Below are 56,730 nucleotides of genomic sequence, written 5' to 3' on the forward strand. Positions count from 1 at the left end.
CTGGCTGCGCACTGCATCGCCGGTGGCGAATTTGACCGAGACAAAAACCGCTCCGATCACAACCAGAACCAATGCAATCAACACCCCGGCGATGCGCGCCTGGAAGCTCAGACGAAGTTTCATCAGTGTGCAGCCTTGTGGAACGCATCACCGAAAGCGCCAGGGGCCGGGCGTGCAGGCTGATCTTCGGGTTTGACCTCGACGGCCAGGTCAAAACGCTTGCTCAGCCCGTCGGCTGGCACCTCAAGCACACCACCGGCGAGGGGCTGCATGTCTTCGGCCTGCGGGTGCCAGAGGGTCGCGGTATAACGGCCGGGCGGCAATTGATCGAGCTTGAGCACACCTTGCTCATCACTGACCCCATACCAGGGGTCGTCAGTGACGTACACGTAACCCACCATCCAGTCATGAATGTTGCAACCCAGCACAACCAGACCGGGTTTATCGAACTGCACAGGCTCTGACGGGGTCTTTTCGTAAAGGCGCAACTCGAAGCGCTTGGTGGGCGAGAATGAATACACCTGATGGCGAATGTCATCGCTGTTGGGGAAACTGACCTGGGTGCCGGTGTGGACCGCCAGCACCCGTGGCACGAACTCCTGGTTACGCTGGTCCATGCTGGCCTTGAGCGTCGGTGCGGCCGGGCCGGCAGCGCCCTTGAGGGTCAACACAGCATTGGCCAGTGGCTTGCCTTGGCGATCGAACATCTGTGCCGTCAGTGTCGCGGCCGAGACACTGGCCGCCGAAAACACGTACAGGCCCGCGAGAACCATCGAATGCAGTAACTTGGTCATACGTGTGAACCCTTCCACAACGGCAATGCCGGAAAGTGATGCCGACCCTGGCAACGATGTGTCTGGCAAGCAGAGTAGCTGTCATGCCAGAGCAGGGATATGCCGCAGAGACATCATTTTGATATCAGCCATTCAAATTCGACGAAAGGCGCTCGCCTGCGGCCCTGCACGAGCTTTGCAACACTCAGCCATGCTATCGACCGCCGCCATTGAAACCTGAGACCACTCGCCCCATCTAAGAGGCATGTCCAATTTCGCAGGTGCCCCATGAGCGACCAGCAAAACGCCCCACTTGATTCGTCCGACGACGCCACCGAGCATGAAGTGACGCTCGGTTCAGGCGGCACCTCGCTCGCCCTGCCTGGCCAGAACCTGCCGGACAAGGTCTATATCATTCCGATCCACAACCGTCCGTTCTTCCCGGCGCAGGTTTTGCCGGTGATCGTCAACGAAGAGCCGTGGGCAGAAACCCTGGAACTGGTCAGCAAGTCGGAGCACCACTCGCTGGCGCTGTTTTTCATGGACACGCCGCAGGAAGACCCGCGCCACTTCAATACCAAGGCCCTGCCGGAGTATGGCACGCTGGTGAAAGTTCACCACGCCAGCCGCGAGAATGGTCGTTTGCAGTTCGTTGCCCAGGGTTTGTCGCGGGTGCGAATCAAGACCTGGCTCAAGCACCATCGCCCGCCGTATATGGTCGAGGTCGAGTACCCGCAAGTGCCCAACGAGCCCACCGATGAGGTCAAGGCCTACGGCATGGCGCTGATCAACGCCATTAAAGAGCTGCTGCCGCTCAACCCGCTGTACACCGAGGAGCTGAAAAACTACCTCAACCGCTTCAGTCCCAACGACCCGTCGCCGTTGACCGACTTCGCTGCCGCCCTGACCTCGGCCAGCGGCGTGGACCTGCAAGAGGTGCTCGATTGCGTACCGATGCTCAAGCGGATGGAAAAAGTCCTGCCGATGCTGCGCAAGGAAGTCGAAGTCGCGCGCCTGCAAAAAGAGATCTCGGCCGAGGTCAACCGCAAGATCGGTGAACATCAGCGTCAGTTCTTCCTCAAGGAACAGCTCAAGGTCATCCAGCAGGAACTGGGCCTGAGCAAAGACGACCGCAGCGCTGACATCGAACAGTTCGAACAGCGCCTGGAAGGCAAGGTTCTGCCGACTCAGGCGCGCAAAAAGATCGACGAAGAGCTCAACAAGCTCAAGGTGCTGGAAACCGGCTCGCCGGAATACGCCGTGACCCGCAATTACCTCGACTGGGCCAGTTCGATTCCCTGGGGCGTCACTGGCGTCGACAAACTTGATCTCAAGCATGCCCGCAAGGTTCTTGATCGGCATCACGCAGGCCTGGACGACATCAAGTCGCGGATTCTCGAATTCCTCGCCATCGGTGCCTATAAAGGCGAGATCAATGGCTCGATCGTATTGCTGGTGGGCCCGCCGGGCGTCGGCAAGACCAGCATCGGTCGCTCCATCGCCGAATCCCTGGGCCGACCGTTCTACCGGTTGAGCGTCGGCGGCATGCGCGACGAAGCCGAGATCAAGGGTCATCGCCGCACCTACATTGGCGCCCAGCCCGGCAAGCTGGTGCAGGCGCTGAAGGACGTCGAGGTGATGAACCCGGTCATCATGCTCGACGAGATCGATAAGATGGGCCAGAGCTTCCAGGGCGATCCGGCCTCGGCGCTGCTGGAAACCCTCGACCCGGAACAGAACGTCGAATTTCTCGACCACTATCTGGACTTGCGCCTGGACCTGTCGAAAGTCCTGTTCGTCTGCACCGCCAACACCCTGGATTCGATCCCCGGTCCATTGCTCGACCGGATGGAAGTGATTCGTCTGGCCGGCTATATCACCGAAGAAAAACTGGCCATCGCCAAACGTCACCTGTGGCCCAAGCAACTGGACAAGGCCGGCGTGGATAAAGCCAGGCTGTCGATCAGCGACGCCGCCCTGCGCGGTGTGATCGAAGGCTACGCCCGCGAGTCCGGGGTGCGCCAACTGGAGAAACTGCTGGGCAAACTGGTGCGTAAATCGGTGGTCAGGCTGCTGGACGAGCCAGACGCCGTCATCAAGATCGGCCCCAAGGACCTGGAAGCCCTGCTCGGCATGCCGGTGTTTCGCAGTGAGCAAGTGCTGTCTGGCACCGGTGTGATTACCGGCCTTGCCTGGACCAGCATGGGCGGCGCGACCCTGCCGATCGAAGCGACGCGGATTCACACCCACAATCGCGGTTTCAAGCTCACCGGTCAGTTAGGCGAGGTCATGAAAGAGTCGGCGGAAATCGCCTACAGTTACGTCAGCTCGAATCTGGGCAAGTTTGGCGGCGATGCGAAGTTCTTCGATGAGGCCTTCGTCCACCTGCACGTGCCGGAAGGCGCGACCCCCAAGGACGGCCCGAGTGCGGGCATCACCATGGCCAGCGCGCTGCTGTCGCTGGCACGTAACCAGGCGCCAAAGAAAGGCGTGGCCATGACCGGCGAGTTGACCCTGACCGGCCATGTACTGCCGATTGGCGGTGTGCGCGAGAAGGTTATCGCGGCACGTCGGCAGAAGATCAACGAACTGATCCTGCCCGAGCCGAACCGCGGCAACTTCGAAGAGTTGCCGGCTTACCTCAAGGAAGGCCTGACCGTGCACTTCGCCAAACGCTTCAGTGATGTGGCCAAGGTGTTGTTCTAAACGGCTCGCTGCTCAAGCAGCTCCTACGGAGTGTGGCGACAACCTCATTCTGTAGGAGCGGATTTATCCGCGAAGGCTGCGCGGCTAAAGCGGATCGCGAAAGCGGTCTGGACACCTGCAACACATGTTGTGGTTTCATAGGCCCTTTCGCGACCAAGGTCGCGCCTACTGATCTGTCTTGCCGAAAGGATCTCTCCATGACCCCTGCCCGCCTGCTCGTGCCCCTGAGCCTTGCCCTGCTTGCGGCCTGTGCGCAAAAGCCTGCCAATGTCGCCTCGCTGGACGATGCCGATGACTGCCCGCTGACCCTCAGCACTGGCCAGACCCTGATCCTGTCCCTGCCCAGCAACCCTACCACCGGCTACCGCTGGCAGGTCCGCGATGCTGCCCCCGGAGTGCTGCGCAGCCTGGGCCCGGAGGTGTACAACGCTGACCAGAGCAAAGAGCTGGTCGTTGGCAACGGCGGTCAATCGGTGTGGCGCTTCAAGGCCGACAGTGCCGGCACCGGCAACCTGTCACTGACCTACCAGCAAGCCTGGGATGCCGACAGCGCGCCGCAGGAACGCTTCGAGTGCGTAATCAGGGTTCATTGACCCGGCGTCCTGTCCGCTAACAGGTAGAGGGCCATGCATCGGCGCAACAAACTGGCTAAAATGCGCGCCCTTGCTTAGCTTGCGCCGGAACCGCCGTGACCCAGGAACCTGATCGCCTCTTCTCCCAGCCCCTGTCCCAGGTGCCTGACTTCGCCTTCAATGAAGACGTGGTGCGGGTGTTCCCGGACATGATCAAGCGCTCGGTGCCGGGTTACCCGGCCATTGTCGAGAATCTCGGCGTACTCGCTGCCCACTTCGCCAAAGCCGATACCGTGCTTTACGACCTCGGCTGCTCGCTGGGTGCAGTGACCCAGGCGCTGCGTCGCCATGTGCGTCAGGACGGCTGCCAGGTGATCGCCGTGGACAATTCCTCGGCCATGGTCGAGCGGTGCCGCGAATACCTAAAGGCGCAAGACTCGATGTTCCAGGAACTGCTGCCGGTGGAGGTTCGCGAGGCCGATATCCTCGAACTGCCCTGGCAGCCGGCCTCGGTGGTGGCGCTGAACTTCACCCTGCAGTTCATTGCCCCCGCGCAACGTCTGGAACTGCTCAGCCGTATCCGCCAGACCCTGGTGCCCGGCGGCGCGCTGATCCTCTCGGAAAAACTGCGCTTTGCCGATGCCGACGAGCACGCCCTGCTCACCGAACTGCACATCGACTTCAAACGCGCCAACGGCTACAGCGACCTGGAAATTGCCCAGAAGCGCAGCGCCATCGAACACGTGATGAAACCCGACAGCCTTGAAGAACACCGCCAGCGCCTGCGCGAAGCCGGGTTTTCCAAAGTCGTGCCGTGGTTTCAGTGCATTAACTTCGCCTCATTGATTGCCCTGCCATGATCGATCTCGCTCCACTGGTCCGCCGCCTGGCGGGCACGCCCTTGGCCAACTGGGCCAATGGCCTGCAAGCTCAACTCGATGCCAAACTGGAAAAAGGCCATGGCGACCTGGCGCGCTGGCGCAGTGCGCTGGATGCGTTGCCGCCCGTGCAGCCCGGCCGGGTTGAACTGCTCGATACGTTCAGCCTGCAGGCCGAACTCGACGAGGCCACCCGCGCTCAGTTGCACGCCGCCCTGATGGGCCTGTCGCCATGGCGCAAAGGTCCGTTCGATGTATTCGGTGTGCATGTCGACACCGAATGGCGCTCGGACTGGAAATGGACCCGCGTCGCGCCGCATCTGGACCTCAACGGCAAGCGTGTGCTGGATGTCGGTTGCGGCAACGGCTATTACCAGTGGCGCATGCTCGGCGCCGGTGCCGACAGCGTGATCGGTGTCGATCCGAACTGGCTGTTCTTCTGCCAGTTCCAGGCCATGCAACGCTACATGCCGCAGCTGCCGGCCTGGCACTTGCCGTTCGCGCTGGAAGACCTGCCAGAGAAGCTCGAAGGCTTCGACACGGTGTTTTCCATGGGCGTGCTGTATCACCGCAAATCGCCCATCGACCACCTGCTGGCGCTCAAAGACTGCCTGCTCAAAGGCGGTGAGCTGGTGCTGGAAACCCTGGTAGTGCCTGGCGATGTACAGCAGGTGCTGGTGCCGGAAGACCGTTATGCGCAGATGCGCAACGTCTGGTTCCTGCCGTCGGTCCCGGCCCTGGAGCTGTGGATGCGCCGTGCCGGCTTCACCGAGGTGCGCTGTGTGGATGTGAGTACCACCAGTGTTCAGGAGCAGCGCAGCACCGACTGGATGCGCTACCAGTCACTGGAGCATTTCCTTGACCCCGACGATCACAGCCGCACCGTCGAGGGCCTGCCGGCACCGATGCGTGCAGTGATTATTGGCCGCAAGCCCTGAGCGCGACAAACACGGGGTCTTGTAGGAGCCGCTTTAGCGGCGAAGCTTTAGCGGCCGGCCGCTCTTACCCTTGCGCCTTGCTCGCTGCCCGGCGCATGCGGAAAAACTCGCTGAGCATCGTCCCGCATGCCTCGCCCAGCACGCCGCCTTCATACAGCACCCGGTGGTTGAGAAACCCTTGGGTAAAGAACTGCCCCTGGCTCTGCACCACACCCGCCTTGGGTTCCAGCGCGCCATACACCACCCGGCCGATGCGCGAATGCACGATCAAGCCGGCGCACATGCTGCACGGTTCCAGCGTCACGTAGAGCGTGCTGCCCGGTAGCCGGTAATTGCTCAGCGCCTGGGCTGCATCGCGGATGGCGACCATCTCGGCATGGGCGCTGGGGTCATTGCCGCTGATCGGGCAATTGTAGCCACGGCCCACCACCTGACCATCGACCACCACCACCGCGCCCACCGGTACTTCTCCCAAGGCCGCGCCCTGGGCTGCCAGTTCAAGCGCCTCACGCATGAAATCCTGATCGCGGCTACGGTCGATGATCAGTGGCTGACGCATCACGACACCTCGATGGCGGCCATCAGGCCGGTTTCCATGTGATCGATCACATGGCAGTGGAACATCCATACCCCCGGGTTATCCGCCACCAGCGCCACCCAGGCGCGCTCGTTGCGGCCCAGCAGAAAGGTGTCAGTGAAATACGGGATGATCTGGCGCCGGTCGGATTTGAGCACCTTGAAACTCATGCCGTGCAAGTGAATCGGGTGCTGATACTGGGCCATGTTCTTCAGCTCGAAGATATAGCTTTTGCCCAACTGCAATTTGGCAATCGGCCGGTCGGCGCAGGTCTTGTCGGTGATGTCCCAGGCCTGGCCGTTGATCTGCCACAGGCTCGGCGGCTTGCCATCATCGGTGCCAGTAGACACCGCTCCGGCCCACTCGAAGTTGAAATTGATGGTCTCGGCGTTGTCCAGGTCTGGCTCCGGCAAAGGATTGGCCGGCAACGCTGGCGGCCAGTCCCCCGGCGCCCCTTCCGCCGCCACAGAACGCAGCGTACCCAGGCGCACCGGACCATTGCGCAACGACAGCGCCTCGCCAGCCGCCGGCGCCTTGATCGCCAGACACAGACGCATACCCGGCCCCAGCCAGTATTCCTTGCCCAACGGCCGTGGCGCTACCGGGTTGCCATCAATGGCGTAAATCCGCGCCTCGGCATCCGGCAGGTTGATGCGGTAAGTCACGGTGTTATCGAGGTTGAGCAACCGCACACGAGTGATCTGCCCGGCCGGCAGGTCAATCACCCCCAGATGAGTGCCATTGATGGTCGACAGCCGCCCGGCAGTGCCTTCGCGCGCCGCTTCACGCAGCACGCTGAACTCAGTAAATGCACCGGTCTCGTCCACATGCCAGTTCTTCAGGCTCAGCGTGCGCTCATGGGCAAACCCGGTCGGCTCACGCTCTTCGACGATCAATGGCCCGACCAGACCGCGGCCCAACTCTTCGCTGCTGCTGACATGCGGGTGATACCAGAAGCTGCCGGCATCCAGCACCCGGAACTTGTAGTCGAAGTATTCGCCCGGTTTGACCGGCAGTTGCGACACATAGGGCACCCCGTCCATCTCCAGCGGCACCCGGATGCCGTGCCAGTGAATGGTGGTTTCCACTGACAGCTGGTTGATGAAACGCAAACGCAGCCACTCGCCCTGGCGAACCCGCAACTCGGTGCCCGGCACCGAACCGCCAAACGCCCAGGCCGGGGTTTTGTGGCCCGGCACCAGCTCGACATCCAAGGGCGCCGCGATCAGCTCAAAGTCATGCCCTTCTCCCGGCCCACGCTGGGCTAGCCAGTAACGCGCAGCCCCGCCGGCGCCCATACCGACCACAGCAAGACCGGCGATACCTCCGAGAATTTGACGACGGGTAAAGGGCATGACAACGGACACCTTGAAAACGACTGCGACAGGCATCTGCGGGCAGATGCGAAGGGGTCAATACGATACACGTGCGAATGGGAATGTGTAAGTTCGGACCTTGCGCCGCCCCGGACAAAACACAGCAAAGAATCTGTTTCGTGATGTGAGTCAGCACTCTTTTAGTAGCATTATCTGCGATCCTGCTCGCTTCTGGATCAGCAACCGGAGGGATACAGTTGATACCCCATGCACTGAACATCCTGATCGAAACCGAACGGCTCACGCTGCAACCGCTCAAGCCGGGCGATGCCCACGCGCTGCTGGCGATCTTCTCCAACACGCAGGTGATGAAGTACTGGAACACCCCGCCCTGGACCTCTTTGAACGATGCCATCGACTTCATTAACCAGAGTGAAGCCGACATGCGTGACCAGCAATCTCTGACGCTGGGGATCTACCTCAAGGACACCGGCCAACTGCTGGGCAAATGCCTACTGTTCAGTTACAGCCAGCAGTCCAGGCGTGCCGAGATCGGCTTTGGTCTGGGTCACGAGTATTGGGGCAATGGTTACATTACCGAGGCCGGTCGCGCACTCATTGATTACAGCTTCACGACCTTGGGACTGCGCCGTATCGAAGCCGAGATCGACCCGGACAATGCAGGTTCGGCCAAAGCGCTGGAGAAGCTGGGCTTTGTTCGTGAGGGACTGCTCCGGCAGCGCTGGGAAATCAACGGGGTGGTGTCCGACTCGGCGCTGTATGGGTTGCTCGCACAGGGCTGGTGCGAAGGAACAAGCGCCTGATCGTCAACCAGCCAGTGGAACCGACTGAGTGTTGTGCTGGTCTTCACTGTGCTCCCTGGCACGGCCTTTTCTTACATGGGAGTAGCCCGCAACGTTTAGGTATTTTTTCCATAGGAGGTTTCGCGTGCTCAGGAAGTCAAGTCTTGTCGTACTCGCCCTGTCTGCCGTTGCCGTTTCGGCGCAGGCCCAGTCTGATCGTCAAGTGGTCGAGGATATGGTCACTCGCTCGGCCAATATCTGCCCAGGCCACAGCAGCGAACGCACCACGCCGACAGTGAAGGCGGTGCCCGTCGGCGCATTGCGGGTCATGCTGGATCGCGGCCTGGTCATGTGTCCCGACCGACGCCTCGATACCGACGCACCGGCAGTGTTCTACGGCAGAGTTGGGGTCTTCGGCTGGAACCCGGAAGTACCTGCCAGTTCGGAGGTGATCGTCAAGCAGATCGACGGCATGACCCGCAAGGACGAGTACCCATCAGACACTCTGGTTTGGGATGCCAAGGGTACGCCACTTGAGCAACGCACTGTGCCCGCCTTCGAAGCCAAGCCAGGGGCTGCTGTGCTGTACAAGATACGCTAGGGGCGGTGTTCAGGGATCATTTCGGCCATTAACATCGTGCCGGGCTTTGCCTTGAATACCCTACCAAGCACGCCCGGGGCTTTTGCCAGAATCCATAGCCCGAGGCCTAAAGATCGTCCTTTGAAAACGGATAGATTTATTGGGATCACTGTTCGCGGTTGGCCAATACCTGTCGGAAGGCCCCGCACCCTGCCATTTAGCTACGGTGCCTGTTGATGCAGAACGGTGCCTAAACCTGCCAGACCCAAAAAGCCAAAAGCCCGCAATTACGCGGGCTTCAGGGCATTTTTTGCTAGATCGTGCCGGGCAGTGCCGGACGCGGGATCATTCCCACTCAATCGTTGCCGGCGGCTTGCTCGACACGTCGTAGGTCACGCGGGAGATACCGTCGATCTCGTTGATGATTCGCCCGCTGACGGTTTCCAGCAGTTCGTAAGGCAGGTGTGCCCAACGTGCAGTCATGAAGTCGATGGTTTCTACTGCGCGCAGGGCCACGACCCAGGCGTAACGGCGGCCGTCGCCGACCACGCCAACCGATTTGACTGGCTGGAACACGACGAAGGCCTGGCTGACTTTGTGGTACCAGTCGGCCTTGCGCAGTTCTTCGATGAAGATGTGGTCAGCGCGACGCAGCAGGTCGGCGTATTCCTTCTTCACCTCACCGAGGATGCGTACGCCCAGGCCCGGACCCGGGAACGGGTGACGGTAGACCATGTCGTACGGCAGGCCCAGTTCCAGACCCAGACGGCGGACTTCGTCCTTGAACAGTTCGCGCAGCGGCTCGACCAGCTTGAGGTTCATTTCCTCAGGCAGGCCACCGACGTTGTGGTGCGACTTGATCACGTGAGCCTTGCCGCTCTTGGCGCCAGCCGACTCGATGACGTCGGGGTAGATGGTGCCCTGGGCCAGGAACTTGATGTTGTGCAGCTTGGCAGACTCGGCATCGAACACGTCGATGAAGGTGCGGCCGATGATCTTGCGCTTTTTCTCCGGGTCGGCTTCGCCGGCCAGGTTGTTCAGGAACTGCTCTTCGGCGTTGGCGCGGATCACTTTGACACCCATGTTTTCGGCAAACATGGCCATCACTTGCTCGCCTTCGTGCAAGCGCAGCAGGCCGTTGTCGACGAATACGCAGGTCAACTGATCGCCGATGGCCTTGTGCAGCAAAGCCGCAACCACGGAGGAGTCAACACCGCCGGACAGGCCCAGCAGGACGTTATCGGTGCCGACCTGGGCGCGAATGGTAGCGATGGCGTCTTCAACGATGTTCGATGCCGTCCACAGCGCTTCACAGCCGCAGATGTCGAGGATGAAGCGCGACAGGATGCGACCGCCCTGCTTGGTGTGGGTCACTTCCGGGTGGAACTGCACGCCGTAGTAGCCACGGGTGTCGTCGGCCATGCCGGCGATCGGGCAGCTAGGAGTGCTGGCCAGCACGTGGAAGCCGGCCGGGATTTCGGTGACCTTGTCGCCGTGGCTCATCCACACGTCCAGACCCAGCACGCCGTCGGCGTCTACGTGGTCTTCGATGCCGTCGAGCAGGCGCGCCTTGCCGACCACGTCGACACGGGCGTAACCGAATTCACGCAGGTCGGAACCTTCGACACGACCGCCCAGTTGCTCGGCCATGGTCTGCATGCCGTAGCAGATGCCCAGCAGCGGCACGTTGAGGTCGAACACCGCTTGCGGGGCACGCGGGCTGTTGGCCTCGTGGACCGATTCCGGGCCGCCGGCCAGGATGATGCCGTTCGGTGCGAATTCGCGAATCGCCGCGTCGTCCATGTCGAACGGATGCAGTTCGCAGTACACGCCGATCTCACGCACGCGGCGGGCAATCAGCTGGGTGTACTGGGAACCGAAGTCGAGGATCAGGATACGGTGGGCGTGAATGTCGAGGGCCATGGCTCATTCTCGTCAAAAAACAGAAACGACACGGGGCTGCGAAAACAGCCCCGGCTACAAAATTCGCTAGGCGGCAACGCAGCACTGGCCACGTTGCCTGCCCGATCAACCAACGCGGTAGTTAGGCGCTTCTTTGGTGATCTGTACGTCATGCACGTGGGACTCGGCCATGCCGGCACCGGTGATGCGGACGAACTCAGGCTTGGTGCGCATTTCTTCGATGTTGGCGCTGCCGGTGTAGCCCATCGAGGAGCGCAGGCCGCCCATCAGTTGATGGATGATGGCTGCCAGCGAACCTTTGTAGGCCACACGGCCTTCGATGCCTTCCGGAACCAGCTTCTCGGCACCGGCCGAGGAATCCTGGAAGTAACGGTCCGAAGACCCCTGTGCCTGGGACATGGCGCCCAGCGAGCCCATGCCACGGTAGGCCTTGTAGGAGCGGCCCTGGAACAGCTCGATCTCGCCTGGTGCTTCTTCAGTACCTGCGAACATCGAACCCATCATCACGGCAGAGGCGCCGGCCACGATGGCCTTGGACAGGTCACCGGAGAAACGGATGCCGCCGTCGGCGATCAGTGGCACGCCAGTGCCTTCCAGCGCTTCGGCAACGTTGGCAATGGCGCTGATTTGCGGCACGCCGACACCAGCCACGATACGGGTGGTGCAGATCGAGCCCGGGCCGATGCCGACCTTGACCGCGTCAGCGCCGGCGGCGACCAGCGCCTTGGCGGCAGCGCCAGTGGCGATGTTGCCACCGATGACCTGCACCTGCGGGTAGTTTTCCTTGACCCAGCGTACGCGGTCGATCACGCCTTTGGAGTGACCATGGGCGGTGTCGACGACAACCACGTCAACGCCTGCCGCCACCAGCGCAGCTACGCGCTCGCCGGTGTCTTTGCCGGTGCCGACTGCCGCGCCAACGCGCAGACGACCCTGGTCGTCCTTGCTGGCCAGCGGGTAGGCTTTGGCTTTTTCGATGTCCTTGACGGTCATCATGCCCTTGAGGGCGAACTTGCCGTCGACGATCAGGACTTTTTCAAGACGGTGCTTGTGCAGCAGCTCACGCACTTCGTTCTTGTCAGCGCCTTCACGCACGGTGACCAGACGCTCTTTGGGCGTCATGACTTCACGCACCGGGATGTCCAGACGGGTTTCGAAACGCACGTCGCGGGAGGTGACGATACCGACCAGGTCGCCGTTGTGCAGTACCGGCACACCGGAGATGTTGTGCTGGCGTGTCAGGTCGAACAGATCGCGCACAGTGGCGTCGGCCTCGATGGTGATCGGGTCCTTGACTACACCGGCTTCGAATTTCTTGACCTTGCGCACTTCAGCAGCCTGCTGGTCAATGGTCATGTTCTTGTGGATGATGCCGATACCGCCTTCCTGAGCCATGGCGATGGCCAGACGGGCTTCAGTGACGGTGTCCATGGCTGCGGAGACCAACGGAATATTCAGCTCGATGCCACGGGTCAAACGGGTCTTGAGACTGACTTCGTTGGGCAGTACCTCGGAATAACCGGGTACAAGGAGAATGTCGTCAAAGGTTAGGGCTTCTTGACTGATACGCAGCATCGCGGGGGCTCCCGAGCGGGAAAATTGGAAGCGCGCCATTATACCTGTACACACAAGCAGGCTCAATGCAAAAACTTGGCCTGTTTTACGATCGGTATTACAAACGCACTTTCACCCAGGCCACCTTGCGGTCCAGCCGTGCAGCAAAGTCATCGAGAAAGCTTTGCTTGAAGCCGGCGGCCAGCCAGTTGTTGAAGATAAAGCCCAGATTGGAAAAGCCGCAGGGGTCAAGAAACAGAAAGCCATTGATGTCGTCTTCATGACCACACAGCGGGCAGGTGAAGTTGTCGGTATGCCCCGGCATCCAGTCTTCCAGGCTTTCGAACAGCGCTTCGCCGACCTCCTGGCGGCACTCGGCGCAGCCGGCTTCTTCGGCAAACCCGTCCAGCGGTGTATAGATGCAGCGCTTGGTAACGATCTCCAGACCGTTGACCGGCTCGCCGAACGGCAATGCATCGGGATTGTCCACCACGTTGCGCGCCCCGGCGGCAATGGCATAGGCCATGCGGTTACCGGTGCGCCCACAGGTGCTCAGTTCAGGCTCGACCACGTTCAGCTTGACCAGCCAGCGCAATGCCTGGCGGGCCTTGAGTTCGTGCAGCGGAAAGCTGGAGATTTGCGGGACGATGATGCTCTGGCTGTTCATGGCACGCGGTCACTCAAGATCAATCGGGGGCGGCAGCTTAATCGCCCGTCGCAGCAGGTCAAGCATCAGCCGCTGAAGTAACGCGCCAGCAAGGCAATACCACTGATCAACACCAGCCAGGTAATCAGCCTGACAAATGCCTCACGCGACAGCTTCATGGTAATCCCGCGGCCTATCCACGAGCCGATCAACATGGCCGGCAGCAGACAAACGGCCAGCACCAGCAGCGATAGTTCGGCATAGACCCCGGCGATCACGAATAAGCCCAGGCGCACCACGGTACTGCAACTGATCAAGGCCCCCTGAGTCGCACGGGCCTGCTCCTTGGAGGTCAGCCGAGCATTGAGGTAGATGGCATAGAGAAAACCGCCGCTGCCGAACAACGCCCCGAACAGCCCGCCCACCGTGCCCATCGGCACCGCCCAGCCAGCCGCCAGTTGCGTGGGCCGCACCTTGACCATCAGGCTGTACAGCGCATAAGCGGTCACAAACAGGCCCATCAACAACAGCAGCACGTCGGATTTGAGGTTGAGCAGAAACAGCACACCCAGCGTGCAACCCACCGCCATGCATGGCAGCAAGCGCAGCAGTTCACTCTTGACCACTGACCGCCGGGCTGGCAACAGGTTGCCCAAGGCAGCGATGAAATCCAGCACGACCAATAGCGGAATGATCCGCGACAGCGGCATGAAGTGAATCAGCACCGGACCTGCCACCAGCGCCGTGCCAAACCCGGCGATACCGAACACGACGTAGGCCCCCACCACCGTCAGTTCGATGCACAGCCAGCCCAGCGGCGTCAGGCCCAAGACAGAGAACCACTCGATTACCTGCTCCATCACCGCATGAAACTCCCTGTTACGTCTCATTCTTTTCTATATAACGTCACCCGCCCGGAAACCGCCAGTGGTGGTTAGCAGGCAAATCGCTTTATGATGCCAGCCATGATCAAAGACCCTTTTGCAAGACTCGGCCTGGACCGGGAAGTCCTTACTGTCAGCCAGCTCAACGGCCGCGCCCGGGTATTGCTCGAAGACGTGTTCACTGGCATCTGGGTCGAAGGCGAGATTTCCAACCTCTCGCGCCCGGCCTCGGGCCATGTGTACTTCACCCTCAAGGATTCCAGCGCTCAAGTCCGTTGCGCGCTGTTTCGCCAGAATGCCGCCCGGGTCCGCCAGGCGCTGAAAGACGGCCTGCAGGTCAAAGTGCGCGGCAAGGTCTCCTTATATGAAGGCCGCGGCGACTATCAGCTGATTCTCGACACCGTAGAGCCAGCCGGGGACGGGGCATTGCGCCTGGCGTTCGAAGCGCTGAAAAACAAGCTGGACGAAGAAGGCTTGTTCAGCACCGACCGCAAGCGCGCCCTGCCCCAGCATCCCCAGCGCATTGGCATCATCACCTCGCCCACCGGCGCGGTGATCCGCGACATTATCAGTGTGTTCCGCCGCCGGGCGCCGCAGGTCGAACTGATCCTGGTCCCGACCGCCGTGCAGGGTCGCGAGGCCATCGGGCAGATTGTCCGCGCTTTGCAACTGGCCGACCGGGGCGGCTTCGACGCTTTGATCCTGGCTCGTGGCGGCGGCTCGCTGGAAGACCTCTGGTGCTTCAACGAAGAACCGGTGGCGCGAGCGATTGATGCCTGCGTCACGCCGATTGTCAGCGCCGTGGGTCACGAGACCGATGTGTCGATCAGCGACTTTGTCGCAGATGTGCGCGCACCGACGCCATCGGCTGCCGCCGAACTGCTGGCCCCGGACTCCAGCGACTTGCTGCGCCGGGTCGAAAACCTGCAACGCCGCCTGCTCAGCCGCATGCGGGAAAAACTGATGCGTGAGCAACTCAAACTTGATGGGCTATCACGCCGCCTGCGCCACCCCGGCGAGCGCCTGCGCCAACAGGCGCAACGCCTCGACGAGCTGGACATGCGCATGCGCCGCGCCTTCGAGCAGCACATGCACAAGCAGCAATTGCAGGTCGCGCACCTGCAAAGCCGGCTGGCCGCGCAGCACCCCGGACGCACGCTGGGCTTTCTGCGCCAGCGCCTCGATAGCCTGGCCGTGCGCCTGCCACGGGCGATACGTGAACAGCTCAAAACCCGTCGACTGCAGTTGCAAAGTCAGGTGCAGACCCTGCAGGTGGTCAGCCCGCTGGCAACGCTGGGGCGCGGCTACAGCATCCTGCTCGACGAGCGCGGCCAGGCGATTCGCAAAGCCGACCAGACCCACACCGGCCAGCGCCTCACCGCGCGACTGAGCGAGGGCGAACTGCAAGTGCGTGTCGAAGACAACCACCTCACGCCCGTAACCCTTTCCCTTCTGGACTGACCTGCCGATGCTACGTTTTATCGCACCGCTGCTTGCCCTGCTGATCTGCCTGCCCGCCCAGGCCGACAGTTACATCGCCCGCATGCTCAACAAACCCGTGCCCGGTGGCGTGGCAGTGATCGATCTGGGCAACGCCGCCCAGGCACCCAAAGCCACTTATCAGGGTAAACCGGTGCTGGTGGTGCGCGAGCAGGACGCTCGCTGGCTGGCCATCGTCGGCATCCCATTGACGGTCAAGCCCGGTAGCCAGCAAATACTCAGCGGCGGTCGCACCCTGCCCTTCACCGTGGGCAGCAAGAAATACAAGGAACAGCGCATTACCCTGAAAGACCAGAGCAAGGTCACCCCGGACCCCGAGCAGACCAAACGCTATGAGCGCGAACTGGCCGAACAACTGCGTGCCTACCGCAGCTTCAGCCCAGGCACGCCGAGCAACCTGATGCTCGACAAGCCGGTCAACGGCCCACTGTCGAGCCGCTTTGGCGTACGCCGCTTCTTCAACGGTGAAGAACGCAACCCGCACTCGGGCCTGGACTTCGCCGTGCCGGCCGGCACACCGATCAAGTCCCCGGCGGCAGGCAAAGTGATTCTGACCGGTGATTACTTCTTCAATGGCCAGACGGTATTCGTCGACCATGGCCAAGGCTTCATCAGCATGTTCTGCCACCTGTCGAAGATCGATGTAAAGGTCGGCGACGCAGTTGCACGGGGTGGCGTGGTCGGCAAGGTCGGCGCCACGGGCCGTGCGACGGGCCCACACATGCACTGGAACGTCAGCCTCAATGATGCGCGGGTGGATCCGGCGATCTTCATCGGTGCGTTTGAGCCCTGAGCCTGACTGAGTTGCGCGACCAGAACGGACGCAACAATTAAAATTCAAAAACCGCGGAATTCTCGCCATGAAAACTCGTACAACGAGAGCATGCGAGGATTCCTATCAATTTTTTTCAAGTGCTTGCCAAGTTTTACCCCAATGGGTACGTTTGACCGCATGAAAATCTCTCACACCCTCATCCTGCTGCGCCAGCACGCCTGCCTGGACCTGGTCAGCGCACGACTGCCAGGCCTGACTGCCTGACCTCGCCCCTGCCTGCATTCGCATTACCTATGGCTGGCCGCCTCTTTTCGGCCGATATCAGTACAAGGATTAGCCCGATGACCATGCTCAAAGACCCTTCGAAGAAGTACCGTGCGTTCCCGACCATCGACCTGCCTGATCGCACCTGGCCTTCGAAGTCCATCACCAGCGCGCCGATCTGGTGCAGCTCCGACCTGCGTGATGGCAACCAGTCGCTGATCGAGCCGATGGACTCGGCCAAGAAGCTGCGTTTCTGGAAGACCCTGGTCAGCGTCGGCGTCAAGGAAATCGAAGCCGCCTTCCCGGCCGCTTCGCAGACCGATTTCGACTTCGTGCGCACCCTGATCGAAGACGGCCACATCCCCGACGACACGACCATTCAGGTGCTGACCCAGGCGCGTGAAGACCTGATCGCCCGGACATTCGAGTCGCTGCGCGGCGCCAAGAAGGCCATCGTTCACCTGTACAACGCCACCAGCCCGTCGTTCCGCCGGATTGTCTTCAATCAGGACAAACAGGGCGTCAAAGACATCGCGGTCAATGCCGCCAAGCTGTTCGTCAAATACGCCGCCCAGCAGCCAGAAACCCAGTGGAGCTTCGAGTACTCGCCAGAGACCTTCAGCGCCACCGAGCTGGAATTCGCCAAAGAAGTCTGCGACGCGGTCATCGAAGTCTGGAACCCGACCCCCGAGCACAAGATCATCCTCAACCTGCCGGCCACCGTTGAAGTCTCGACGCCGAATGTCTATGCCGACCAGATCGAGTGGTTCTGCCGCAACGTCAATCGCCGCGACAGCGTGCTGATCAGCCTGCACACCCACAACGACCGTGGCACCGGCGTAGCCGCCACCGAGCTGGGCCTGATGGCCGGTGCCGATCGTGTCGAAGGCTGCCTGTTCGGTAACGGCGAGCGCACCGGTAACGTCGACCTGGTGACCCTGGGCCTGAACCTCTACACCCAGGGCGTCAACCCCGAACTGGACTTCTCCGACATCGACGGGATCCGCAAGGTGGTCGAAGAGTGCAACCAGATTCCGGTCCACCCACGCCACCCATACGTCGGTGACCTGGTTCACACCGCGTTCTCCGGCTCGCACCAGGACGCCATCCGCAAGGGCTTCGCTCAGCAGAAAGACGACACCCTGTGGGAAGTACCGTACCTGCCAATCGACCCGGCCGATATCGGTCGCAGCTACGAAGCTGTCATCCGCGTCAACAGCCAGTCCGGCAAAGGCGGCATCACTTACCTGCTGGAGCAGGAATACGGCATCTCCCTGCCACGCCGTATGCAGATCGAGTTCAGCCAGGTCGTTCAGGGTGAAACCGACCGTCTGGGCCTGGAAATGACGGCGCAACAGATCTACGCGCTGTTCAAGCGTGAATATCTGCAGGCCAACAAGCCTTACGCGCTGATCAGCCATCGCTTGCAGGAGGAGAACAACACCAGCGCGGTGGATGCCGAAGTCAACGTCAATGACGAGACCCATCACTGGAAAGGCAAAGGCAACGGCGCTCTGGAAGCGCTGGTTTCCAGCCTGCCAGTCAAGGTCGAGATCATGGACTACAACGAGCACTCGATCGGTGCCGGCACCACTGCCAAGGCCGCTGCCTACATCGAACTGCGGGTGAATGGCGAACGCGCGGTGCACGGCGTAGGCATCGACGAAAATATCACCACGGCCAGCTTCCGTGCCCTGTTCAGCGCCCTTAACCGCTCGCTGAGCCAGACCCCGGCCAAGCCTGTAGCAGCCTGATAAGCGCCCTGGATCTCGCCCAAAATGCACCTCATTGGTGCTTTGGGCGAAATCCGCCGGGCATTACGCCCTTATTTTGTGCAAGTTGCATTTCCCGCATACCCCCCGCAGATTCGGCATAAGACACGGCAAAACGCTGTGATAGCATTGCGGCCTTAAACGATTCAGGCATAAGCCTCTGGCCACTCCGGTCAGCATTCCGGCTTTGAACTTGCCTCTTCGCTGTACTTCACTCCTGATTACCACGACGACCCAGCATTGATTTTCAGACGAGAATCCTGCACGGAGCGACTCACCGTGCATTGAGAAAAACCGTCAGCCCCGCTGCTGCCCGGCTGACCCTGCCCTGTATGGAGCGACTATGCCCAAGGCTTCCCATCAAGATCTGCGCCGCAGCTTCCGCGCGCTGACCTCCTCCAGTTCCTGCTACCGCACCGCCTCGGTGTTCGACCCCATGTCGGCCCGCATCGCCGCTGATCTCGGCTTTGAAGTCGGCATCCTCGGCGGCTCCGTCGCGTCGCTGCAAGTGCTGGCCGCTCCGGATTTCGCGCTGATTACTCTGAGCGAGTTCGTCGAGCAAGCCACCCGCATTGGTCGCGTGGCTGAACTGCCATTCATCGCCGACGCAGACCACGGCTACGGCAATGCGCTGAATGTCATGCGTACCGTGATCGAACTGGAGCGTGCCGGTGTGGCAGCCCTGACCATCGAAGACACCCTGCTGCCAGCGCAATTTGGCCGCAAGTCCACCGATTTGATCTCGGTAGGTGAAGGCGTGGGCAAGATGCGCGCGGCACTGGAGGCCCGGGTAGATCCTGAGCTGTCGATCTTCGCCCGCACCAATGCCGGCATCCTGCCTGTCGCCGAGACCATCGACCGCATGCAGCAGTACCAAGCGACCGGTGTGGACGGCATTACCATCGTCGGGGTGCGCGACTTCGATCATCTGGCGCAGATCTCCGAAGGCATCAGCGTGCCGCTGATGCTGGTCACCTACGGCAACCCTGAGCTGCTCGACAACCAGCGTCTGGCAGAGATGGGCGTACGGGTGTGCGTCGATGGCCACGCGGCCTATTTCGCGGCGATCAAGGCCACCTACGACAGCCTGCGCGCGCAGCGCCAGATCACCTGCAAGACCAGTGAAATGAGCGCGACCGAACTGACCCACACCTACACTCAGCCGGAAGACTATGTGCAGTGGGCCAAGAAGTTCATGGACGTGAACGAGTAACCGCCAAGACTCATTAAAAAGCCTCCGTCTCGTAAGAGCCGGAGGCTTTTTTACATGCATCTTTCGCAGCTGAAGCCGCTCTTGCAGCACTCAGGCAATTCAGGCAATTCAGGCTTTGGTGTTGACCAGGCCTTGAGATACCAGTTGCAGCAGCGAGCCTTGCAAAGTGCTCAGTTGGGAATTGACTGTCGAGATCTGGGCCTGAATCGTGGCCACCTGGACCGCCTTGTTTTCCTCGGACTGCTTGCTTACCTGTGCGGCGGCCAGTTGCTGCTGCAACTCTTCAAGTTGCTTCTGCGCCTCTTCAATCTGCTTTTTGATCTGCTGGATCAACTTTTCAGTCGAGACACCACCAGACGCAGGCGTGCCGACGGACTCCAATGAGACGTCAAGCTTCTTGGGCTCGGAGGTCTCAGCTGTCGCCGAATCGGTCTTTTCAGCCTGAGTCTTGCTTTGCAACGCGTAGGCGCTGTTGTAGATGCTAACGTTACCGGCATTGATGGTGGTCATGATGGGCTCCTGTATCCCTGCCCCTGTATCGGCGCGAATGCACTCAACTGTAACTAATTATTGAATCTGGAACGTGTCGGCATCCAGATAAGCCGGGAAACGGGACCGGTACTCGGCCAGCGCACAACCCTCAAGGGTCACTTGAAACACACCATCGCCCTCATCGGCGTTCAGCAAGCATTCGCCCTGAAAGTCCAGCACTTGGCTATCGCCCGTGTAGGCCAGCCCCTTGCCGTCCGTACCGACCCGGTTCACTGCAGCGACATAACACAGGTTTTCGATAGCCCGCGCCGGCAGCAGGCGGTTCCAGTGCAGGCGCCGAGCGCCCGGCCAGTTGGCGGTGTAAAGCAACAGATCGGTGTCGCGACCGTCACGGCTCCAGACCGGAAACCGCAGGTCGTAACAGATCAGCGGACGAATCCGCCAGCCATTCAATTCAAAGGTCACCTGCCGTTCACCGGGGGTGTAGTGCTCATGCTCGCCCGCCATGCGGAACAAGTGGCGCTTGTCGTAATGCAGCAGCTCACCGTCAGGGCGTGCCCAAAGCAGGCGGTTGCGATGACTGCCATCAGCGGCGCGCACGATCACGCTGCCGGTCATCACCGCCTGCAAGCGGCGGGCCTGGGCCAGCAACCACTGTGCGGCAGGCCCCTGCTCCGGCTCAGCCTGGCCGGCCGAGTCCATGCTGAAACCGGTGGTGAACATCTCAGGCAGCACCACCAGGTCGGCTTTTTGCACCTGATCGAGCAACGCCTCGAAATGGGCGAAGTTGGCCTGCGGGTCATGCCAGGCCAGCCGGGTCTGGACCAGGGCGATGTTCAGTGGCGGCAGGTTGCTCAGATCGCGCATAGCTTTTGCGCTGCCTGACGCAGCGTCTCCTCACGTTTGGCGAAACACAGGCGGATCAGACGCTGCCCTTCAGGCGGGCTCTGGTAGAACACCGACACAGGGATGCTCGCCACGCCATGTTCGCGGGTCATCCACAGCGCCATATCGACATCGTTCAGGTCAGGACGGATCTGTGAATAATCGACCAACTGGAAGTAGGTGCCAGCCACTGGTGTAAAGCTGAAACGCGAGCCGGCCAGTTGCGCACTGAAGTAATCGCGCTTGGCCTGGTAGAACGCCGGCAGCTCCTCGACATGTTCCGGGTGCTCGACCATGAAATCTGCCAGGGCAAACTGCAACGGGGTCACACCACAGAAACTGACATATTGATGCACCTTGCGCAGTTCAGCAGTGAGTGCCGGTGGCGCAACCACGTAGCCGGTCTTCCAGCCGGTGACGTGGTAGGTCTTGCCGAATGAACTGACCACAAAGGCACGGGAATACAGCGTCTCGTGCGCCAGAACGCTGACATGCTGCAGACCGTCGTAGACCAGATGCTCGTAGACTTCATCACTGATCAGATAAATATCGCGATCAGCGATCAAGGCTGCCAGTTGGTCCAGCTCGGCACGACTGACCAATGCCCCACAAGGGTTGTGCGGGGTATTGAGGATGATCATGCGGGTGCGCGGGCTTAGCGCATCGCTGAGCTGCTGCCAGTCGATGGAGAAATCCCGGGTATTGAGCTGCACATGCACACAGCGGCCACCGGCCAACTCTACAGAAGGCTCATAGCTGTCGTAGCAAGGGTCGAAAACGATGACTTCATCGCCCGGCCGGATCACCGCCTGCACCGCGCAGAAGATCCCTTGGGTAGCGCCCGGGGTGATGGTGATCTCGGTATCAGCATTGACCGTGACGCCGTAGCTGCGGGCGATCTTGGCCGCAACCTGTTCGCGCAGTGCAGGCAGGCCGGTCATCGGGGAGTATTGGTTGCGTCCTTCGGCAACATGGCGGCCGACCGCATCACGCAGCGCCTGCGGGCCGTCGAAATCAGGAAAACCCTGAGACAGATTGATCGCCCCGGTTTGCGCGGCGAGCTGGGACATGACGGTAAAGATGGTGGTGCCGACGTTGGGCAGTTTGCTGTCGATCATTGAAGGCCTGCGCTGGGGTTGAGCTGTAATAGCCAACCCTACCGCAGGTTTGAGCTGCAAGCTACAAGCTGCAAGCCACAAGAAAAAGCACACCGTAGTCCGCTATTGCTTGCCGCTTATGGCTTGCAGCTGGCCGCTGCTTTTAGCGCTTTTTGTCGCGGCGTTTCTTGTCGGCTTTCTTGTGGTGCGACATCAAGCGACGCTTCTTGTTGACCTGGCGGTCGGTGAGCGTGTTCTTGTTGCCTTCGTACGGGTTGTCACTGCCTTTGAATTCAATGCGGATCGGCGTACCGACCAGCTTGAGCACCCGGCGATAGGTGTTTTCCAGGTAGCGGATGTACGACTTGGGCACCGCATCGACCTGGTTACCGTGAATCACGATGATCGGCGGGTTGGCGCCACCGAGGTGGGCATAGCGCAGCTTGATGCGGCGGCCGTTGACCATCGGTGGTGCGTGATCGCTGACCGCGTCTTCGAGGATCTGGGTCAGGCGGCTGGTCGGCCAGCGGGTGACCGCCGAGGTAAAGGCATTCTGTACCGACTTGTACAGGTTGCCCACGCCGGTGCCATGCAGCGCCGAGATGAAGTGAATGTCGGCAAAGTCGACGAAGAACAACCGGCGCTCCAGCTCGATCTTCACGTAGTCGCGCTCGCCAGGGGTCATGCCATCCCACTTGTTCAGCGCGATGACAATGGCCCGACCGGCTTCCAAGGCAAAGCCGAGCAGGTTCAGATCGTGATCGACCACGCCTTCACGCGAGTCCATCACGAAGATCACCACGTTGGCGTCCTTGATGGCCTGCAGGGTCTTGACCACCGAGAACTTCTCGACTTCCTCGTGGATCTTGCCGCGCTTGCGCACCCCGGCGGTGTCGATCAGGGTGTATTTCTCTTCGTTGCGCTCGAAGGGAATGTAGATGCTGTCGCGGGTGGTGCCCGGCTGATCGTAAACGATGACCCGGTCCTCACCGAGCATGCGGTTGACCAGGGTCGACTTGCCAACGTTCGGACGGCCAATGATTGCGATCTTGATGCCGTCTTTTTCGCTAGGGCCAGGAATGCGCTTGGCTTCCTCGCCTTCGGCGACGTCTTCGGCGTCCAGGTCGACGGTTTCTTCTTCGTCCCAGACCAGCCCCTGCAGCGCGATTTCCAGCATCTGCGAAATACCGCGCCCGTGGGCACCGGCCACCGGAATCGCGTCACCCAGGCCCATCGGGCTGAACTCGGCGCGCGCCAGGTTTTCGTCGATGTTGTCGATCTTGTTGGCCACCACAAAGCTGCGCTTGTTGCGTTTGCGCAAGTGCTCGCCAATCATCTGATCGGCTGCGGTGTAACCGGCCTTGGCGTCGACCAGGAACAATACGACATCGGCTTCTTCGATGGCCATGAGCGATTGCTCGGCCATTTTTTCATCCATGCCGTGTTCGTCACCGGAAATACCACCGGTGTCGATCAGGATGTACGAGTGCCCCTGCCACTTCGCCTCTCCGTATTGGCGATCACGGGTCAGACCGGACAGGTCGCCGACAATGGCGTCGCGGGTCCGGGTCAGGCGGTTGAACATGGTGGACTTGCCGACGTTCGGTCGACCCACCAGGGCGATTACGGGAACCATGCGGCTCTCCACTGCGTTATTTCAGAAAATACAAAAGCCGCTGCAGGGCAGCGGCCGGAGTTCAGGGCGGCACCTCGCGGTGCCGCCACCCTGCAGAACAGGGCTTATTGCTTGATGGTCAGGGCTTCAAGCTTGCCGCTGTTGCCATACACGTAAATCGTATCGCCGACCACCAGAGGACGTGCCCGCAGGCCATCACTGTCGATGCGCTCACGACCTACGAAGCGGCCATCGACCTGACTGAGCAGGTGCAGATAGCCTTCGAAGTCACCCACGGCCACGTAGCTGGAGAACACCTCAGGCGCGCTCAGCTGACGACGGGCCAGCGACTCGTTGCTCCACAGCGCCGTGGAAGAGCGCTCATCGATACCTTCGACAGTACCGGATGCCAGGCTCACATAAACGCTGCCAAAGCCCTGGGCCACACCGTCGTAGCTCGACGCATCGCGCTGCCACAGCACCCGGCCGCTCTCCAGATCAAGACCGGCAACCCGGCCCTGATAGCTGGCGACGTACAGGGTACCACCGGACAGCAGCAGGCCGCCGTCGATGTCGACCACCCGCTCAAGCTCGGAACGGCCTTGCGCAATGGCAACACGCTGTTCCCAGACCGGTACGCCGTTGCTGATGTCCAGCGCGACGACCTTACCGGTAGACAGGCCGGCCACTGCCATGCGATTGGTCACCAGCGGTGCGCTGGTGCCACGCAGGGTCAGTACCGCCGGGGTGCTCTCGTAGATCCAGCGCTGCGAGCCAGTATAGGCGTCCAGGCCGATCACGCGATCATCCTGGGTCTGTACGACCACGACATCACCGTTGTTGGCCGGCGGCGCCAGCACTTCGCTGGTCACCCTGGCACGCCATTTTTCATCACCGCTGCTGGCGTCCAGTGCCACGACCTCACCCTTGAGGGTGCCAATGGTCAGCAGGCCGTAAGCCACGCCGACAGCACCGGACACCGGCAGGTCGAGATCTTTCTTCCAGAGCGTTGCGCCGGTCTCGCGATCCAGAGCGACGATCTCGCCGTTCACATCGGCAGCATAGATGCGCTCACCGTCGATGGCCGGCACCAGCATGTTGTAAGTCTTGCCCTGGCCGTCGCCGACCGAGTGGCTCCACTTCTTCTGCAGGATGACTTCCTCGGTGAACTTGGTCAGCTCGGCCGGTGGCAGCTCTTTCTTGCTGTTGCTGCTGCAACCCACGGCCATGACGGCCAGAGCCAGCAATGCTGCATGTTTCCAACGAATCACGTCACGCATCCCCTTTAGCCAGATCGTCGAGCTTCATTTGCAGACCACCCACTGCTGCGTCTGGCGACAGTGCGGACTTGGCCTTTTGATAAGCAGCATGGGCCTCATCGGTACGGCCCAGTTGCACCAGCAGGTCGCCTTTGAGTTCTTCGCGGCTGGCCAGGAAGGCCTTGTCGGCATCGCCGGTGAGCAGTTTCAGAGCCTCTTCGGTCTTGCTCTGCGCAGCCAGGACACGGGCCAGACGCTGGCGGGCGATTTCGCCCAGCGTAGCGTTGGCCGGTTTGTCGGTGACCGGCTTCAATTCCGCTGCGGCATCATCAAGCTTACCGGTGTCGACTGCAACCTTGGCGACGAACAGGCTGGCGTACTGCGCGTAAGCAGTACCGCCAAACTCGTTCTTGAGTTTGCCTGCCAGCTCGGCCACTCGGGCCGGGTCAGCTTCGCCCGACGGGGTCAGCGCGGTTTCCAGCAGTTGCTGGTAGAGCACGGAGGCGTTGGAGGACTGAGCGGCCTGATACTTCTGCCAGTACTGCCAGCCAAACACCACCACCAACGCCAGCAGACCGCCAGTCACCAGGGGTTTGCCGTTGCGCTGCCACCAGTCCTTCATTACTGCCAGATCTTCATCTTCGGTACGCGACACCCCAATACTCCTATAAGCCTAATCTGCTGTTTATCCGTTTCACGCCTGTGCCAGGCTGGCCGCCAGGTACTCGGCGAGAGCATCCCAGGCAATATTCTGTTGCTCACCCTGGCCGCGCAGCGGCTTGACGCCGATCTGCCGGTTGGCCAGTTCTTCTTCCCCGAGAATCAGAGCGAACAGCGCACCGCTCTTGTCAGCCTTCTTGAACTGGCTCTTGAAGCTGCCGGCGCCAGCATTGACCTGCAGGCGCAGACCCGGCAGACGATCACGAACCTGCTCGGTCAGGGTCAAGGCTGCCAGCTCGGCGGCCTCGCCAAAGGCGCACAGGTAGACATCGACCTGACGGGCGAGATCTTCCGGGATCTGCTCAAGGGTTTCCAGCAGCAATACCAGGCGCTCGATGCCCATGGCGAACCCGACACCGGCAGTCGGCTTGCCGCCCATCTGCTCGACCAGGCCGTCATAGCGTCCACCGGCGCATACGGTGCCCTGGGCACCAAGCTTGTCGGTGACCCACTCGAATACGGTCTTGCTGTAGTAATCCAGGCCGCGCACCAGCTTCGGATTGATGACATACGGAATGCCAGCGGCGTCCAGACGCGCCTTGAGGCCGTCAAAGTGAATCCGCGACTCCTCGTCGAGGTAGTCGGCCAGCTTCGGCGCATCGACCAGCAACGCCTGGGTGTCAGGGTTCTTGGTATCCAGAATACGCAGCGGGTTGGTGGTCAGGCGGCGCTGGCTGTCTTCGTCCAGTTGCTCATGACGCGCCGAGAGGAACTCGACCAGCGCATCTCGGTAGCGGGCACGGGCTTCGCTGGTGCCCAGGCTGTTGAGTTCCAGTTTGACTGCATCACGAATACCCAACTGGCCCCACAGCCGCCAGGTGAGCACGATCAGCTCGGCATCGACGTCCGGGCCATCGAGGTTGAACACTTCGACGCCAATTTGATGAAACTGGCGATAACGGCCTTTCTGTGGCCGCTCGTGGCGGAACATCGGGCCGATGTACCACAGTTTCTGGACCTGGCCACCACCGGTGATACCGTGCTCCAGCACGGCACGCACACAGGCCGCCGTGCCTTCGGGGCGCAAGGTCAGGGAGTCGCCGTTACGATCGGCGAAGGTGTACATCTCTTTCTCGACGATATCGGTAACTTCACCGATCGAGCGCTTGAACAGCTCGGTGAACTCGACGATCGGCATGCGGATCTGGCGATAGCCGTAGTTGTCCAGCAGGCCCGAAACGGTGCCTTCGAAATAGCGCCACAGCGGGGTCTGCTCGGGCAGGATGTCGTTCATGCCACGAATGGCTTGCAGAGACTTACTCACAAAAAATCCTTAGCAATCTTGATTAACCACGCGCGATGACAGCGGCGTCGGCTTCTGCTTTTTCGGCCGCTTTCTCGCGAATCAGGCGCTCGAGTTCGGTCACAAGGTTGTCGTTGCCCAGCTTCTGGGCAGGCTTGCCGTCGATGTAGATCAGGTTCGGGCTGCCACCGGTCAGGCCGATATGTGCTTCCTTGGCCTCACCCGGACCGTTGACCACACAGCCGATGACCGCCACGTCCAGCGGCACCAGCAGGTCTTCGAGGCGGCCTTCGAGTTCGTTCATGGTCTTGACCACATCGAAGTTCTGCCGCGAGCAGCTCGGGCAGGCGATGAAGTTGATGCCACGCGAACGCAAGTGCAGCGACTTGAGGATGTCGTAGCCGACCTTGACCTCTTCTACCGGATCGGCAGCCAGCGAGATGCGGATAGTATCGCCAATTCCTTCGGCCAGCAGCATACCCAGCCCTACGGCAGATTTCACTGTGCCCGAACGCAGGCCACCGGCCTCGGTGATACCCAGGTGCAGCGGCTGGACGATCTGCCTGGCCAACTGCCGATAGGCTTCAACCGCCATGAACACGTCCGATGCCTTGACACTGACCTTGAAGTCCTGGAAATCCAGACGATCAAGGTGTTCGACATGACGCAGCGCCGACTCGACCAACGCTGCCGGGGTCGGCTCGCCGTATTTTTTCTGCAGGTCTTTTTCCAGGGAACCGGCGTTGACGCCAATCCGGATCGGGATACCCCGGTCACGGGCCGCATCGACCACCGCCTTGACCCGGTCTTCACGACCGATGTTGCCGGGGTTGATACGCAGACAGTCGACACCCAGCTCGGCCACCCGCAGGGCAATCCGGTAGTCGAAGTGAATATCGGCAACCAGCGGTACTTTAACCAGTTGCTTGATACGCCCGAACGCCTCGGCAGCGTCCATGTCTGGCACCGACACCCGCACGATGTCCACGCCGGCGGCTTCCAGACGGTTGATCTGCGCGACAGTGGCCGCTACATCGTTGGTATCACTGTTGGTCATGCTCTGTACGGCGATCGGTGCGTCGCCACCGACAGGAACCGAACCAACCCAGATCTTTCTGGATTCGCGACGCTTGATGGGGGATTGGCCGTGCATGACTTATTGCCCTAGTTTCAGGCGAGCGGTCTCGCCACTGGTAAATGGAGCCACATCTACAGGCTGTCCGTTGTAGCTGACTTCAGCGCCACGGGCATAGCCCAGACGCAATGAAAGCGGCGGTTTGCCGCTGACTTCAAGATTTTCGCCCTTGCGCTTGAGGCCGCTGGCAAGCACCTTGCCGTTGCCGTCGGTGACCTGGGTCCAGCAATCAGCGGTGAACTTGACGCTGACCTGACCAGAACCCGGCAGGATCGGCGCGATGGTCTCGGTGCTGGCCGGTGCCGACGCCACAGGAGCAGGCTGTGTGGCAGGCGCTGGCGCAGTAGCGGCTGGCGCTGGCGCGACAGCGGTGCTGGCGGGCGCCACAGGAGCGGCAGGAACCGTTGCAGGTGCTGCGGCGCTGTTCTGGGCTGGCGCGCTGTCAGTAGCCGGAGCCTCGCTGATCAGTGGCAAGGGCGCACTATTGGCGGGTGCGGCAGACTCTGGCGCCGCTTGCGGCCGTGGCTCGTCGATCGGGTGAATCTGGGTGGTGCCGTCCGCGCTCTCGACCTCAACGTGTTCAAGCACCAGACCGGCCAGGTCCTTGCCACGCATCGCAGCCTGGTCCTGCCACCAGAGAAAACCGCCACCTACCAGCACCACCAGCAACAACAGGCTGACGATGCGCAGAATGTTGTGGGACAGGCGCACAGGTTCTTCAATGCGGCCCAGCGCGTGTACGTCACTGCCCTTGCCGTTGGTGCCGGTATATTGATCAAACTGCGCCACCAGCGCAGCCTGGTCCAGTTCCAGCAGCTTGGCGTAGGCACGCACATAACCACGAGCGAAGGTATGTCCTGGAAGCTTGTCGAAAGCGCCGTTCTCAACGTGATTCAGCGAGCCGACGGTGAGATTGAGCCTCAGCGCCACATCAGGCAAAGACCAGTTCCGATGCTCACGAGCCTGGCGCAGGGTTTCCCCAGGATTCTGGTGACTGGCTGCTACAACTTCGGGATGCGCCGCTTTCATCATTGCTCCGACAGGTATTGCTGATATTCCGGCGTGCCGGGATAGAGTCTTTTCAACTGCAGCCCATAACTGGCTGCCTTGTTACGGTCTTCATAGATCTTCGCCAGGCGCAGCCCCAATAACAGGCTACGGGCATTCTGCTCGCTGAGCTGGCTGAACTGCTCGTAGAAATCACGCGACGGCACATAGTGCCCTTGCTCGTAGTTCAACTCAGCCATTTCCAGCAAGGCACGTGGCTGGCGACGGTCCAGCCGCAAGGCACGGGTGAAATGCTCACGCGCCAGTTCGCGCTTGCCCAGTTGCAGCGCAGTCATACCCAGACTTTCAAATACCCGCGAGCGCTCAGGATACAGGTTATCAGCAGCGGCCTGCTCAAAACGCGCGTACGCTTCGTCAAAGCGGCGCTGCTCATAAAGGAAACTGCCGTAGTTATTGACGATTCGCGAGTTGTTACCGCTGGCGGAAATCGCCTTGAGGTAATACTGATCGGCCAGGGTGTACTCCATCTCGGCCTGGAAGACCAGAGCGAGTGCCGCGTTGGCGTCAGGATCCCTGGCGTTGAGCTCCAGGGCCTTTTTCAAGGGCACCTTGGCCCGCTCGGTCTGCCCTTCCTGGAGATAACCAATGCCAAGATGGACATAAGCCTGGAGCGCCTCGTCACGCCCTTTGCTGGTCGACAACGGGTTGACATCACCCGATGAAACACAACCGGCCAGCAGGATGGCGATACATAACAGCAACGAGGCACGCACAGACATGGAGTCTCTCTTCGCAGTCAGGTTCAAGAAGCGGCGGATTGCCCCTGCCGGGCTTCGGCAGCCAGCTCACGAACGGCGATATGACGCTCGCTGCGCCGGGTCCGGTCCATGACCTGGCCCACCAGCTGGCCGCAGGCCGCATCGATGTCTTCACCACGAGTGGTGCGTACGGTGACGTTGTAGCCGGCCTGATGCAGCATGTCCTGGAAACGGCGAATCGCGTTGTTGCTCGGGCGCTCGTAACCGGAGTGCGGGAACGGGTTGAACGGGATCAGGTTGATCTTGCACGGTGTGTCGCGCAGCAGCTCGATCATCTCAGCCGCATGCTCGGGCTGGTCGTTGACGTCCTTGAGCAAGGTGTACTCGACGGTCAGTACGCGCTTCTCGCCCAGTGCGGACATGTAGCGACGGCACGAGTCGAGCAGCACGCTCAACGGATACTTCTTGTTGATCGGTACCAGCTTGTTGCGCAGCGCATCATTGGGCGCGTGCAGCGACAGGGCCAGGGACACATCGATGTGCTTGGCCAGCTCGTCGATCATCGGCACCACGCCGGAAGTGGACAGCGTCACCCGGCGCTTGGAAATGCCATAGCCCAGGTCATCCATCATCAGACGCATGGCAGCAATGACATTGTCGAAATTCAGCAGCGGCTCACCCATGCCCATCATCACCACGTTGGTGATGGCACGGTCGATGGTGGCGGGGACGCTGCCAAAGGATTTGTTGGCAATCCACACCTGGCCGATCACTTCGGCGGCGGTGAGGTTGCTATTGAAGCCTTGCTTGCCGGTGGAGCAGAAACTGCAATCCAGGGCACAGCCTGCCTGGGACGAAACGCACAAAGTACCGCGTTTGCCCTGGGGAATGAAGACCGTCTCGACGCAGCTGCCGGACGCCACGCGCACCACCCATTTACGGGTGCCGTCGCTGGAGATGTCCTCGCTGACGACTTCAGGACCACGAATCTCGGCACAGCTCTTGAGTTTTTCACGCAAGGCCTTGCTGACGTTCGTCATGGCGTCGAAATCATCGACGCCAAAGTGGTGAATCCACTTCATGACCTGCCCGGCACGGAAGCGTTTCTCCCCGATTGACTCGAAGAATTTTTCCATTTCCTGTTGGGTCAGACCCAGCAAGTTGGTTTTACCAGTGGTCGCGATCATGGATTCACCCTGCGCTCTGTAAACCCGAAGGCTTAGCGAGCGGTTACCTCGGTAGCTGCGAAGAAGTAAGCGATTTCGCGAGCAGCAGCAGCTTCGGAGTCCGAACCGTGAACGGCGTTGGCGTCGATGGACTCGGCGAAGTCAGCACGGATAGTGCCGGCAGCAGCTTCTTTAGGGTTGGTAGCGCCCATCAGCTCACGGTTGCGAGCGATAGCGTTTTCACCTTCCAGAACCTGAACAACAACAGGACCGGAAGTCATGAAGGCAACCAGGTCACCGAAGAAACCGCGCTCGCTGTGCTCAGCGTAGAAGCCTTCGGCTTCGGCTTTGGACAGTTGCTTGATTTTCGAGGCAACGATGCGCAGACCGGCGTCTTCGAAGCGAGTGGTGATCTTGCCGATCACGTTCTTGGCAACGGCGTCTGGCTTGATGATAGAGAAAGTACGTTGAACAGCCATGGTGAAACTCCAGAAACAGAAATTAAAGCGAAAAATTAAACCCGCGAATTATACGCGGGTTATGGAGTATTGCCTAACAAGATCCGTTGCAGGATCAGTCAGCCTCTTCGATCCACAACGCCTGGATGGCCTCAAGGACCTTCTCGCCGCCACGATCACGCTCGTCTTCGAACTCGGGCAACTGGGTCACCCAGTTGCGCAGATCGACGAAGTTAACGTAACGCGGATCGACGTCCGGCTTGCTCTCGGCCAACTGGATCGCGATTTCCTGCACATCAACCCACTTGAGACTCATGAATATCCCCCCAGGAATCAGTGCGGCGCTTCGGCGGCGTGGTTGAGCGAGTATTTGGGAATCTCGACCGTGATGTCTTCATCGCCGACAGTGGCCTGACAGGCCAGGCGCGACTGCGCTTCCAGGCCCCAGGCCTTGTCGAGCATGTCTTCTTCAAGCTCATCAAGCTCGCCGGTCGAATTGAAACCTTTGCGAATCACGCAATGGCAGGTGGTGCAGGCACACACACCACCGCAGGCGCTCTCGATCTCGATGTGATGCTCGTGGGCCAGATCCAGAATCGTCGTACCAGGCGCGGCCTCGACGACCATCCCCTCCGGACAATGCTCCGCATGGGGCAGAAAAGTCACCTTCGGCATCAGTTATTCCTCAATATCATTCAGGTTGCGCCCCGCCAGTGCGGCTTTGACCGTCGAATCCAGGCGGCGGGCAGCAAATGCATCGGTCACCTGCGACAGACGCTTGGTCTGCTGCTCGATGGCCAGCCCATCGGTGCCTTGCATCAATTCACGTAATTCGTCCATCTGCAGCCGGATCACCAGCCGCTCTTCTTCGTCGAGCAAGCGCTCACCGTCGACTTCAAGCGCACCCTCAACCGCTTCGAGCAGGCGCTCGGCATCGACCTGCTGCTCGCGCAGTACGCGGGCCTCTTTGTCCTGGCCGGCGTTCTGGAAGGAGTCCTTGAGCATCCGGGCGATTTCGCCATCGGTGAGGCCGTAAGACGGCTTGACCTGGATACTGGCCTCAACCCCCGACCCCAGCTCACGGGCGGAGACATCGAGCAGACCGTCGGCGTCCACCTGAAACGTCACGCGGATCTTTGCCGCACCAGCGACCATCGGCGGAATGCCCCGCAGTTCAAAGCGCGCCAGCGAACGGCAATCACTGATCAGCTCACGCTCGCCCTGCAGCACATGAATCATCATGGCGGTCTGGCCGTCTTTGTAGGTGGTGAATTCCTGGCCACGCGCCACCGGGATGGTGGTGTTACGGGCAATGACCTTCTCCATCAACCCACCCATGGTCTCAAGCCCCAGCGACAACGGGATCACATCGAGCAACAGCAGCTCGCCACCGTCTCGCTTGTTGCCAGCCAGCGTATCAGCCTGGATCGCAGCCCCGATGGCCACCACCTGATCCGGGTCGATATCGGTCAACGGCTGACGAGCAAACAACTCGCCGACCGCTTCGCGAACACGCGGCACGCGGGTCGAGCCACCGACCATCACCACGGCACTCACCTCGCCGACTTCAAGATCCGAGTCGCGCAGGGCGCGCCGGCACGCCTTGAGGCTGCGGGCAATCATCGGCTCGATCAGGGCGTTGAACGCATCGCGGGTCAGCTCAGCGCGCCAGTCACCATAGACCACCGGCACAACATCAGCGTCGGTGAGTGCTTCTTTGGCAGCGCAGGCGACTTGCAGCAAGCTGCGCTGGTCGGCCGGGGCCAGGTCGGACGACAGCCCTGCACCGCTGATGATCCACTGCGCGATGGCGTGGTCGAAATCGTCGCCGCCCAGCGCAGTATCACCGCCAGTGGCCAGCACTTCAAAGACACCGCCGGTCAGGCGCAGGATGGAAATATCGAAAGTACCGCCACCCAGGTCGTAGATAGCTACTACGCCTTCGGCGTTCTGATCCAGACCATAGGCAACGGCAGCAGCGGTCGGCTCGTTGAGCAGACGCAGTACGTTCAGACCGGCCAGCCGCGCAGCATCTTTGGTAGCCTGGCGCTGGGCATCGTCGAAGTAGGCCGGCACGGTGATCACCGCCCCCACCAACTCGCCACCCAGCGTCGCCTCAGCGCGCAGGCGCAGAACTTTAAGGATGTCAGCCGAGACCTGCACCGGGCTCTTGGCGCCCTGCACGGTGTCGATGAACGGCATATGCGACTCACCACCGACAAAGCGGTACGGCAGTTGCTCACCCAGCTGCTTGACGTCAGCCAGGCCGCGGCCCATCAGGCGCTTGACCGACAGCACGGTGTTGAGCGGGTCCTGTGGCGCCGCTGCCTTGGCAGCCTGCCCGACTTCAACACGGTCAGCGTGATAACGCACCGCGGACGGCAGGATGACCTGGCCGTTTTCATCGGGCAGTGGCTCGGAAAGACCGCTGCGCAGTGCAGCGACCAGCGAATTGGTAGTGCCCAGGTCAATACCGACAGCCAGACGGCGCTGATGCGGTTGTGGACTCTGGCCAGGTTCGGCGATCTGCAGTAAGGCCATGCTTTTAAGAATAATCACAGGCGTGCGACCAAGGCCGCACGGGGTTAATCGTCGAGGCGCTCTTCGAGCTGGCGCACTTCTTGGGAGAGCTTGTCGAGAAACTGCATACGGCGCATCAGGCGTTCAGCCTGCTCGCGTTGTGCAGCATCATTCCAACAAGCGGCGAAGCTGTCGTTGAGGGCATCCTGGGCAGTCTTGAGGCGCTTTTTGAAGACCGCGACGCCTGCCACATCGGCATCGTCCTGCAGGTCTTCGAGCTCTTCACGCAACGCCATTTGCTGCAGCAGGAAATCCGGGTCATGCACCGTGACTTCCAGCGGCACTTCGTTGCCTTGCAGAGTCAGCAGGTAGCGTGCCCGGCGCGGCGAACTCTTGAGGGTCTGGTAAGCCTCGTTGAGGTTGGCCGAACGCTCCAGCGCCTGGCGCTGCTCCTGCTCGGAAGCATCAGCAAAACGGTCCGGGTGCACACTGCGCGCCAGCTCACGGTAGCGGCCCGCCAGTTGCTCGGAATCGATGACGAAATCCGGTTTGAGATCAAACAGCGCGAAATGACAAGGAGTACCCACGATCACCCGCCTTAGACGTTGAAGCTTTCGCCACAGCCGCACTCACCGCGCGAATTGGGGTTGGTGAACTTGAAGCCTTCGTTCAACCCTTCGCGGACGAAGTCCAGCTCGGTACCGTCGAGATAGACCAGGCTCTTCGGGTCGATGATGACCTTCACGCCATGGGATTCGAACACAGTGTCGTCCGGCTCGGTCGCATCGACGAATTCCAGCACATAGGCCAGACCCGAACAGCCCGTGGTACGCACACCCAGGCGAATGCCCTCACCCTTGCCACGCCCGTCGAGGGAGCGACGCACGTGTTTGGCCGCGGCTTCTGTCATGCTGATAGACATCGGAGCTCCTTGGATTGTCCCGGTTGGTTTTCGCCAGCGATAGACCGCGACGACTTACAGCAGACCTTTCTTCTGCTTGTAGTCACGCACTGCAGCCTTGATCGCGTCTTCGGCCAGAACCGAGCAGTGGATCTTGACCGGTGGCAAGGCCAGCTCTTCGGCCAGCTGGGTGTTCTTGATGGTTTCAGCTTCGTCCAGCGTCTTGCCCTTCATCCACTCGGTGGCCAGGGAGCTGGAAGCGATGGCAGATCCGCAACCGTAGGTCTTGAATTTGGCGTCTTCGATCACGCCTTGCTCGTTGACCTTGATCTGCAGACGCATCACGTCGCCGCACGCCGGAGCGCCGACCATGCCGGTGCCTACGTCCGGGTCTTCAGCGTCCATCTTGCCGACGTTGCGTGGGTTTTCGTAGTGGTCGATGACCTTTTCGCTGTAAGCCATGATTCTGTTCCTCTCACATCAGGGAGTCGCTCTACAGGCCGCAGCATGGCGGCCTGTCCGGGGGCGACTTTAAATTAGTGCGCCGCCCACTCGATCTTGGAGATGTCGACACCGTCTTTGTACATGTCCCACAGCGGCGAAAGCGCACGCAGCTTGGTGACCGCTTCACGAACTTTTTGTGCCGCGTAATCGACTTCTTCTTCGGTACTGAAGCGGCCGAAGGTGAAACGGATCGAACTGTGCGCCAGCTCATCGTTACGGCCCAGGGCACGCAACACGTAGGAAGGCTCCAGCGAGGCCGAAGTACAGGCCGAACCGGACGACACCGCCAGATCCTTGAGCGCCATGATCAGCGACTCGCCTTCAACGTAGTTGAAGCTCAGGTTCAGGTTGTGCGGGATACGGGCGGTCAGGCTGCCATTGACGTACAGCTCTTCGAGGTCTTCGACCTGTTTGTAGAAGCGATCGCTCAAAGCCTTGATGCGCACGTTCTCGGCGGCCATCTCTTCTTTGGCGATGCGGAAGGCTTCACCCATGCCGACGATCTGGTGGGTTGGCAGGGTGCCCGAACGCATGCCGCGCTCGTGACCGCCACCGTGCATGGCCGCCTCGAGGCGCACACGCGGCTTGCGGCTGACGTACAGCGCGCCAATACCTTTTGGACCGTAGGCCTTGTGAGCCGAAAACGACATCAGGTCGACCTTCAGCTTCGACAGGTCGATCTCGACCTTGCCTGGCGACTGGGCGGCGTCAACGTGGAACAGTACGCCGCGCGAGCGGGTCAGCTCACCAATGGCGGCGATGTCGGTGATGGTGCCGACTTCGTTGTTGACGTGCATGATCGAAACCAGAATGGTGTCTTCACGCAGTGCGGCTTCGATCATGGCCGGGGTGACGATGCCGTCTTCGCCCGGTTCCAGGTAAGTGACTTCGAAGCCTTCGCGCTCCAGCTGGCGAGCGGTGTCCAGGATCGCCTTATGCTCGATCTTGGAGGTGATGATGTGCTTGCCTTTGGTGTGATAGAAGTGCGCAACACCTTTGAGTGCCAGGTTGTCGGACTCGGTGGCACCGGAAGTCCAGACGATTTCACGCGGGTCGGCACCAACCAGATCGGCGACCTGACGGCGGGCGTTCTCGACCGCTTCTTCGGCTTTCCAGCCGAACACGTGGGAGCGCGAAGCCGGGTTACCGAAGTTGCCGTCCAGCGTCAGGCAATCCATCATTTTCTGGGCGACACGCGGATCGACCGGGGTCGTCGCGGAATAATCGAGGTAAATCGGCAACTTCATTGCATATCTCCTATCAGGCAGGCGCACCGCTCATTCATCTGCGTTCATTCAACGGCGGACGTTTCAATCTTACCCAGTTGCGACACGTTGCTCGTGTTCGAGCAGCGACGCTGATCCTGGCGCTGAGCGACTTCTTGTACCTCACGGCGAGTGACAAGATCCGCCAGGCTGATACCGCTTAAAAACTCGTGGATCTGCTGACTGAGGTCGCACCACAAATGGTGAGTCAGACAGGTGTCGCCGGCGTGGCAGTCACCCAGCCCCTGGCAACGGGTGGCATCGACCGATTCGTTGACCGCGTCGACCACCTGAGCGACCTGGATACCCTGCATGTCGCGTGAGAGCTGGTAGCCGCCACCCGGCCCGCGCACACTGGAAACCAGGTTGCCGCGACGCAGTTTGGCGAACAGCTGCTCGAGATAAGACAGAGAAATGCCTTGACGCTCAGAAATATCAGCCAGTGACACTGGCCCGTGCTGCGCATGCAATGCCAGATCCAGCATGGCTGTGACAGCGTATCGGCCTTTGGTAGTCAGACGCATGGCATGTACCGCGGTGGTTCAGAATAGGTGCAAGTATGCTATTCCCGAGTATTTGAGTCAACTATAAAACCGAGCAAAATAGTCGGACTTACAGCGAAATAGCGGGCGGGATGATAGCAAACATGGCACCGCAATGACACATTTCAAGCGCTGGCCTTGGCCGGATTGTCCTTGACGCAGTCGAACACCTCATCGCGCAACTCCGGCAATTCACCGGCGCAGTAGTCGCTGCCCAGCTTGTTCAGCGCACCACACATGCCCTCAAGGCGCGCGTCGACCGCCTGCAAGTGATCGAGCAACTGACCGATCGCTCGCGCCACCGGGTCCGGCATATCCTGGCTGACACCATAAGCATCGAAGCCGAGCTTTTCAGCCATGGCCTTGCGCTTGGCCTCTGTCTCATCGTCTGGCTTGGCGATGACCCGCCCCGGAATACCCACCGCCGTCGCGCCGGCCGGCACCGCCTTGGTGACCACCGCATTGGAACCGATTTTGGCCCCTGCCCCGACCGTAAACGGCCCCAGCACCTTGGCACCGGCACCGACCACCACACCATTTTCCAGCGTCGGATGACGCTTGCCGGCATTCCAGCTGGTGCCGCCCAGAGTAACCCCTTGATACAGGGTCACGTCATCGCCAATCTCGGCCGTTTCGCCAATCACGATGCCCATCCCATGATCGATGAAGAAACGCCGACCGATCTTCGCCCCCGGGTGAATCTCGATGCCGGTCAGCCAGCGACTGAAGTTGGAAACCATGCGCGCCAGCAGCTTGCAGTCAGCACGCCACAGCTTGTGCGCCCCACGATGCAGCCAGATGGCATGCATGCCGGGGTAGCAGGTCAGAACCTCGAAGGCATTGCGCGCCGCCGGGTCACGGTGGAAAACGCTTTGAATATCTTCTCGCAAACGCTCGAACATCACTGATCCTTCCGCTTATGGGGTTCACCACGTGCTGCTTTCTGAGTCTCCGTCAGGATGCCCCGCAGGATACTCAGTTCCGGTCGCTCAACCTCACTGCGCCCATACAGGCGGCGCAGGCGCGCCATCAGGTGGCGCGGCTTCTCAGGATCAAGAAAACCGATGGCCACCAGGGTCTGCTCAAGATGCGCGTAAAAACCTTCCATCTCATCCATGGTTGCCAGCTCGCTTTCACGCGCCGGCTGATTACTCGCCTGCGCATTAACCGGCACTTGCCCGGCCAGCCAGGCAGTACGCACTTCATAGCTGAGCACCTGAACCGCAGCGGCCAGGTTCAGCGAACTGAAATCAGGATTGGAAGGAATGTGAACATGAAAGTGACAGCGCTGCAGCTCGTCATTGGTCAGGCCGGCATGCTCGCGACCGAATACCAGCGCCACCTCCAGACCTTGCGCAGCCTGCTCGACGACTTTCACGCCGGACTCGCGCGGGTCAAGCATCGGCCACGGCAGGCTGCGGTCCCGGGCACTGGTGCCGAGCACCAGACTGCAACCGGTCAGCGCCTCTTCGAGACTGGCCACCACCTGGGTAGACGCCAGGATGTCATCGGCGCCGGAAGCTCGGGCATCCGCTTCCGGCGACGGAAAGACTCGCGGCTCGACCAGCACCAGGCGCGTCAGGCCCATGTTTTTCATGGCACGGGCCGCCCCGCCGATATTACCGGGGTGCGTGGTACCGACCAGGACAACACGAATGTTCTGCAACACCGCAAGCGCTCACTGACAAAATCAAGGGGCGCAAATCTTACAGAAACAGGCGTTCCTGCGCTATTAAGCTTGCGACACTTCGCCGCGCAGACGACGGACGAACACGGGCTGCAACTCGTCTGCCGGGGAGCGCTGCAACAAAACCACGCTGGAAATAATTTGTCGCAGCCCCTAAAATGGCCGGCTCTCTTTAACAGCCCTAGGTGACCTATCCATGCAGCCCATGCTGAATATCGCGCTGCGCGCCGCACGCAACGCCAGCGAATTGATTTTCCGCTCCATCGAGCGCCTGGATACCATCAAGGTTGACGAAAAAGAAGCCAAAGACTACGTCAGCGAAGTTGATCGCGCTGCCGAGCAGAGCATCATCGCCGCACTGCGCAAGGCCTACCCGGACCACGGCATCCTCGGCGAAGAAAGCGGCATGCACCCAGGCAAAGGTGAAGGCGCCGACTACCTGTGGATCATCGACCCGCTGGACGGCACCACCAACTTCGTACGCGGCATTCCGCACTTCGCCGTCAGCATCGCCTGCAAATACCGTGGCCGTCTGGAACACGCCGTGGTCCTGGACCCTGTTCGCCAGGAAGAATTCACCGCCAGCCGTGGCCGCGGCGCCGCCCTCAATGGCCGCCGCCTGCGTGTCAGCTCGCGCCGCAGCCTGGAAGGCGCCCTGCTGGGCACCGGCTTCCCGTTCCGCGAGAACCAGCTGGATAACCTGGAAAACTACCTGGGCATGTTCCGCAGCCTGATCGGCCAGACCGCCGGCATCCGCCGCGCCGGTGCCGCCAGCCTGGACCTGGCCTACGTGGCTGCGGGTCGCTTCGACGCATTCTGGGAGTCGGGCCTGTCCGAGTGGGATATCGCTGCGGGCGCCCTGCTGATTCAAGAAGCTGGCGGCCTGGTCAGTGACTTCACCGGTGGCCATGAATTCCTCGAAAAAGGCCATGTGGTTGCCGGTAACGCCAAGTGCTTCAAGGCCGTACTGACCTCCATCGCGCCACACCTGCCAGCTTCGATCAAACGCTGATCGCAGCCGCATAAAAAAACCGGTCTTGATGACCGGTTTTTTTTGTGCCCGAATCAGGTGATTCCGATTATTGGGCCTGGCCCAGAATCAACTGGCCGTTCTTGTCGACCGGAATACGATTACCTGGCTCTTCATTCATGCGCACCTTGCCGGTCTTGTCGCCCAACTGGTACTTCACGTCATAGCCAACCACCTTCTCGCTGATGTCATTGACTGTGTTGCAGCGAGTCTGGGTCGTGGTGTAGGTATCGCGATTCTGCATACCTTCCTGAATCTTGTTACCGGCATAGCCGCCGCCGGCCGCACCGGCCACTGTGGCGATTTTCTTGCCGTTACCGCCACCGACCTGGTTGCCCAGCAAACCACCGGCCACCGCACCCAGCACCGTACCGACGATCTGATGCTCATCCTTGACCGGCGCCTTGCGGGTCACGGTCACGTCCTTGCACACCTCACGCGGCGTCTTGACTTGCTGCTTGACCGGCTCGACCGCCAGCACATCAGCGTACTCAGGCCCCTTGACCAGACTGTAGGTGGCAAACGCGCCACCGGCTGTCACAGCAACGGCCCCCAACACGGCACCCACCAACAGAGACTTGTTCACTTGAACCTCCAAAGCTTCTCAAGCGCAAAATTATTGCGATCTACCCAGCCTTGGAGCATAAAAAAAGGCGCGAGTTCAACACTCGCGCCTTTCTCGAACAAGCCTGACGTTTACGGCAGTTCGTCGACCTTATCGGTGGTTACCGGCGGAATCAGATCTTCAGCACTGAGTTTCAGCCAGATCAGCACCACGTTGGCAATGTAGATCGACGAGTAGGTCCCCGCCAGAACACCCACGAACAATGCGATGGAGAAACCTTCGAGGTTGTCGCCACCAAACGCCCACAGCGCAATGATCGCTAGCAGGGTCGACACCGAGGTGGCGATGGTACGCAACAGGGTCTGGGTGGTGGAGATGTTGATGTTCTCGATCAGCGACGCCTTGCGCAGTACCCGGAAGTTCTCACGCACCCGGTCAAAGACCACAATGGTGTCGTTGAGCGAGTAACCGATGATCGCCAGCACCGACGCCAACACGGTCAGGTCAAAGGTGATCTGGAAGAACGACAGGATACCCATGGTCACGACCACGTCGTGAACCAGCGAGACAATCGCGCCGACACCGAACTTCCACTGGAAGCGGAACGCCAGGTACAGCAGGATGCCGCCCAGCGCCAGGAGCATGGCAATGCCGCCCTGGTCGCGCAATTCTTCACCCACCTGCGGACCGACGAACTCGACACGCTTGACCGTCACCGGGTTACCGGCGTCATTTTTGCGTAATGCGTCGGCAACGCTGGTGCCCAGATGCGGGTCGTCACTGGGCATGCGCACCAGCAGGTCGGTGGTCGCGCCGAAGTTCTGCACCACTGCATCGTGGTAGCCGGCATTGGTCAGCTCCTGGCGCACCTTACCCAGGTCGGCAGGCTGCTCGTAGGTCAGCTCGATGAGCGTACCGCCGGTGAAGTCCAGGCCCAGGTTAAGCCCTTTGTAGGACCAACTGAACAACGCCAGCACAGTCAGGAGCATGGTCAGGGCGAACGCAACGTTGCGCACGCCCATGAAGTTGATGGTTGATAACTTCATGGCAGCCTCTTAAATCCACAACTTCTTGAAGTCACGCCCGCCATAGATCAGGTTGATCATTGCGCGAGTTACCATGATGGCCGTGAACATGGAGGTAAAGATCCCCAACGACAGGGTGACGGCGAAGCCTTTGACCGGGCCGGTACCCATGGCATAGAGAATCCCGCCGACCAGCAGGCTGGTCAGGTTGGCGTCGATAATCGCCGTGTAGGCACGGTTGAAACCTTCGTTGATCGCCCGCTGCACGGTCATCCCGTTGGCCAGTTCTTCACGAATCCGCGAGAAGATCAGTACGTTGGCGTCGACCGCCATACCCATGGTCAGGACGATACCGGCGATACCTGGCAGGGTCAGTGTCGCACCCAGCAAGGACATCAGGGCCAGCAGCGCCACCATGTTGAAGGCCAGGGCCACGGTCGCAATCACACCGAAGAAGCGGTAGATGGCGATAATGAACAGCGACACCAACAACATGCCCCACAGCGAAGCATCGATGCCCTTGGTAATGTTGTCAGCACCCAGGCTCGGGCCAATGGTGCGCTCTTCAGCGAAGTACATCGGCGCAGCCAGACCACCGGCACGCAGCAGCAGGGCCAGCTCGGAAGACTCACCCTGGCCATTGAGACCGGTGATCCGGAACTGACTGCCCAGCGGCGACTGAATGGTCGCCAGGCTGATGATTTTCTTGTCTTCCTTGAAGGTCTGCAGCTGGACTTCTTTCTCTACCCCGTCCACGACCTGTTTGGCGTAGGTGGTCACCGGACGCTGCTCGATGAAGATCACCGCCATGCTGCGACCCACGTTACTGCGCGTGGCGCGGCTCATCAGTTCGCCACCGTGACCATCAAGGTTGATGTTCACTTGTGGGCGACCGTGTTCGTCGTAGCTGGCCTGAGCATCGGTCACCTGGTCACCGGTGATGATCAGCGCACGCTCGACCGCAGCGGCCGGACGGCCACCCTCGCGGAACTCGAACATCTCGGTGGTGGCTTTGCTGTCATCGGGACCTGCACCCAGACGGAATTCCAGGTTGGCAGTCTTGCCGAGAATACGCTTGGCTTCTGCAGTGTCCTGCACGCCTGGCAGCTCGACCACGATACGGTTGGCGCCCTGACGCTGAACCAGCGGCTCGGCCACGCCCAGCTCGTTGACCCGGTTACGGACCGTGGTCAGGTTCTGCTTGATCGAATATTCGCGAATCTCCGCCAGCTTGGTCGGGGTCAGTGCCAGGCGCAGCGTGGCAATGCCGTTAAGCTCGGACGGGGTCACTTCGAAATCGGTGAAATTCTTGCGGATCAGGGCACGCGCCTGCTCACGCTCGGCATCGTCGCTGAAGCCCAGCTGGATGACGTTGTTCTGCTGCGGCAGGCTGCGATAGCGCGCCTTCTCTTTGCGCAACAGGGTTTTGACTTCGCCTTCGTAGACTTTCAGGCGTGCGTCGATGGCTTTGTCCATGTCGACTTCGAGCAGAAAGTGCACGCCGCCAGACAGGTCCAGGCCCAGTTTCATCGGGCTTGCACCCAGGTTGCTCAGCCAGGCCGGAGTTGTCCGGGCCAGGTTCAGCGCCACGACGTAATCGTCGCCCAACGCTTTGCGGATCACATCCTTGGCCGGCAACTGGTCTTCCTGCTTGGTCAGACGCAGCAAACCGCCCTTGCCATTCTCAGCCAGTGAAGCACCCTTGACGGCAATGCCGGCATCGGTCAGCGCCTTGCTGGCCCGATCGACATCCGCCTGACTGACCTGCAAGGCCGTGCTCGTGCCGGTGATCTGGATAGCCGGATCGTCAGGGTAGAGATTGGGTGCGGAATAAATGAAACCGATCGCCAGTACTGCAACGATCAGAATGTATTTCCACAGAGGGTATTTGTTCAGCATCACGCCGCCCGCTTAGAACGCGGGGCGCCTTGCGCGCCCCGTCGATTGGTAGATATGAAACTCAGAGCGCCTTCAGAGTGCCCTTTGGCAGAGTGGCGACAACCGAGCCTTTCTGAATTTTCAGCTCAACGTTGTCAGACACCTCGATAACCACAAAGTCGTCAGTCACTTTGGTGATTTTGCCGGCGATACCGCCTGCGGTGACCACTTCATCACCCTTCTGCAGGTTGCCCAGCAGGTTTTTCTGCTCTTTGGCACGCTTGGCCTGCGGGCGCCAGATCATCAGATAGAAGATGACCAGGAAGCCGACCAGAAAGATCCACTCAAAACCGGAACCCGCAGGACCTGCGGCAGCTGCCGGTGCTGCACCGTCCGCAAAAGCGGGAGAGATGAAAAAGCTCATTTAGCGCTCCATTTGCATAATTAGTATGTAAAGCAGGAAAAACTCTTTGGTTTCAGTCCAGAGGCGGTACCGCAAGGCCGCGCTTGGCATAGAAGACTTCAACGAAGTCGGCCAATTTACCCTGTTGGATAGCCTCGCGCAAACCAGCCATCAGCCGCTGGTAATGCCGCAAGTTGTGGATCGTATTGAGCATGCTACCCAGCATTTCGCCGCACTTGTCCAGATGGTGCAGATAGGCGCGGGAGAAGTTCTGGCAGGTGTAGCAGTCACAGGTCGGATCCAGCGGCGAATCATCATGGCGATGGAACGCGTTGCGGATCTTCAGGACACCGGTGTCGATGAACAGATGACCGTTGCGGGCATTGCGGGTCGGCATCACGCAATCGAACATGTCGACGCCGCGGCGCACACCTTCGACCAGATCTTCGGGTTTGCCTACCCCCATCAAGTAACGGGGTTTGTCTGCTGGCATCTGGCCAGGGAGATAATCCAGCACCTTGATCATTTCGTGCTTGGGTTCGCCCACCGACAGACCGCCAATCGCCAGGCCGTCGAAGTCCATCTCGGCCAGCGCGTCCAGCGAGCGCTTGCGCAGGTTCTCGTGCATGCCGCCCTGGACGATTCCGAACAACGCCGCATCGCTGTCGCCGTGAGCGATCTTCGAACGCTTGGCCCAGCGCAGCGACAGCTCCATGGACGTGCGCGCCACATCTTCGGTCGCCGGATACGGGGTGCACTCGTCGAAGATCATCACGATGTCCGAGCCCAGGTCACGCTGCACCTGCATCGACTCTTCCGGGCCCATGAACACCTTGGCACCGTCCACCGGCGAGGCAAACGTCACGCCCTCCTCCTTGATCTTGCGCATGGCGCCCAGGCTGAACACCTGAAAACCACCCGAGTCAGTGAGGATCGGGCCTTTCCACTGCATGAAATCGTGCAGGTCGCCGTGGGCCTTGATCACCTCGGTGCCCGGGCGCAACCACAGATGGAAGGTGTTGCCGAGGATGATCTGCGCACCAATGGCCTCGATATCCCGTGGCAGCATGCCCTTGACCGTGCCGTAAGTGCCCACCGGCATGAACGCCGGGGTTTCCACCACGCCACGCGGGAACGTCAGCCGACCGCGACGGGCCTTGCCGTCGGTGGCCAGCAACTCGAAAGACATACGACAGGTGCGACTCATGGACGATCCTCCGGGATCGATTCCTGCGGCCCCGTGGGCGCGGGATTGCGGGTGATGAACATCGCATCACCGTAACTGAAGAAGCGGTAACCCTGTTCGATGGCTGCCGCATAGGCCGCCATGGTCTCGGGATAACCGGCAAACGCCGAAACCAGCATCAGCAGCGTGGATTCAGGCAAATGGAAATTGGTCACCAGCGCATCGACCACATGAAAGGGTCGGCCAGGATAGATGAAGATATCGGTATCGCCGCTGAACGGCGTCAAAACACCATCACGCGCAGCGCTTTCAAGCGATCGCACACTGGTGGTACCCACCGCAACCACCCGGCCACCGCGCGCCCGGCACGCCGCCACGGCATCGACCACATCCTGGCCGACTTCCAGCCACTCACTGTGCATGTGGTGATCTTCGATGCGCTCGACGCGTACCGGCTGGAAGGTGCCCGCACCCACGTGCAGGGTCACGAACGCGGTCTCGACGCCCTTGGCGGCAATCGCCTCCAGCAGCGGCTGGTCGAAATGCAGCCCCGCCGTGGGCGCCGCCACAGCACCGGCACGCTGGGCATACACGGTCTGATAACGCTCACGGTCCGCGCCTTCATCAGGGCGATCGATATAAGGCGGCAGCGGCATATGCCCGACCCGGTCGAGCAACGCCAGCACCGGCTCGGCGAACGCCAGCTCGAACAGCGTATCGTGGCGGGCAACCATGGTCGCCTCGCCACCGCCATCGACCAGGATCGCAGTACCCGGCTTGGGCGATTTGCTCGAACGGACATGGGCCAGCACGCGATGGCTGTCCAGCACCCGCTCGACAAGGATTTCCAGCTTGCCGCCGGAAGCCTTCTGGCCAAACAGCCGCGCCGGAATCACCCGGGTGTTGTTGAACACCATCAGGTCGCCAGGACGCAGATGCTCCAGCAGGTCAGTGAATTGACGATGCGCCAGGGCGCCACTGGGGCCATCCAGGGTCAACAGGCGACTACCGCGGCGCTCGGCCAGCGGATGACGCGCGATCAGGGCATCGGGAAGATCGAAGGTAAAGTCGGCAACACGCATGATGGTGGGGGGTCGTCCAGCAGGGCCGGGAAGTTTAGCCGGTTTGCCCTGAATAGTAAAAAACCCTCAAAAATCATGGTTGACCGAGCGTCGAGTGCTCCCTATACTTCGCGGCCATTGAGCCCTGATGGCGGAATTGGTAGACGCGGCGGATTCAAAATCCGTTTTCGAAAGGAGTGGGAGTTCGAGTCTCCCTCGGGGCACCAAACAGCAGCACGTCCAAGTCAACTAGCAGACTTGGATATAAAAAACCGGCCAGTTGAGCCGGTTTTTTTATGGGCGTCTTTTACCCCTTTGCTTCTTGATGACGCGTTGCGGCGCGACAGTTTGCGCATGTCCAGTGTTCTTAAAGCCCCCTTCGCTAGCAAGACGGATCGCCGCCCGCTGCTCCTCCAAGCTAATGAACGCCCCCTGAACCAACCCCACCCGCCCCATCAAGATTCCCTCCACCCCGCCGACATAATTTGCAATATCCAATGGCTACCATCCACCCGCGATGCCCCATTGACCCCTTCACACCGGACCGTGGTAGCCATAATGAAAATAAAGAACAAACTCGTCCTGGCCTTTGTACTGGTGGCTTTCATCCCTGTGAGTCTGGTTGCCGTGATTTCAGTGCTGAACATCCGCTCGCAGGCGGTCGATCAGTTCATTGATAGCAGCACCCGTGAAATTCGTCAGATCGACGGCAATATCCGGCAGTTTTTCGACAGCACCCAGCACAACGTCGACCAGATGGCCGCCGATCCGCAGTACACCTCGGTCACCAGCCTGAAGAACTATCAGCCTGCCGATGCGGCCAGTCAGCCGTTGCCAGCTGCGGCCAAGCAAGTGATCGATGCGTTTGCCCGCTATGGCGAGACTCATCCGACGGCGGCGATTCTGTCTATCGGGCTGGAGGACGGCACTTATGCCAAGTGGCCGGATGATCCGCAGTTGTCCAAATATGATCCACGTGGCCGCCCTTGGTACAGAGCGGCCATGGCCAGCCTTGGCAAAACGGTGCGTACACCGGCTTATTACTATGAGAAAGACGCGGTGGCACTGGTTGGCAGTGCGCGGGCGATGCTGGATACCGCTGGCAAACCCAAGGGGGTGTTTGTCGTCAGTGTCTCGCTGAAAAACCTCACCGAGCTGGTCAAGAGCATCAAGCTGGGTGAAAGCGGCTACGTGATGCTGATCGAAGACGGCGTGGTGCTGGTCGACCCGCGCGATCCGAGCCATGGCTTCAAGCCGCTCAAGGACCTGGGCGAGCCGTATGCCAAGCTGGCGGCCACGACTCAGGGCTCTACCGAGGTCGAGATCAACGGCGTGCGCTACATGGCTAACGTCTGGACCTCGCCGGGCCTTGGCTGGCGCTATATCGGCCTGATCGAGCATCAGGAAGTCATGGCGGCGGCGACGCATATCACCTACCTGATCGTCGGCATCGTCGTGGTTCTGGTGCTGATCTTCGCGGCGTTGGCAGCAGCATTTGCCCGGGTGATCGTCAAACCGATCGGCCAGGTCAGTACCGGTTTGCAATCGATTGCCGAAGGCGAAGGCGATCTGCGCCGCAATCTGGACGTGCAGGGCAAGGACGAAACCGCAGAGCTGGCCGGCTGGTTCAACAAGTTTCTCGCCGCCATCCGCCAGTTGATCCAGCACATCGGCGCGGCCTCGGCCAATCTGCAGGACGCTTCGCGGGTCAACAGCGAAGTGGCCAATAATATGGATCAGGCGGCGGGCCGTCAGCGCCAGGCCGTTGAACTGGTGTCCACCGCGTTCAACGAAATGGTCGCCACTGCCAACGAAGTCGCGCGGGCCTGCACCACGGCTGCCGGGTCGGCGGAGAGCGGGCAAAGCCGGGTGGCCGAAGGCAAGCAGCAGATCGAGATGAGCACCCAGCATGTCAATCGGCTGGGCCGACGCCTGAGTGAGTCGTCGCAGGCGATGGTCGAGCTTGAGGAAGGCAGCCGCAGCATCAACCAGATTCTCGGCACCATCCGTGCGATTGCCGAGCAGACCAACCTGCTGGCGCTGAACGCCGCGATCGAAGCCGCCCGTGCCGGTGATCAGGGTCGCGGCTTTGCCGTGGTGGCCGATGAAGTGCGCGCGCTGGCCAAGCGCACGGCGGACTCGACCGGCGAGATCGATCAGTTGCTTAGCACGTTGGGCGGCAAGACCCAGGAGGTTTCGCAGAAGATGCACAGTTGCCTGGAGCTGTCGCAGGCCAGCGTGGCATCGATTGAAAGTGCGCGCGACAGCTTTGAAGGTATTCAGTTGTCGGTCAACGAGATCCGTGACCAGAACCTGCAGATTTCCACCGCTGCCGAAGAGCAGCACAGTGTGGCTGAAGACATTAACCGGCATATCCAGCAGATCTACGACGAGGCAAGGCTGGTGGAAAGCCTGGCGCACTCGGCGCAGACCGACTCTGGCCGCTTGTCACAGTTGTCTGATGAACTTAATGGGCTGGTGGGGCGCTTCAAGTCCTGAATCTAAGTTTTCGCGGCTGAAGCCGCTCCTACGGGAATAGTCAGCTTCAAATCTTGAGATGAAGACGGCGGGCTTTAAGGCCCGCCGTCAGGTGACATCACATCAACAGGGCAATCAGGATGATCACCGGAATGGGTACACCAATAATCCACAGCAATAGCGAACGCATCATTTAGCTCCTTGCCCGGTCACGACCGGGTGATTGTCAAATCAACTCTCAAGTGCGACGGGCACGTTCCAGCGCGGCAGTTTCCAGTGGGTCATCGATCCACAGCGCGCGATCACGCTGACGACCGCCCCACAGCGCCGCAAGGCTGGCAAAGAAGGCGCCGCACAACAGGGCGATGAACGTCCACAGCGCGGTATGCGCGGCGACTTTGGCAGCGGTGTCTGCGGCCTGTTTTGCCGCAAGCTTGGCGTCTTCAATAGCTTGACGAGCCTCGCCATACACTTGGTCAACGCGCTGCTCGGCCTCTTGCTGGGTCATGCTGGTGCGTTGCGCGACGAACTGCGCCAGGTAAGCTCGGTCGTCCGCGTTCATCTGGCCGTCACCGGCCAAGGCCTTGTTGAGGATGCGGCTGGTCACCCCTTGCGCATCGGTCTGGCTGGCCTGGGAAGGGTCGGCGCTGCGCAGCAGTTTGTCGATGAAGTAGCCACCGTCACCCTGATTCTGGCCATCGCTCATCGCGCCAACCGCTGTGGCACCACCGGCGGCCATGGCCGCGCCCGCCGCCTGACCACCGACCTGAGCCACGCTGCCGACCGTCGAAGCGACCGAACTGACCACCAGTGCAGCGGTGATCAGGGTGGCCACAGCCCAGGACAGGAAGCCGTGGCTGGTGTCACGGAAGTAGACCTCATCGCCGTGCAGGTTGGTCCACTTGCCACGCAACCGGCCTGCCAGGTAGCCACCCAGCGCCGACGCCAGGATCTGCGTCACCAGTAGCCAGACAATCGTCGAGATACCCAGCGCCTTGGCGCTGACGCCCTCATCACCCCAGGGCGACGAGAGCGCGAAGCCCAGCCCGGAGCCCAACAACAGCAAGATCATGGATAAAGCTGCCGCACCTGCGGCACCGGCAAAAATCGCCGCCCAGGAGACGCCAGACTGGCTCGCCCGGTCGGGCGCGTAGGTGGTGTATTGCGCAGGTGTGATCATGATTGCAGGCCCTTTGGCAGTGAAAGGATAAGTCCCTCACTGGTTACGACCTGCGCCTGCGCTGATGTTTCAAAATATTAATGCCTGGTTGGCGCAAAGGTCAGGCGCCCTGCTTGCAGGAGGCCGGCAACCTCACTGGGCCTGCAATGTTTGCTGGGTACCGACTGTCTGATCGACCATCCGCAAGGCATCGCGGCCGCTGCGTTTGGAGTCGTATAACGCCTTGTCCACCTGCTCAATCAACGCAGTGAGGCTGACCGGCGGCTGACCGAACAGGTTGGCACCCACACTCAAGGTGACCGGCAACGGTGTCGGAAAGTGTTCTGTCGCGGCTTGCTGAAACTGCTCACGCAAGGCACTGCTGATGACCTCGATGGACTCGCAAGACGCATTGCTCAGCAGGATGGTGAACTCATCCCCGCCCAGACGCGCCGCCAGATCGCCTTTGGGCACCAGCGCACGGATCATCTCGCTGAGCAGGACCAGCAGTCGGTCGCCTGCGGCATGGCCATGCAGGTCATTGACCGGTTTAAAGTTGTCGATATCGATCAGCAGCAAGGCGCCTGGTCTGGCAGCCGAAACATCGCTGAGCAGACGCACCGCCCGGGCTTCGAACGCGCGGCGGTTATACAGCGCGGTAAGCGGGTCGCGAGCGGCCAACCGGGCGATCTGCTTTTCACGCTGGTAACGCTCGGTGCCGGTCATCGACACCGCCAACAGCATGATGGCGATCACCCCCTCGACCAGCGAAATCTGGATCACATGACCGCGCAACGCCGCCAGATCGACCAGCGTGCCCGGCGCAAACACCGACAGCCCTTTGCACAGGTAGAACAGACCATGGGCCAACAGCACAAACCGCAGTTGCGCCGCGCCGACACTCAACGAAAGGCCATGCGGACGTAGCAGAAAACTGGCCCGCAAGGTCACGATCGAGACCAGCAGCGAGTTGGCCAGCAGCATGGTTTTCGACCACTGCGGCCCTTCAGGTAATAACAGCATGGCCAGCCACACCCCGGCCAGCCAATACCAGACCCGCGACAGCCTGACCTCCGTGAAACGTGCCACACCGAGCAGGAACAGCCAGTGCGCCAGCACCAGCAGGCCATTGGCGAACCAGATGCCGATGATCAGGATGCCGCTGTTGCGCAGCAACGCCAGGCTACAGCCGACGGTGATGGTGGTAAAACCAAGGCTCCAGAACAGTAGCGACGAAGCGCGGACACTGCGCCATTCAATGCCCAGATAGAGTGCTGCAGAAGCTGCGAGCGCGATAGAAAGGACCAACATGGTTGTTGGGTCGAGCGCCATGGACTGCCAAGCCTGTAAGTGAGCAAAAAAAGGGGGCGATTGTAAGCATTTGCAAGGACTTTGGCAGAGTACATCACTCGGGCAATGGCATACATAGCCCCGATCGGCTAAGCCGACGACCGACGACCGACGCCCGGCGTCGCCAGCCAGCAACCCGCCCCGGCTCGAAGATTTTCGGCTCTATGCTGTCTACTGACCCCCACCCCTCACGGAAAGCCACCATGCAAAGCAAACTGGACCCGACCACCCGCGACGCCATCGCTTTTATCGAAGGCCTGTGCGAACGCCAACTGATCACCTGGCCAATTGATTTCGAGTTCCTTGCGACCACTGATGAAGATCTGGCCGAGACCTTCGGCCACTGGTTTGGTGGCCAGCGCTGGGCCGCGCAAGGCGACAGTTTCGTGCAGTTCGGCCAGGACGGCACCGGCTCGCTGTTTCTACTGTGGTACTACCCTGGCCTGGCCGGCGAGCCGCCGGTGGTGTTCATGGGCTCGGAGGGCGAGTCGAGCCTGGTGGCGGGCAGCCTTGAGGACTTCATCCGCCAACTGGGCTCGGGGCAGGTGTTCTACGTCGATAGCTGGGTCGAACCTGATGAGGACGATAACCAAGACATGGTCTGGCAGGCGCTGGCCGAAGCGATTGATGAACGCTACGGTCTGAGTGATGAAACTGCGCAGCAGTTGGCGGAACAAGCCGCTCGCGTGCATCCAGACTTTACCGGCTGGGTAGAGTCGAAGGTGGAGTACGTTTGAGCCAATCCGGCCACCGCCCCATGAGCAATCAGCAACAGGTCGGTGCATCAACCAGAAAATCTTGCTGCGGTATTTTGTCGCACCGAGCCGCAGCAGTCCCTGACAGAAAACGCCCGCCAATCCAATGGCGTCAAATGGCTATCACGCGGGCGTTTCAGCCCTATCGCCTGCTATTTCAGCCACGCCAAATTTCGTCGCCATAGCCGTTAAAAAAAGATAAATGGCCCCTGAACTTCACAAAGCCTAACAAGCGAGCTTTGCCTGAAACGGTTAAGGTCTGCGCGCCAGACCGCCCCCTCCTCCGTAGACAGGCTTTCAGCATGAACCTGAGAAACCTCAATATCGCCCCCCGCTCCTTGCTCTGCTTCGGCTTTTTTGCCCTGTTGATTTCGGCTTTCGGACTGTTCTCACTGTACGAGGCCTCCCAACTCAAAGATTCCCGGCAAGTGCTGCAGGACAAGGTGATGCCTGCCGTGAAGGCGATCGCCAATATTGAAAGCGACCTGCTGACCATCCGCCTTGGCAATACCAACTTGCGTACCGCCCAGTCGCCACAGGCACTCCAGGTGGCTTACCAACGCATCAAGGATGGCCGCGCCAGCCTCGAAGCCGATGTGAAGAAGCTCAAGCCGCTGCTGACCAACCCGGATGGCCAGAAAGCCTACAGCCAGATGGAGGCCAACCTGATCGCCTATCTGGGCGTGCATACGCGCTTTCTGGAACTGGTTGAGCAAAAGCGTGAAGAGGCCATTAGCGCCATTACTGCGCCGGGTGGCGAGCAGACCCTGGCGGCCAACCGGCTGAGCAAGGACATCGAAGAGGTCACCCGCCAGGTCGAGCTGATGACCACCCGCTCCGGCGAACGGGCCGACGCGGTGTATGCCGAGGCGCAGTATGTGACCATCGCCGCGATCATCGTTGCGCTGATTGCCACCCTGGGCCTGGCGGCGCTGTTCACCCGCAGCCTGGTGGCACCGATTGCCCAGGCGCTGAATGTCGCCGAACAGATTGCCGGCAACGACCTGAGCAAGCCGATCGAGGTGAACGGCGATGACGAGCCGGGCCGCCTGCTCGGCGCCCTGGCGGTGATGCAGCAGAACCTGCGCCACACGCTGGGCGAACTGGGCCACTCCTCCAACCAATTGGCATCCACCTCGGAAGAAACCAGCGCGGTCACCGCTGACGCACTGCGCGGTATCCAGCGCCAGAACGATGAAATCAACCAGGCGGCCACAGCCATCAATCAGATGAGCGCGTCGGTCGAGGAAGTCGCCCGCAATGCCGCTCTGGCCTCGGATGCCGCCCAGGACTCGAGCCAGTCGGCCATCAACGGTCGCCAACGGGTCAGCGAGACGGTGGCGGTCATTACCGACCTGCACCATGCGGTCGGCAGTACCGCCACCGAGATTGACGGCCTGGCCACTCAGGTACAGAACATCAGCGGCGTGCTGGATGTGATTCGCGGCATCGCCGACCAGACCAACCTGCTGGCGCTCAACGCGGCCATCGAAGCCGCCCGTGCCGGTGAGGCAGGACGCGGTTTTGCCGTGGTCGCCGACGAGGTTCGCGCCCTGGCGCACCGTACCCAACAGTCCACCGCCGAGATCGAAAGCATGATTACCTCGATCCAGAACGGCGCTGGCAAAGCAGTCAACGCCATGGGCCTGAGCCGCGAACGCGCCCAGGAAAGCCTGACGGTCGCAGAAGCCGCCGGCAAAGCGCTGACTGAAATCACCGCCGCCATCGCCCAGATCAACGAGCGCAACATCAGCATCGCCACGGCCACCGAAGAACAGGCGCAAGTCGCCCGGGAAGTCGACCGCAACCTGACCAGCATCCGCGACCTGTCGCTGCAGAATTCTGCCGGCGCCAACCAGACCTCGGCCGCCAGCGGTGAGCTGTCGCAACTGGCGGTAGCGCTGAACGCGATGGTGATGCGCTTTCGCATTTGACATCCTCCCCGCCCTAAAGGGCGGGGATTCCCACAACTGGACGCTCATGCCCGAGCGCGAGAATGTTCTTGGCGGCGTTGACGTCGCGGTCGTGGATGGCACCACACCCACAACAAGTCCATTCCCTTATTCCAAGCCCTGCGATACCTCTCGGCCTCGAGTCCGGCAATTGCTTGCAGCTCGAACAGGTTTGGGTGGTGTTTCTCTCGCTAACAACCTTGAAAACCGTGCCTGCGTGATCGCATTTGTATTCCAGCATGGTTTTCAATTGGCCCCAGCCGGCGTCCAGCACCGACTTGGCCATCCTGGTTTTCGCGAGTTTCAGTGAGTTCACATCGCCCACCACAATGACGCCACAACGCGCGACCAGCGCGTTGCTGAACTTATGCAGGGCATCCTTGCGGCGGTTCGCAACCTTGGCGTGAATCGCCCGTACACGGGCCTTCTTGCCGGCCCGCTGGGCCGTGCCCAGGGCTCTTTCCAGATCCCGGTAGAACCTGCCGCTTTCAAGGCGATCACCGTCGCTGCAGGTGGCCGTGGTTTTCAACCCAAGGTCGATACCCACGGCATCCTGGCCCGGCGACAGCTGGCGGTCGACCTCGACCACGACGTTGAAATACCAGCGTCCACGGCTGTCCTCGTTGAAGCTACCGGATCTGAATTTAAAACCCGCCAGGCCGTAGCTGTCCCAGACCTTGAAGTGCTGTTTGTTGAAGACGACCTGGCCGTTTTTCCAGACAGCAGCGCCGGCCTTGAGGGGCACCCAGCCCAGGCTGCGCCGAGCGCCGCCCGAGCGGCGCCAGCGGAGCTGGCGCTTTTTGAACTGTTTGCGCCGTGTGACATATTCGTCGGCAACAGCCTGCACCGATTGGCTGTGCAGTCCCAGGTCTTTGCCGGCCCCGTTGGTGTACTTGTGAATGTCGAACGCCGACAGAAAACGACCACGCTCACGAATCGAGCGACTGCTCAACTCGTTTACGTAGTTCCACACAAAATTCACAGCACGAGAAGCTTCACGCAGCTGCGCTGCGTGCTTGTCTCGCACTCGAATCTTGAGGGTTTTGGTCGCTTTCATTTCAGTCATGAAACACAGGATAGGGCGGTTTTATGGATCTTAACCCCTATGACCGCTTCGCGGTGGCGCTTTCCCCCACCTGAAGGAAGGGGCTTTTCGCGCCAGCTTGGTAACCGATGCGTCTGCCGTAAGGGGCGTCAAAGCGGTTACCCTGCTGGTCCCTCAATACCAACAAGCGAGTAACCGCCCCGATGAATCTGCAATTGTCCGCAATCACCGCCCTGTTGTTGGGACTGTCCGGTCTGGCCCAGGCTCAAGAGCCGACCTCGCATCTGGACAGGGTCCAGCAAGCAGGCGAGCTGGCGGTGTGTACCACCGGCGACTACAAGCCTTACACCTATCGGCGCGCCGATGGCGAGTACGAAGGCATTGATATCAGCATGGCGCGCTCATTGGCGCAAAGCCTGGGCGTCAAGGTCAAATGGGTGCCGACCACCTGGAAGACCCTGATGCCGGACTTTCTCGCCAACAAGTGCGATATCGGCATGGGCGGGATCTCGGTGACGCTGGAGCGGCAGAAGCAGGCGTTCTTCAGCAACACCCTGGATGTGGACGGCAAGATCCCGCTGGTGCGCTGCGTCGATCAGGACAAGTACCAGACCATCGAGCAGATCAACCAGCCGGCGGTGCGCCTGATCGAACCGGCCGGCGGCACCAATGAGGCCTTTGCCCGCGCGCACCTGCCCAAGGCGCAACTGGCCTTCCACGACAACAACACCATCTTCCAGCAACTGCTGGATAAAAAAGCCGACGTGATGATTACCGATTCGTCCGAAGCGCTGTATCAGCAAAAGCGCTTGCCGGGCCTGTGCGCCGTGAACCCGTCGCGCTACATGCAGTACGGTGAAAAAGCCTACCTGCTACCGCGCGGTGATGCGGACTGGAAGAGCTATGTCGATCAATGGCTGCACCTGAGCAAGGCCACAGGGGCTTACCAGAAGGTGCAGAGTGAGTGGCTGGCGCTGCCCTGAAGGCTGAGAGCGATAATCTCAAGGACCTGTGATGTCATCAGATAACCATAAAAATCTCACAAGATTTTCTTGGTAATCGGACATCCTAAAGACAGCGCAACCAACCGCAAGAATGCGACACTAGAGCGCTTGACTATCATTATGAAATCATTCGTTACATAGCCGAATGACTCTGATAACATCGTACAACCCGTGATGAGCAAGCGATCAAACCGTATCGCACCTCTATGTTCGAGCCGGGTCACCGTGATGACCCGGCCGTCCCGCTGCAAACGAAACACAATGAGAGCAGCCTAGAAGGCCTGCCAGCCCTGTTCCTGAATTGTTCGCCTACCTGGCAACGACCCCGGTCGTTTGCCCACGCTGTCGTTTGCCCTCAAGAAAGCGAGCGGCAGCCGGCGTGCGAACAGTCCAGCAACCTGTCGCCAACGTTCAAGCAGAGGGTCAGATGCGCCGTCAGGCGTGTGTTAGAGCCTTGTGTCGTCCGGGATTTTCTTGTGAGCAGTCATAGGTGATCCCTACATGTTGTTAAACAAACCGACATCGCGAAGGAAGTTTCTGCTTTCCTCCCTGATTGCCTTGCCGGCAATGGGTGTGACCGTCAAAGGCCTGAGTGCCGCGGCCGCCGCAGAGATGATTGCCCCGGGCCTGGACACCTACGCCCCGACCTTTTTCAGCCCTGGCGAATGGGCATTCGTGCTCGCCGCCACCGACCGCCTGATCCCCGCCGAAGGCCGTGGCCCTGGCGCGCTGGAAACCAACGTACCGGTGTTCATCGACCAGCAACTGGCCAGCGACCTGGGCAGCGAGATCTATCTGGAAGGCCCGTTCCCGGCCAACCCGCCGCCAACCATGGGCTACCAGATCCCGTTCACCCCGCAGCAGATCTACCGCACGGCGATCAAGGCCGTGAACGCCTGGTGCCAGGAAA

The 56,730-nt window shown here is 60.6% G+C and carries 54 protein-coding genes, 1 tRNA gene and 3 pseudogenes (2 of these 58 running past the window's edge); 19 read left to right on the forward strand and 39 right to left on the reverse strand.

The window, feature by feature from the left end:
• On the reverse strand, window positions 1-123 hold the 5' portion of the coding sequence (locus NJC40_RS00285) for an EAL domain-containing protein (protein WP_253142421.1). The gene continues 2,223 nt to the left of window position 1, outside the view; the window shows 123 of its 2,346 coding nt (coding positions 1-123); it begins with the start codon at window positions 121-123; the stop codon falls past the left edge of the window.
• On the reverse strand, window positions 123-794 hold the full coding sequence (locus tag NJC40_RS00290) for a methylamine utilization protein (RefSeq protein ID WP_253116920.1): 672 nt from the start codon (window positions 792-794) through the stop codon (window positions 123-125). The genes NJC40_RS00285 and NJC40_RS00290 overlap by 1 nt, the downstream gene beginning before the upstream one ends.
• Window positions 795-1,061: 267 nt before the next feature.
• On the opposite strand from NJC40_RS00290, the gene lon reads away from it, so the two are divergent.
• The 4 genes from lon (at window position 1,062) to cmoB (ending at window position 5,867) form a co-directional block, all read left to right on the forward strand.
• The gene (lon, locus tag NJC40_RS00295) at window positions 1,062-3,479 is read left to right on the forward strand and encodes an endopeptidase La (protein WP_045482509.1); all 2,418 of its coding nucleotides are present in this window, start codon (window positions 1,062-1,064) and stop codon (window positions 3,477-3,479) included.
• Window positions 3,480-3,676: 197 nt separating this feature from the next.
• Window positions 3,677-4,072, forward strand: a complete 396-nt coding sequence (locus tag NJC40_RS00300) for a protease inhibitor I42 family protein (protein WP_253142422.1) — start codon at window positions 3,677-3,679, stop codon at window positions 4,070-4,072.
• A 95-nt stretch (window positions 4,073-4,167) separates the two neighbouring features.
• Window positions 4,168-4,911 carry a carboxy-S-adenosyl-L-methionine synthase CmoA gene (cmoA, locus tag NJC40_RS00305; protein ID WP_253116921.1) on the forward strand — a complete coding sequence of 248 codons (744 nt, stop codon included), beginning with the start codon at window positions 4,168-4,170 and terminating at the stop codon, window positions 4,909-4,911.
• Window positions 4,908-5,867 (forward strand): tRNA 5-methoxyuridine(34)/uridine 5-oxyacetic acid(34) synthase CmoB, encoded by a 960-nt coding sequence (gene cmoB, locus NJC40_RS00310; protein ID WP_253116922.1) that lies wholly within the window; start codon window positions 4,908-4,910, stop codon window positions 5,865-5,867. Before cmoA ends, cmoB begins: the two co-directional genes overlap by 4 nt.
• A 64-nt stretch (window positions 5,868-5,931) precedes the next feature.
• On the opposite strand, the gene tadA is transcribed toward cmoB, so the two are convergent.
• Both tadA and NJC40_RS00320 read right to left on the reverse strand, forming a co-directional pair.
• A complete protein-coding gene (tadA, locus tag NJC40_RS00315; RefSeq protein WP_253142423.1) occupies window positions 5,932-6,426 on the reverse strand; it encodes a tRNA adenosine(34) deaminase TadA in 495 nt (164 codons plus the stop codon).
• Window positions 6,426-7,799, reverse strand: a complete 1,374-nt coding sequence (locus NJC40_RS00320) for a multicopper oxidase family protein (RefSeq protein WP_253142424.1) — start codon at window positions 7,797-7,799, stop codon at window positions 6,426-6,428. Before NJC40_RS00320 ends, tadA begins: the two co-directional genes overlap by 1 nt.
• Before the next feature lie 218 nt (window positions 7,800-8,017).
• Here NJC40_RS00320 and NJC40_RS00325 point away from each other — a divergent pair, with 218 nt between their 5' ends.
• Both NJC40_RS00325 and NJC40_RS00330 read left to right on the forward strand, forming a co-directional pair.
• A complete protein-coding gene (locus NJC40_RS00325; RefSeq protein WP_253142425.1) occupies window positions 8,018-8,584 on the forward strand; it encodes a GNAT family N-acetyltransferase in 567 nt (188 codons plus the stop codon).
• Window positions 8,585-8,708: 124 nt separating this feature from the next.
• The gene (locus NJC40_RS00330; protein WP_045482523.1) at window positions 8,709-9,164 is read left to right on the forward strand and encodes a hypothetical protein; all 456 of its coding nucleotides are present in this window, start codon (window positions 8,709-8,711) and stop codon (window positions 9,162-9,164) included.
• A gap of 324 nt (window positions 9,165-9,488) precedes the next feature.
• Here NJC40_RS00330 and guaA read toward each other — a convergent pair whose 3' ends face one another.
• The 4 genes from guaA to NJC40_RS00350 form a co-directional block, all read right to left on the reverse strand.
• Window positions 9,489-11,066 carry a glutamine-hydrolyzing GMP synthase gene (guaA, locus tag NJC40_RS00335; protein WP_045482526.1) on the reverse strand — a complete coding sequence of 526 codons (1,578 nt, stop codon included), beginning with the start codon at window positions 11,064-11,066 and terminating at the stop codon, window positions 9,489-9,491.
• A 105-nt stretch (window positions 11,067-11,171) separates the two neighbouring features.
• Entirely contained in the window at window positions 11,172-12,641 is a 1,470-nt protein-coding gene (gene guaB, locus NJC40_RS00340; RefSeq protein ID WP_045482529.1) for an IMP dehydrogenase, read from the reverse strand.
• 97 nt (window positions 12,642-12,738) lie between these two features.
• A complete protein-coding gene (locus tag NJC40_RS00345) occupies window positions 12,739-13,287 on the reverse strand; it encodes a sugar ABC transporter ATPase (RefSeq protein WP_045482532.1) in 549 nt (182 codons plus the stop codon).
• 65 nt (window positions 13,288-13,352) lie between these two features.
• A complete protein-coding gene (locus NJC40_RS00350; protein WP_253142442.1) occupies window positions 13,353-14,126 on the reverse strand; it encodes a sulfite exporter TauE/SafE family protein in 774 nt (257 codons plus the stop codon).
• 105 nt (window positions 14,127-14,231) lie between these two features.
• On the opposite strand from NJC40_RS00350, the gene xseA reads away from it, so the two are divergent.
• The 4 genes from xseA to NJC40_RS00370 all read left to right on the forward strand — a co-directional run bounded on the left by xseA (window position 14,232) and on the right by NJC40_RS00370 (window position 19,674).
• Window positions 14,232-15,611, forward strand: coding sequence for an exodeoxyribonuclease VII large subunit (gene xseA / locus NJC40_RS00355; protein ID WP_253142426.1), 1,380 nt, complete (start codon window positions 14,232-14,234; stop codon window positions 15,609-15,611).
• Window positions 15,612-15,618: 7 nt separating this feature from the next.
• The gene (locus NJC40_RS00360) at window positions 15,619-16,443 is read left to right on the forward strand and encodes a peptidoglycan DD-metalloendopeptidase family protein (protein WP_045482538.1); all 825 of its coding nucleotides are present in this window, start codon (window positions 15,619-15,621) and stop codon (window positions 16,441-16,443) included.
• 323 nt (window positions 16,444-16,766) lie between these two features.
• Window positions 16,767-18,443, forward strand: coding sequence for a 2-isopropylmalate synthase (leuA, locus tag NJC40_RS00365; RefSeq protein WP_045482541.1), 1,677 nt, complete (start codon window positions 16,767-16,769; stop codon window positions 18,441-18,443).
• 361 nt (window positions 18,444-18,804) lie between these two features.
• Complete coding sequence (locus NJC40_RS00370) at window positions 18,805-19,674, forward strand: isocitrate lyase/PEP mutase family protein (protein WP_253142427.1); 870 nt, start codon at window positions 18,805-18,807, stop codon at window positions 19,672-19,674.
• Window positions 19,675-19,782: 108 nt separating this feature from the next.
• Here the strand turns inward: NJC40_RS00370 and NJC40_RS00375 are convergent, their stop codons facing one another.
• The 22 genes from NJC40_RS00375 to trmJ form a co-directional block, all read right to left on the reverse strand.
• Entirely contained in the window at window positions 19,783-20,184 is a 402-nt protein-coding gene (locus NJC40_RS00375; RefSeq protein ID WP_253142428.1) for a FlxA-like family protein, read from the reverse strand.
• A 57-nt stretch (window positions 20,185-20,241) separates the two neighbouring features.
• The gene (locus NJC40_RS00380; protein ID WP_253142429.1) at window positions 20,242-21,033 is read right to left on the reverse strand and encodes an amidohydrolase; all 792 of its coding nucleotides are present in this window, start codon (window positions 21,031-21,033) and stop codon (window positions 20,242-20,244) included.
• Entirely contained in the window at window positions 21,021-22,169 is a 1,149-nt protein-coding gene (locus NJC40_RS00385; protein ID WP_045482548.1) for a pyridoxal phosphate-dependent aminotransferase, read from the reverse strand. Before NJC40_RS00385 ends, NJC40_RS00380 begins: the two co-directional genes overlap by 13 nt.
• A gap of 142 nt (window positions 22,170-22,311) precedes the next feature.
• Complete coding sequence (der, locus tag NJC40_RS00390) at window positions 22,312-23,784, reverse strand: ribosome biogenesis GTPase Der (protein WP_253116932.1); 1,473 nt, start codon at window positions 23,782-23,784, stop codon at window positions 22,312-22,314.
• A gap of 104 nt (window positions 23,785-23,888) precedes the next feature.
• Window positions 23,889-25,043 (reverse strand): outer membrane protein assembly factor BamB, encoded by a 1,155-nt coding sequence (gene bamB / locus NJC40_RS00395; RefSeq protein ID WP_253142430.1) that lies wholly within the window; start codon window positions 25,041-25,043, stop codon window positions 23,889-23,891.
• Window positions 25,036-25,644: a tetratricopeptide repeat protein gene (locus tag NJC40_RS00400; protein ID WP_173426708.1), complete on the reverse strand. Its 609-nt coding sequence runs from the start codon at window positions 25,642-25,644 to the stop codon at window positions 25,036-25,038. Before NJC40_RS00400 ends, bamB begins: the two co-directional genes overlap by 8 nt.
• A gap of 72 nt (window positions 25,645-25,716) precedes the next feature.
• Window positions 25,717-27,006 (reverse strand): histidine--tRNA ligase, encoded by a 1,290-nt coding sequence (hisS, locus tag NJC40_RS00405; RefSeq protein ID WP_045482558.1) that lies wholly within the window; start codon window positions 27,004-27,006, stop codon window positions 25,717-25,719.
• 22 nt (window positions 27,007-27,028) lie between these two features.
• Window positions 27,029-28,138, reverse strand: coding sequence for a flavodoxin-dependent (E)-4-hydroxy-3-methylbut-2-enyl-diphosphate synthase (gene ispG, locus NJC40_RS00410; protein ID WP_045482560.1), 1,110 nt, complete (start codon window positions 28,136-28,138; stop codon window positions 27,029-27,031).
• 3 nt (window positions 28,139-28,141) lie between these two features.
• Entirely contained in the window at window positions 28,142-29,149 is a 1,008-nt protein-coding gene (locus NJC40_RS00415; protein WP_253116933.1) for a RodZ domain-containing protein, read from the reverse strand.
• Window positions 29,149-29,907, reverse strand: coding sequence for a type IV pilus biogenesis/stability protein PilW (gene pilW, locus NJC40_RS00420; RefSeq protein ID WP_253116934.1), 759 nt, complete (start codon window positions 29,905-29,907; stop codon window positions 29,149-29,151). Before pilW ends, NJC40_RS00415 begins: the two co-directional genes overlap by 1 nt.
• 23 nt (window positions 29,908-29,930) lie before the next feature.
• Window positions 29,931-31,073: a dual-specificity RNA methyltransferase RlmN gene (gene rlmN, locus NJC40_RS00425; protein ID WP_045482569.1), complete on the reverse strand. Its 1,143-nt coding sequence runs from the start codon at window positions 31,071-31,073 to the stop codon at window positions 29,931-29,933.
• Between the two features lie 32 nt (window positions 31,074-31,105).
• Window positions 31,106-31,531 carry a nucleoside-diphosphate kinase gene (gene ndk, locus NJC40_RS00430; protein ID WP_045482572.1) on the reverse strand — a complete coding sequence of 142 codons (426 nt, stop codon included), beginning with the start codon at window positions 31,529-31,531 and terminating at the stop codon, window positions 31,106-31,108.
• A gap of 94 nt (window positions 31,532-31,625) precedes the next feature.
• On the reverse strand, window positions 31,626-31,826 hold the full coding sequence (gene iscX / locus NJC40_RS00435) for a Fe-S cluster assembly protein IscX (protein ID WP_253142431.1): 201 nt from the start codon (window positions 31,824-31,826) through the stop codon (window positions 31,626-31,628).
• Window positions 31,827-31,843: 17 nt separating this feature from the next.
• Window positions 31,844-32,185: an ISC system 2Fe-2S type ferredoxin gene (fdx, locus tag NJC40_RS00440; RefSeq protein ID WP_045482578.1), complete on the reverse strand. Its 342-nt coding sequence runs from the start codon at window positions 32,183-32,185 to the stop codon at window positions 31,844-31,846.
• Window positions 32,186-32,188: 3 nt separating this feature from the next.
• Entirely contained in the window at window positions 32,189-34,051 is a 1,863-nt protein-coding gene (gene hscA, locus NJC40_RS00445) for a Fe-S protein assembly chaperone HscA (protein WP_253142432.1), read from the reverse strand.
• A 44-nt stretch (window positions 34,052-34,095) separates the two neighbouring features.
• Window positions 34,096-34,617: a co-chaperone HscB gene (gene hscB, locus NJC40_RS00450; RefSeq protein ID WP_045482584.1), complete on the reverse strand. Its 522-nt coding sequence runs from the start codon at window positions 34,615-34,617 to the stop codon at window positions 34,096-34,098.
• Between the two features lie 11 nt (window positions 34,618-34,628).
• The gene (iscA, locus tag NJC40_RS00455; protein WP_045482587.1) at window positions 34,629-34,952 is read right to left on the reverse strand and encodes an iron-sulfur cluster assembly protein IscA; all 324 of its coding nucleotides are present in this window, start codon (window positions 34,950-34,952) and stop codon (window positions 34,629-34,631) included.
• 54 nt (window positions 34,953-35,006) lie between these two features.
• On the reverse strand, window positions 35,007-35,393 hold the full coding sequence (gene iscU, locus NJC40_RS00460; protein ID WP_040261926.1) for a Fe-S cluster assembly scaffold IscU: 387 nt from the start codon (window positions 35,391-35,393) through the stop codon (window positions 35,007-35,009).
• A gap of 74 nt (window positions 35,394-35,467) precedes the next feature.
• Window positions 35,468-36,682 (reverse strand): IscS subfamily cysteine desulfurase, encoded by a 1,215-nt coding sequence (locus tag NJC40_RS00465; RefSeq protein ID WP_045482593.1) that lies wholly within the window; start codon window positions 36,680-36,682, stop codon window positions 35,468-35,470.
• 44 nt (window positions 36,683-36,726) lie between these two features.
• On the reverse strand, window positions 36,727-37,224 hold the full coding sequence (iscR, locus tag NJC40_RS00470; protein WP_045482596.1) for a Fe-S cluster assembly transcriptional regulator IscR: 498 nt from the start codon (window positions 37,222-37,224) through the stop codon (window positions 36,727-36,729).
• A gap of 143 nt (window positions 37,225-37,367) precedes the next feature.
• Window positions 37,368-38,144, reverse strand: a complete 777-nt coding sequence (cysE, locus tag NJC40_RS00475; RefSeq protein WP_253142433.1) for a serine O-acetyltransferase — start codon at window positions 38,142-38,144, stop codon at window positions 37,368-37,370.
• Complete coding sequence (gene trmJ / locus NJC40_RS00480; RefSeq protein ID WP_045482602.1) at window positions 38,144-38,911, reverse strand: tRNA (cytosine(32)/uridine(32)-2'-O)-methyltransferase TrmJ; 768 nt, start codon at window positions 38,909-38,911, stop codon at window positions 38,144-38,146. The genes cysE and trmJ overlap by 1 nt, the downstream gene beginning before the upstream one ends.
• Before the next feature lie 214 nt (window positions 38,912-39,125).
• Here trmJ and suhB point away from each other — a divergent pair, with 214 nt between their 5' ends.
• Entirely contained in the window at window positions 39,126-39,941 is an 816-nt protein-coding gene (suhB, locus tag NJC40_RS00485; protein WP_045482604.1) for a type III secretion system regulator SuhB, read from the forward strand.
• A 67-nt stretch (window positions 39,942-40,008) separates the two neighbouring features.
• Here the strand turns inward: suhB and NJC40_RS00490 are convergent, their stop codons facing one another.
• The 6 genes from NJC40_RS00490 to queA all read right to left on the reverse strand — a co-directional run bounded on the left by NJC40_RS00490 (window position 40,009) and on the right by queA (window position 46,098).
• A complete protein-coding gene (locus NJC40_RS00490) occupies window positions 40,009-40,545 on the reverse strand; it encodes a glycine zipper 2TM domain-containing protein (protein WP_045493718.1) in 537 nt (178 codons plus the stop codon).
• A gap of 110 nt (window positions 40,546-40,655) precedes the next feature.
• Complete coding sequence (secF, locus tag NJC40_RS00495) at window positions 40,656-41,570, reverse strand: protein translocase subunit SecF (RefSeq protein WP_045482606.1); 915 nt, start codon at window positions 41,568-41,570, stop codon at window positions 40,656-40,658.
• A gap of 9 nt (window positions 41,571-41,579) precedes the next feature.
• Window positions 41,580-43,448, reverse strand: coding sequence for a protein translocase subunit SecD (secD, locus tag NJC40_RS00500; RefSeq protein ID WP_045482609.1), 1,869 nt, complete (start codon window positions 43,446-43,448; stop codon window positions 41,580-41,582).
• 61 nt (window positions 43,449-43,509) lie between these two features.
• Complete coding sequence (gene yajC, locus NJC40_RS00505) at window positions 43,510-43,851, reverse strand: preprotein translocase subunit YajC (protein ID WP_045482610.1); 342 nt, start codon at window positions 43,849-43,851, stop codon at window positions 43,510-43,512.
• A 52-nt stretch (window positions 43,852-43,903) separates the two neighbouring features.
• A complete protein-coding gene (gene tgt / locus NJC40_RS00510) occupies window positions 43,904-45,019 on the reverse strand; it encodes a tRNA guanosine(34) transglycosylase Tgt (protein ID WP_162484342.1) in 1,116 nt (371 codons plus the stop codon).
• A 14-nt stretch (window positions 45,020-45,033) separates the two neighbouring features.
• Window positions 45,034-46,098, reverse strand: a complete 1,065-nt coding sequence (gene queA / locus NJC40_RS00515; protein ID WP_253142434.1) for a tRNA preQ1(34) S-adenosylmethionine ribosyltransferase-isomerase QueA — start codon at window positions 46,096-46,098, stop codon at window positions 45,034-45,036.
• Window positions 46,099-46,219: 121 nt separating this feature from the next.
• Between queA and NJC40_RS00520 the strand changes: the two genes are divergently transcribed.
• From NJC40_RS00520 to NJC40_RS00530, 3 genes and pseudogenes are all read left to right on the forward strand, one after another.
• Window positions 46,220-46,304: transfer RNA gene (locus NJC40_RS00520), tRNA-Leu, on the forward strand.
• Window positions 46,305-46,635: 331 nt separating this feature from the next.
• Window positions 46,636-47,673, forward strand: a pseudogene (locus tag NJC40_RS00525) (cache domain-containing protein); the annotation flags it as partial.
• Window positions 47,674-47,871: 198 nt separating this feature from the next.
• Window positions 47,872-48,576 (forward strand): methyl-accepting chemotaxis protein, encoded by a 705-nt coding sequence (locus tag NJC40_RS00530; RefSeq protein ID WP_492180594.1) that lies wholly within the window; start codon window positions 47,872-47,874, stop codon window positions 48,574-48,576.
• Window positions 48,577-48,793: 217 nt separating this feature from the next.
• Here the strand turns inward: NJC40_RS00530 and NJC40_RS00535 are convergent, their stop codons facing one another.
• On the reverse strand, window positions 48,794-49,735 hold the full coding sequence (locus NJC40_RS00535; protein ID WP_253142436.1) for a hypothetical protein: 942 nt from the start codon (window positions 49,733-49,735) through the stop codon (window positions 48,794-48,796).
• Between the two features lie 132 nt (window positions 49,736-49,867).
• Complete coding sequence (locus NJC40_RS00540; RefSeq protein WP_253142437.1) at window positions 49,868-51,046, reverse strand: GGDEF domain-containing protein; 1,179 nt, start codon at window positions 51,044-51,046, stop codon at window positions 49,868-49,870.
• Between the two features lie 221 nt (window positions 51,047-51,267).
• Between NJC40_RS00540 and NJC40_RS00545 the strand changes: the two genes are divergently transcribed.
• The 3 genes and pseudogenes from NJC40_RS00545 to NJC40_RS00555 all read left to right on the forward strand — a co-directional run.
• Complete coding sequence (locus NJC40_RS00545) at window positions 51,268-51,801, forward strand: hypothetical protein (RefSeq protein WP_253142438.1); 534 nt, start codon at window positions 51,268-51,270, stop codon at window positions 51,799-51,801.
• A gap of 320 nt (window positions 51,802-52,121) precedes the next feature.
• Window positions 52,122-52,538, forward strand: a pseudogene (locus NJC40_RS00550) (MCP four helix bundle domain-containing protein); the annotation flags it as partial.
• Window positions 52,539-52,649: 111 nt separating this feature from the next.
• Window positions 52,650-53,753: pseudogene (locus tag NJC40_RS00555) on the forward strand (methyl-accepting chemotaxis protein); the annotation flags it as partial.
• 13 nt (window positions 53,754-53,766) lie between these two features.
• Here NJC40_RS00555 and NJC40_RS00560 read toward each other — a convergent pair.
• Window positions 53,767-54,828 (reverse strand): RNA-guided endonuclease InsQ/TnpB family protein, encoded by a 1,062-nt coding sequence (locus NJC40_RS00560; RefSeq protein ID WP_492180446.1) that lies wholly within the window; start codon window positions 54,826-54,828, stop codon window positions 53,767-53,769.
• 191 nt (window positions 54,829-55,019) lie between these two features.
• On the opposite strand from NJC40_RS00560, the gene NJC40_RS00565 reads away from it, so the two are divergent.
• Together NJC40_RS00565 and NJC40_RS00570 are read left to right on the forward strand one after the other, a co-directional pair.
• Complete coding sequence (locus tag NJC40_RS00565; protein WP_253143045.1) at window positions 55,020-55,799, forward strand: transporter substrate-binding domain-containing protein; 780 nt, start codon at window positions 55,020-55,022, stop codon at window positions 55,797-55,799.
• 522 nt (window positions 55,800-56,321) lie between these two features.
• A protein-coding gene (locus tag NJC40_RS00570; RefSeq protein WP_045482725.1) for a gluconate 2-dehydrogenase subunit 3 family protein crosses the window boundary here: on the forward strand, window positions 56,322-56,730 show its 5' portion. 311 nt of this gene lie beyond the right edge of the window; 409 of the gene's 720 nt are visible here — the first part of the coding sequence; it begins with the start codon at window positions 56,322-56,324; its stop codon lies off the right edge, out of view.

Source organism: Pseudomonas sp. 21LCFQ02 (assembly GCF_024129895.2).
Classification (GTDB): Bacteria; Pseudomonadota; Gammaproteobacteria; order Pseudomonadales; family Pseudomonadaceae; genus Aquipseudomonas.

What these genes read in the sequence shown, in the direction of transcription:
- NJC40_RS00290 (WP_253116920.1), bottom strand. Translation starts at nt 794, where the DNA reads ATGACCAAGTTACTGCATTCGATGGTTCTCGCGGGCCTGTACGTGTTT.
- lon (WP_045482509.1), top strand. Translation starts at nt 1,062, where the DNA reads ATGAGCGACCAGCAAAACGCCCCACTTGATTCGTCCGACGACGCCACC.
- NJC40_RS00300 (WP_253142422.1), top strand. Translation starts at nt 3,677, where the DNA reads ATGACCCCTGCCCGCCTGCTCGTGCCCCTGAGCCTTGCCCTGCTTGCG.
- cmoB (WP_253116922.1), top strand. Translation starts at nt 4,908, where the DNA reads ATGATCGATCTCGCTCCACTGGTCCGCCGCCTGGCGGGCACGCCCTTG.
- tadA (WP_253142423.1), bottom strand. Translation starts at nt 6,426, where the DNA reads ATGCGTCAGCCACTGATCATCGACCGTAGCCGCGATCAGGATTTCATG.
- NJC40_RS00320 (WP_253142424.1), bottom strand. Translation starts at nt 7,799, where the DNA reads ATGCCCTTTACCCGTCGTCAAATTCTCGGAGGTATCGCCGGTCTTGCT.
- guaA (WP_045482526.1), bottom strand. Translation starts at nt 11,066, where the DNA reads ATGGCCCTCGACATTCACGCCCACCGTATCCTGATCCTCGACTTCGGT.
- guaB (WP_045482529.1), bottom strand. Translation starts at nt 12,641, where the DNA reads ATGCTGCGTATCAGTCAAGAAGCCCTAACCTTTGACGACATTCTCCTT.
- NJC40_RS00345 (WP_045482532.1), bottom strand. Translation starts at nt 13,287, where the DNA reads ATGAACAGCCAGAGCATCATCGTCCCGCAAATCTCCAGCTTTCCGCTG.
- NJC40_RS00350 (WP_253142442.1), bottom strand. Translation starts at nt 14,126, where the DNA reads ATGGAGCAGGTAATCGAGTGGTTCTCTGTCTTGGGCCTGACGCCGCTG.
- xseA (WP_253142426.1), top strand. Translation starts at nt 14,232, where the DNA reads ATGATCAAAGACCCTTTTGCAAGACTCGGCCTGGACCGGGAAGTCCTT.
- NJC40_RS00360 (WP_045482538.1), top strand. Translation starts at nt 15,619, where the DNA reads ATGCTACGTTTTATCGCACCGCTGCTTGCCCTGCTGATCTGCCTGCCC.
- leuA (WP_045482541.1), top strand. Translation starts at nt 16,767, where the DNA reads ATGACCATGCTCAAAGACCCTTCGAAGAAGTACCGTGCGTTCCCGACC.
- NJC40_RS00370 (WP_253142427.1), top strand. Translation starts at nt 18,805, where the DNA reads ATGCCCAAGGCTTCCCATCAAGATCTGCGCCGCAGCTTCCGCGCGCTG.
- NJC40_RS00375 (WP_253142428.1), bottom strand. Translation starts at nt 20,184, where the DNA reads ATGACCACCATCAATGCCGGTAACGTTAGCATCTACAACAGCGCCTAC.
- NJC40_RS00380 (WP_253142429.1), bottom strand. Translation starts at nt 21,033, where the DNA reads ATGCGCGATCTGAGCAACCTGCCGCCACTGAACATCGCCCTGGTCCAG.
- NJC40_RS00385 (WP_045482548.1), bottom strand. Translation starts at nt 22,169, where the DNA reads ATGATCGACAGCAAACTGCCCAACGTCGGCACCACCATCTTTACCGTC.
- der (WP_253116932.1), bottom strand. Translation starts at nt 23,784, where the DNA reads ATGGTTCCCGTAATCGCCCTGGTGGGTCGACCGAACGTCGGCAAGTCC.
- bamB (WP_253142430.1), bottom strand. Translation starts at nt 25,043, where the DNA reads ATGCGTGACGTGATTCGTTGGAAACATGCAGCATTGCTGGCTCTGGCC.
- NJC40_RS00400 (WP_173426708.1), bottom strand. Translation starts at nt 25,644, where the DNA reads ATGAAGGACTGGTGGCAGCGCAACGGCAAACCCCTGGTGACTGGCGGT.
- ispG (WP_045482560.1), bottom strand. Translation starts at nt 28,138, where the DNA reads ATGCACGGCCAATCCCCCATCAAGCGTCGCGAATCCAGAAAGATCTGG.
- NJC40_RS00415 (WP_253116933.1), bottom strand. Translation starts at nt 29,149, where the DNA reads ATGAAAGCGGCGCATCCCGAAGTTGTAGCAGCCAGTCACCAGAATCCT.
- pilW (WP_253116934.1), bottom strand. Translation starts at nt 29,907, where the DNA reads ATGTCTGTGCGTGCCTCGTTGCTGTTATGTATCGCCATCCTGCTGGCC.
- rlmN (WP_045482569.1), bottom strand. Translation starts at nt 31,073, where the DNA reads ATGATCGCGACCACTGGTAAAACCAACTTGCTGGGTCTGACCCAACAG.
- ndk (WP_045482572.1), bottom strand. Translation starts at nt 31,531, where the DNA reads ATGGCTGTTCAACGTACTTTCTCTATCATCAAGCCAGACGCCGTTGCC.
- iscX (WP_253142431.1), bottom strand. Translation starts at nt 31,826, where the DNA reads ATGAGTCTCAAGTGGGTTGATGTGCAGGAAATCGCGATCCAGTTGGCC.
- fdx (WP_045482578.1), bottom strand. Translation starts at nt 32,185, where the DNA reads ATGCCGAAGGTGACTTTTCTGCCCCATGCGGAGCATTGTCCGGAGGGG.
- hscA (WP_253142432.1), bottom strand. Translation starts at nt 34,051, where the DNA reads ATGGCCTTACTGCAGATCGCCGAACCTGGCCAGAGTCCACAACCGCAT.
- iscA (WP_045482587.1), bottom strand. Translation starts at nt 34,952, where the DNA reads ATGTCTATCAGCATGACAGAAGCCGCGGCCAAACACGTGCGTCGCTCC.
- iscU (WP_040261926.1), bottom strand. Translation starts at nt 35,393, where the DNA reads ATGGCTTACAGCGAAAAGGTCATCGACCACTACGAAAACCCACGCAAC.
- NJC40_RS00465 (WP_045482593.1), bottom strand. Translation starts at nt 36,682, where the DNA reads ATGAAGTTGCCGATTTACCTCGATTATTCCGCGACGACCCCGGTCGAT.
- iscR (WP_045482596.1), bottom strand. Translation starts at nt 37,224, where the DNA reads ATGCGTCTGACTACCAAAGGCCGATACGCTGTCACAGCCATGCTGGAT.
- cysE (WP_253142433.1), bottom strand. Translation starts at nt 38,144, where the DNA reads ATGTTCGAGCGTTTGCGAGAAGATATTCAAAGCGTTTTCCACCGTGAC.
- suhB (WP_045482604.1), top strand. Translation starts at nt 39,126, where the DNA reads ATGCAGCCCATGCTGAATATCGCGCTGCGCGCCGCACGCAACGCCAGC.
- secF (WP_045482606.1), bottom strand. Translation starts at nt 41,570, where the DNA reads ATGAAGTTATCAACCATCAACTTCATGGGCGTGCGCAACGTTGCGTTC.
- secD (WP_045482609.1), bottom strand. Translation starts at nt 43,448, where the DNA reads ATGCTGAACAAATACCCTCTGTGGAAATACATTCTGATCGTTGCAGTA.
- yajC (WP_045482610.1), bottom strand. Translation starts at nt 43,851, where the DNA reads ATGAGCTTTTTCATCTCTCCCGCTTTTGCGGACGGTGCAGCACCGGCA.
- tgt (WP_162484342.1), bottom strand. Translation starts at nt 45,019, where the DNA reads ATGTCTTTCGAGTTGCTGGCCACCGACGGCAAGGCCCGTCGCGGTCGG.
- queA (WP_253142434.1), bottom strand. Translation starts at nt 46,098, where the DNA reads ATGCGTGTTGCCGACTTTACCTTCGATCTTCCCGATGCCCTGATCGCG.
- NJC40_RS00530 (WP_492180594.1), top strand. Translation starts at nt 47,872, where the DNA reads ATGGTCGCCACTGCCAACGAAGTCGCGCGGGCCTGCACCACGGCTGCC.
- NJC40_RS00535 (WP_253142436.1), bottom strand. Translation starts at nt 49,735, where the DNA reads ATGATCACACCTGCGCAATACACCACCTACGCGCCCGACCGGGCGAGC.
- NJC40_RS00540 (WP_253142437.1), bottom strand. Translation starts at nt 51,046, where the DNA reads ATGGCGCTCGACCCAACAACCATGTTGGTCCTTTCTATCGCGCTCGCA.
- NJC40_RS00545 (WP_253142438.1), top strand. Translation starts at nt 51,268, where the DNA reads ATGCAAAGCAAACTGGACCCGACCACCCGCGACGCCATCGCTTTTATC.
- NJC40_RS00560 (WP_492180446.1), bottom strand. Translation starts at nt 54,828, where the DNA reads ATGAAAGCGACCAAAACCCTCAAGATTCGAGTGCGAGACAAGCACGCA.
- NJC40_RS00565 (WP_253143045.1), top strand. Translation starts at nt 55,020, where the DNA reads ATGAATCTGCAATTGTCCGCAATCACCGCCCTGTTGTTGGGACTGTCC.